We start from the raw sequence: 57,671 nt of genomic DNA, 5'->3' as shown, positions 1-57,671 counted from the left end.
ATGTAAAATAAATAAATAGATTAAAAATAAAACAATGACGCCAACAGTGATTAAAGTGAATTTTTTGATTTCTGGTTTTGTTAATGGATTTGGCACATTACGACCTGCAAGGCCAAGATATTTTTTACGTTTTAAAATATAAACGACTAATCCACAGAACATACCGATTGCTGCTGCTAAGAAACCTGCGTGGAAACTGATTCTTGTTTGTAGATAGCCTGTAAGTAGTGGTGCAAATATACTACCTAAATTAATTCCCATATAGAATAACGTAAAAGCTGCATCTCTTCTAACATCGTTACGTTCGTATAATTCTCCTACAGTTGTAGAAATATTTGGTTTTAATAACCCTGTACCAGCGATAATAACACCAAGTGCAATTAGTACAAGTGTTAAATTGTTTGGTAACGAAAGTAAAATATGTCCAATCATAATGAGGAATCCACCATAGAAAACTGCATCTTGTGTACCAGTGATTCTATCTGCAATCCATCCTCCGATGATACCTGACATATAAATTAAAGTACCGTAGATTGCGACAATTTGCATGGCAACACTTTGCGGCAATCCAAAGCCTCCATCAGCCACGGCATAATATAAGTAAAAAATTAAAATGGCTTTCATACCATAATAACTGAATCTCTCCCAAAATTCAGTGAAGAATAAAGTGCTTAGTCCTTTTGGATGCCCAAAGAAACCTTTGTTTGGGATGTCTTTCATAATTTCTTCATGCGTATAATTCGATCTTTTCATAATTTCCCTCCCCTTTAACGGTTGGATATATTTTATACTGTATCTCATAATTTAACAAGTATGAATTGATTTAATATAAAATACATTCAAAAATACAAAAATAAAATATTTTAATAAAAAAGCTGTTAAGCCTTTATCGAACGAGACTTAACAACTTTTGGTTTTTGTTTATCCTATTGTATTAACGATTATCTATTTTTTCTGGATAGAGATCATGATTCATTAAACGATGTTCTGCCATTTTTTCATATTTACTGTCAGGGCGACCATAGTTTGTATAAGGATCAATAGATATACCACCACGAGGTGTGAATTTGCCCCAAACTTCTATATAATGTGGATCCATTAAGTCGATGAGATCATTCATAATAATATTCATACAGTCCTCATGAAAATCGCCATGATTTCTAAAGCTAAATAAATACAATTTTAATGATTTAGATTCTACCATTTTAATATTTGGAATATACGAAATATAAATAGTAGCAAAATCAGGTTGACCCGTAATAGGGCATAAAGATGTAAACTCAGGACAATTAAATTTAACAAAATAATCACGGCCCGGGTGTTTATTATCAAATGATTCTAATACATCTGGTCGATAATCAAAATCATATTTATTATTTTGGTTTCCTAGTAAAGTAATATCTTTTAAATCTTCATGTTTACGTCCTTCAGACATCGTAATTGCTCCTTTAATATTTAGATTTTTGTTCCTTTTTCTGAACGGTTAACGGTTGGCGTCTTGCTTTTTCAAACATATAATAGCTTGCACCAATAATAATGATATAACCTAGAATTGCATAGAAATCTGGTGACTCACCAAATAAAATAAAACCAAATAGCGCGGTGAATATAATAGATGCGTACGTAAATATTGAAATATCTTTAGCTGGGGCAAAACTATAGGCTAAGGTAATACCTATTTGACCAGCAGCCGCAGCTAAGCCAGCACCGATTAAATAAACAACTTGCATGACAGACATTGGTTCGAATGTAAATATCGTAAATGGAATGAGTGCTATTATAGAGAAGAAAGAAAAATAAAAAACAATCGTATATGGTGCCTCTTTACTACTTAATGCTCTAACACAAGTATAGGCACTTGCCGCGAAGATACCTGATAGTAATCCGCCAATCGCTGGAATCATAGAAGAAGAAAACTCAGGTTTCACAACGAATAACATACCAAAAATGGCTACGATCATAGCAATAAATTGGTAATTGCGTACTTTTTCGTTTAAGAAAATCAAACTAAGTAGTATCGTCCAAAAAGGATTTAATTTCATTAATGTATCTGCGTCACTAAGAATCATATGGTCGATGGCATATATATTTAATAATACGCCAATTAAGCCAAGCGCAGAACGAGATATTAATAAAGGCTGGCTACTCAATTTACCAAAAAGTGGTTGTTTGTACTTAAATATAAAATACAAAGGAATAAACATTGCCACTAGGTTTCTTGCCAATGATTTTTGAAAGACAGGGAGATCTCCAGCTAATCTAAAAAAAACAGACATAAAGCTAAAACCAACTGCAGAAATTAGAATAGCAATAATACCTTTTATTTTTGGATTCACATATATCGCCTCAATTTTAAAATTTTAACGTATCTATATTAGCATAGTTAATTAGAAAATGTATATATGCTTGAATTTAAAAGGGAAATATATTAAAGTATAAATACGAACAAACGTTCTGTTTATGTAGTGTTTCATTAAGAAATTTTAAAAGTAATTAAGTATAGCAATTAGTTCTAAAATATAATATATGAAGCGCAATATATAAGGCCTATGGCTAGATAATCCAGATATATCAAGCTTTAAAGAGAAATTAAAAAAAGCAAGCATTGAGCCTCTAAAAGTCGAAAAAATATTTTTTAAAAATTTAAAATTGAGTTTAAGGTTGAATTGGTGCCATTTTCATACTGTTTTCATTGTTTTGACATAAATTAAAGACTTTTAATAAGGCGATGAGTTATGTATAATGAAACACATAATATAGTATTAATGGCCAGGACGAAACACTATATATTGTGTTTTGATACGTGGTCAATTTATTTATAATAAATCAAATTTTAAGTAAAATCACACAGTTTCAGGCTTTAAATAATGACAAATAAGGCATTAATACTTAAATGTTGAGTTTTTACATACCTACTTATAGAATTACAAGTTACTATATATAGTGGTTATTTCAATCATTTAATACATTCAAAAACAACACCTCGAAAGCCTTACAATTTTTGATTTTCCAACTTACGTATTTCTATTAGAAAGAAGGTGAGCCAATGAAAGTGGTATATTTTTCGTTTTCCGGCAATGTGCGCAGATTTATAAAAAAAACCGAACTGACAAATGTTATGGAAATCACGCAAAAAAATTGTTCAGAGAGAATTGAGGAGCCATTCGTTTTGGTCACTGGGACAATAGGATTTGGTGAGGTACCCCAACCAGTTCAAGCGTTTTTAGAAGTAAATGATGATTTATTAAAAGCTGTTGCAGCTAGCGGAAACCGTAATTGGGGACAAAATTTCGCAAAAGCTGGACGATCAATTTCGGAACGTTACCAAGTTCCATTATTATTGAAGTTTGAAGTACAGGGCACTGCAGATGATATAGATGAATTTAAAGATAAGGTGGGAAATTTCAATGAAGATTATGGACGAGAAGAAATACAATCATATTGAATTAAACAATGAGGTTACAAAAAGAAAAGATAATGGTTTCTTTAATTTGGAAAAGGATCAAGAAGCACTAGCAGTTTATTTAGAAGAGATTCAAGATAAGACAATCTATTTTGATACTGAAATTGAACGCTTACATTATCTCGTGGATAACGATTTTTATTTTGACGTTTTTGAAAAATATTCAGAAGCGGATTTACAAGAAATTACAGATTATGCTAAAAGTATTGACTTTCGTTTTGCCAGTTATATGTCAGCAAGTAAATTCTTTAAAGACTATGCGTTGAAGACAAACGATAAAACACAGTTCTTAGAAGATTATAAGCAACATGTTGTGATTGTTGCACTATATCTAGCAAATGGTCATAAACCGACAGCTAGACAACTTATCTCAGCTATGATTGAACAACGTTATCAACCAGCAACGCCAACGTTTTTAAATGCTGGGCGTGCGCGTCGTGGTGAGCTTGTGTCATGTTTCTTACTAGAAGTAGACGACAGTTTAAATTCAATCAATTTTATAGATTCTACAGCGAAACAGTTAAGTAAAATTGGTGGCGGTGTTGCTATCAACTTATCTAAATTGCGTGCTAGAGGAGAAGCGATTAAAGGTATTAAAGGCGTGGCAAAAGGTGTATTACCTGTTGCTAAATCTCTTGAAGGTGGATTTAGCTATGCTGACCAATTAGGACAACGTCCTGGGGCTGGTGCTGTGTACTTAAATATTTTTCATTATGATGTAGAAGAATTTTTAGATACTAAAAAAGTTAACGCGGATGAAGATTTACGATTATCAACTATTTCTACTGGTTTAATTGTACCTTCAAAATTCTTTGAACTGGCAAAAGAAGGTAAAGACTTTTATATGTTCGCACCACATACAGTTTATAATGAATATGGTGTAACGTTAGATGACATTAATTTAGATGAATACTACGAAAGTTTAGTAGCCAATCCAAATGTTGATAAAAAGAAAAAAGATGCTCGTGAAATGCTAAATATGATTGCACAAACACAACTGCAATCTGGTTATCCTTATCTAATGTTTAAAGATAATGCGAATAAAGTACATCCTAACTCTAATATTGGTCAAATTAAAATGAGTAACTTATGTACAGAAATCTTCCAATTACAAGAAACGTCTATTATTAACGATTATGGTATCGAAGACGAAATAAAACGTGATATATCTTGTAACTTAGGATCTTTAAATATTGTTAATGTTATGGAATCTGGAAAATTTAAAGATTCAGTGCACACAGGCATGGATGCATTGACAGTGGTCAGTGATGAAGCAAATATACAAAATGCGCCAGGTGTTAGAAAAGCTAATAGTGAATTACATTCAGTTGGATTAGGCGTTATGAATCTACATGGTTATCTAGCTAAAAATAAAATTGGTTATGAATCTGAAGAAGCAAAAGATTTTGCTAACATATTCTTTATGATGATGAACTATTATTCAATTGAAAGATCTATGGAAATTGCAAAAGATAGACAAGAAACATTTAAAGACTTTGATAAATCAGATTATGCGAATGGGAAATATTTTGAGTTTTACACTTCGCAAACGTTTGCACCAAAATATGAAAAAGTACGTAAATTATTTGAAGGTTTAGAAATTCCTACACCGGAAGATTGGAAAGCATTACAAAAAGAAGTTGAAACTCACGGCTTATTCCACGCATATCGTTTAGCGATTGCACCAACACAAAGCATTTCTTATGTTCAAAATGCGACAAGTTCAGTTATGCCGATAGTTGACCAAATTGAGCGTCGTACTTACGGTAATGCAGAAACGTTTTATCCAATGCCATTCTTATCACCAGAAACAATGTGGTATTACAAATCTGCATTCAATACTGATCAAATGAAATTAATCGATTTAATTGCTACGATCCAAACACATGTTGATCAAGGTATTTCTACAATTCTTTATGTAAACTCAGAGATATCAACACGTGAATTATCTAGATTATATGTTTATGCACATCATAAAGGGTTGAAATCTTTATATTACACTAGAAATAAATTATTAAGTGTTGAAGAATGTACGAGTTGTGCAATATAAAACGAGGCTATCTAATTTAATGAACAAGGAAATATGAATCTTGAAATATCGCATATGTTTTAAAAACAAAAAGGTAATGCATTAAGTGAACATGATTTAAATTAAAGTGTATCAACATTATAGAAATAGAGTCACTTATGCAGAGGGATAGTAAATCTAAAGATATATTTAGATTTCTGTCCCACTTTCTGTGTTTTATAATTCAAATAAATATTTACTAGATAGGGGAATTATCTAAATGAAAGCAGTCAATTGGAATACTCAAGAAGATATGACAAATATGTTTTGGCGACAAAATATTTCGCAAATGTGGGTAGAAACTGAATTTAAAGTTTCAAAAGATATTGCAAGTTGGAAAACATTATCCGATGAAGAAAAAAATGCATTTAAAAAAGCATTAGCAGGTTTAACTGGTCTGGATACACACCAAGCAGATGATGGCATGCCATTAATCATGTTACATACTACAGATTTACGTAAAAAAGCGGTTTATTCCTTTATGGCGATGATGGAACAAATTCATGCTAAAAGTTATTCTCACATCTTTACAACTTTATTACCATCTAGCGAAACAAACTACTTATTAGATAAATGGGTCCTAGAAGAGCCACATTTGAAATTTAAATCGGATAAAATTGTAAATAATTATCATAAATTATGGGGTAAAGAAGCATCGATTTATGATCAATATATCGCACGTGTATCAAGTGTTTTTCTAGAAACATTTTTATTCTATTCTGGTTTCTATTACCCATTATATTTAGCTGGGCAAGGTAAAATGACAACCTCAGGAGAAATCATTCGTAAAATTTTATTAGATGAATCTATTCATGGTGTGTTTACTGGGATGGATGCGCAAAGTTTACGAAATGAATTGTCTGAAAGTGAAAAACAACAAGCAGACCAAGAAATGTATAAACTATTAGATGAATTATATAAAAACGAAGTTTCTTATACACAATCTTTATATGATGACATCGGTTTAACTGAAGATGTGCTTAACTATGTAAGATATAATGGTAACAAAGCATTATCAAACCTTGGATTTGATCCGTACTTTGAAGAGAGAGAATTTAATCCAATTATCGAAAATGCGCTAGATACATCTACAAAAAATCATGATTTCTTCTCTGTTAAAGGCGATGGTTATACATTAGCGCTAAACGTTGAAGCATTACAAGATGAAGATTTTATTTTTGAAGACTAAATTGCGACCATTTCAACTATCATAATAATATAAAATTTAGTGATTGCAGATGTCTGAAATATAAGCAATTTTTAATCACCAAAAAACGTCAGTTTCTATTGAAATTATATAGAAATTGACGTTTTTTTAATTTGTATAAGTTTCGTTCGATGTACTACAATTTACAAATTTTATGCCAATACAACTAATTCGAACACTAATTTTGTCTTACGTAATAGTTAAATGAGTGATTCAAATGAAACGACAAAAATTTCTATAAATACTTGAGCATAAAATGAAAGTACTTGATTAAATGTCTTAGTTTCTAATTTAGATATTTTTGACATAAATGGAGAATTGTTTTGATAATCTCTATTATTGCTATTGAATTTACTTGCAAAGATGATAAAATTTAATTTATAGGTATTGATAATGATTATCACATTCAATACGATATAGCGTTTATGAAAGGATTAATTACTCACTATGAAATTTTTACTAAATGGCGTTGTCTTAGCTATTATTTTATTCTTTTTAACTATCCTTTCTTTATTTATAGGCGTTAGTAAAGTATCGATTACTGATATTTTTCATTTAACGCATGAACAAATAAATATCATCGTGTCTAGTAGGATCCCCAGAACTATAAGTATCTTAATCTCTGGCAGTACTTTAGCGCTTTCTGGACTTATTATGCAGCAGATGATGCAAAATAAATTTGTGAGTCCAACGACAGCAGGGACAATGGAATGGGCCAAGTTAGGTATTTTAATATCAATGATATTTTTTCCACAAGAGAATATTATTATTAAATTAATATTTGCAGTAATATTAAGCATCGGTGGCACATTCTTATTTGTTAAATTAGTACAGTACATACGATTCACAGATGTTATTTTTATTCCACTTTTAGGTATTATGCTTGGTGGTATTGTGTCTAGCTTAGCGACATTTCTTGCTTTAAGAACGAATACTGTACAAAGTGTAGGCAACTGGCTTAACGGAAATTTTGCTATCATTACGAGTGGTAGATATGAAATATTATACTTAAGCATTCCTTTATTAATACTTACATATATATTTGCTAATCATTTCACGATTGCAGGGATGGGGAAAGATTTTAGTAATAACTTAGGCGTTAACTATGAAAAAATAATAAATATTGGTTTATTTATCACTGCAACTATAACAGCGCTTGTAGTTGTTACAGTGGGGACATTACCATTTTTAGGCCTCATTGTTCCGAATATTGTGTCAATTTTTAGAGGTGATCATTTAAAACAAGCATTGCCTCATACAGCAATGTTAGGGGCAGTATTTGTTATGTTTTCTGACATAATTGGTAGGATTATTGTCTATCCATATGAAATAAATATTGGTTTAACAATTGGTGTCTTTGGCACGATTATTTTCTTAATCTTATTGATGAAAGGAAGACATAATTATGCAGATTAGTGCTAAATCAAAGTTAATGATATTAATCGCTATCACTTTATGTGTTGCTTTAATTTATCTTTTCATCGGTATTGATTTCGAAATTTTTAGATACCAGTTTATCAGCCGTTTTAGAAAATTAGTGCTTATGCTATTGGTAGGTGGAGCAATTGCAGCTTCAGTAGTCATTTTTCAGGCAATTACAACAAATCGTTTGTTAACACCATCGATTATGGGACTTGATGCTGTATATATGTTTGTGAAAGTATTGCTAGTATTTGTGTTTGGTGTACAGTCTGCATTTGTTACTAATATATATTTAAGTTTTGCTACTTCACTGTTAGTAATGGTTGTATTTTCACTATTACTATTTCAAGGCATCTTTAGAATTGGTGATGTGTCAATATACTTTATTTTACTCATAGGAGTTATTTTAGGCACTTTCTTCAGAAGTATCACTGGATTTTTAGAACTGATTATTAATCCTGAAGACTTTTTGGCAGTTCAGAGTTCAATGTTTGCCAATTTTGATGCTTCCAATAGTAAATTGGTGATGCTGTGCGGAGTTATATTAATGATATTAATCCTTATTACAGTGATTGCGATACCATATTTAGATGTACTTTTATTAGGCAAAGACCAAGCAATTAATTTAGGTTTATCTTATAAAATGATTACAAGATTATTACTTATACTTGTTGCGATATTAGTATCCATCTCTACTTCATTGGTAGGTCCAATTACATTTTTAGGATTGTTAACAGTTAATCTAGCACACGAATTGATGAAAACCTATGAACATAAATATATATTACCGGCAACGATTTGTTTAAGTTGGTTGAGTTTATTTATTGCACAGAGTGTAGTGGAAAATTTATTTGAAGCGACGACGCAAGTGAGTATCATTATAGACTTAGTAGGTGGAACGTACTTTATCTATCTATTAATTAAAAGGAGACATGCGAATTGATACGTGTTCAAGGATTGACTAAAACGATTCAAGATAAAACGATTTTAAATGACATTAATGTAGAAATCAGTAAAGGGCGTTTAACTTCAATGATAGGTCCAAACGGCGCTGGTAAGAGTACCTTATTATCAGCAGTCACACGCTTGATTGATTTCGATAAAGGAACTATTGAGATTGAGGGGAAAGCTATATCTGAATATAAAAGTAATGAGTTATCTAAAAAATTATCTATTTTGAAACAGGCCAATCATACTGAGTTAAATATTACTGTGGAGCAACTTGTTAATTTTGGAAGATTTCCATATTCGAAAGGACGCTTAAATGAGGCGGATCGAGCGCAAGTTGAGTATGCACTTGAGTTATTGAATCTTAAAGAAATTAGACATCGTTACTTAAAAACATTGTCAGGTGGTCAACGACAACGTGCATACGTAGCTATGACGATAGCACAGGACACAGAGTATATTTTGCTTGATGAACCATTAAATAATTTAGACATGAAACATTCAGTTCAAATTATGAAAACATTACGTCAACTCGCTAAATCCCTCAATAAAACTATTGTTGTTGTCATTCATGATATTAATTTTGCTTCGTGCTATTCAGATGACATCATTGCATTGAAAGATGGAGAAATGGTCAAAGCAAGTACTAAAGATGAAGTTATACAAGAAGATACGCTTAAGACACTATATGATATGGACGTTAAAATTGAAGACATTCGCGGACAACGTATTTGTGTATATTTTGATGAAGAAACAGCAGAGTATGAACTATCGATATTACAATCAGTCTAAAATGAAATGGTTGTTAATGAAGGGAGTGATGCAACTGCAACGTTGTTCATTTTAAAAGGCATATTGAAATGGTGATTAACTTTATTATTCCAGGAGGATTAAACATATGAAGAAATTTGCTTTATTTATGGTTATAGGTTTAATGTTTTTATTAGTAGCATGTAATAATGGAGGTTCAGACGACAAAAAGTCATCTGACACAAAATCAGATAATAATGAATCAAATAAAACAGTTAAGATAGAAAATAATTATAAAGCTAATGGCGAAAAGCGTGATGGCAGTGACGCAAAATCTGTAAAAGAATCAGTTGATGTTCCAGTAAATCCTAAAAATGCAGTTGTCTTTGATTATGGTGCATTAGATACATTAAAAGAGTTAGGACTTGAAGATAAAGTTAAAGCACTTCCTAAAGGTGAAGATGCTAAATCATTACCAGATTTCTTAAGTGAATTTAAAAGTGATAAATATTTAAATACTGGTAGTTTGAAAGAAGTGAATTTTGACAAAGTTGCAGAAGCAAAACCTGAGGTAATATTCATATCTGGACGTACAGCTAACCAAAAAAACTTGGATGAATTTAAAAAAGCAGCACCAGATGCTAAAGTTGTTTACATAGGCGTAGATAATAAAGATGAAGTTAAGTCGCTTAAAGCAAACGCTGAAAAAATAGGTAAAATTTATCAAAAAGAAGATGAAGTTAAGTCTCTTAATAAAAAATTAGACGATAAGATCGCAGGTATAAAAGAAAAAACAAAAGATTTAAAAGATCAAAAAGCGTTATATTTATTAGTAAATGAAGGTGAATTATCAACATTTGGTCCAGGTGAACGTTTTGGTTCTATGATATTTAATACAATGGGCTTTACACCAGCAGATAAAGAAATTAAAGAAAGTAATCATGGACAAAATGTTACAAATGAATATGTTGCAGAAAAAAATCCTGGTATTATTTTTGCGATGGACCGCGGACAAGCTGTAGCAGGTAAATCTACTGCTAAAAAAGCATTGAGCAATGATGTCATCAAAGATGTTGATGCGATTAAACATAATAAAGTATATGAATTGGATCCAAAACTTTGGTACTTCTCAAGTGGTTCAACAACAACTGCAATTAAACAAATTGAAGAAGTTGAGAAAGCAATAGATAAAAAATAGTAATAGGCATAAGTGGGGATTGTCTTAATAACGTATACTAAAAGCAGTGAAAATCACTTTAAACGTGAATTCACTGCTTTTTTAATATGGTATAGTCTTGCTTACCGGTTGTTAATAAATGTGACAGGGATGCGCTTGATTAGTCTCAATTGTTTTTTGTTTGGCTCAGTACTAAAATGACATTGAGCACTTAAGTAATAAATTGAGTTGAAAACTTGTATAATGAATAAAAATAGTAAAAGAAGGTGACATAAAAATGATTTTAGATAATGTGAACCCAAATGATTTATTTCCAACAGAAAAGAAAGGTCCCAGTGTATTGGGTACGATAGAGTATTCTGTACAAGGTTCTACAGAATTTGAAGGTGCGTTTATTGCTACAAACGAACGCATTATTTTAAATGTAGATATGAATGGGGAATTCTATTATAGAAGTATAGGTTATGATGAAGTAGAGAAAATTACATACGAAGACGGTCGCATTCATTTCACATTTAATATTGGACCAATGCCGATGAAAGATATACAAAAAGGTGATGCAGAAGCGTTTGTACAATTTGTAAAGGACAAAATAAACATTCAATAAGAAGATAGTGTTTGAGAGAACGTGCCTTTACTATGTTTAAAATGGATTTACGATATTTGAATATATCAAAGAGCGAGACAGAAATTAGAAAAATAAATTTCTGTCTCGCTCTTATTGTTAAACGCCAATTATATAGAAAAGTACGTGCTGTAATGATATTTACAGCGATTATTAAAATGGGCATCACAGTTTGGACAAGCTTCAATCAACATATATGCATTGATTGTCATTTCATGTTTACATACACCACATAAAATAGCTTTTGTATTAAACGCTTCAGTTTCCCATCTTTGTATTGGATGAGAGGTGTCTTCATTATGACATTTATAACATGGATAATATTTATTACAGCATTTGAATTTAATTGCTATTACATCTAATGGTGTATGGTAGTGTGTACAACGTGTCTCGCTATCTACAGTTGCACCATATATTTTTGGCATCTTATAACACTCCTAACGTTCAATAGGATGCTCACCGATGATTCTAACTTCTGGATGAAGTTCAACATCAAATTTAGCTTTAACTGTTTTTTGTACGTGATGTATTAAATCTTCGTAATCAGTTGCAGTACCTTTATCTACGTTTACCATAAAACCTGCATGTTTCTTTGATACTTCTACGCCACCTATACGATAGCCTTGTAGATTTGAATCTTGTATTAATTTACCAGCAAAATGGCCTGGTGGTCGTTGAAAGACGCTGCCACAAGATGGATATTCTAGTGGCTGTTTTGTTTCCCTTCTTTCAGTCAAATCATCCATTTTCTCTTGGATATCTTGTAGATTGCCAGGCGTTAATGTAAATGCAGCTTCTAATACAACTAAGTGTTCTTTTTGAACGATACTATTACGATAATCTAACTCAAGCTCTTTGTTTGTCAGTGTGATTAAGTCTCCTTTTTCATTAACGCAAAGGGCATAATCGATACAATCTTTGACTTCACCACCATAAGCCCCCGCATTCATAAATACAGCACCGCCAATTGACCCTGGGATACCACAGGCAAACTCTAATCCAGTTAGTGCATTGTCTCGTGCAGTACGTGATACATCAATAATTGCAGCACCACTTCCTGAGATGATTGCATCATCTGAAACATCAATATAATCTAACTGAAGTAAACTGATGACAATGCCTCTAATTCCACCCTCTCGGATAATAATGTTTGAACCATTCCCTAAATATGTGACGGGGATATCGTTTGTGTAAGCAAAATGGACGATAGCTTGTACATGCTCATTTTGCGTTGGAGATAAGTAATAATCTGCTTGACCACCCGTTTCAGTGTATGTATAGCGTTTTAGTGGTTCGTCAACTTTTATAATATCTTTTGGAACTATTGCTTCTAATTCTTTTAAGATGTCATCTTTATGCAATTATAGAACATCCTTTCCTGTTGAATTCATTTATATATTATACCAATGATTTAACTTGTTTGCTAAACAGTGTATCGCTTTATTGAAAACGATTCAGTTTATTTATTCTTTTAATGATTAAACGTTAGTGATGTGTGTTCGATAAATCTTTATTAATTTCACGGAGTAGTTGTTTAAAAAGTAATTGTTTCTGATTTTCGTATTCACGAATTGGCGCTGTATCAGTTGCTAAATTGTACTTTTGTTTTCCGAAGTGAGTTGCTGAAGTTGCATTGATTGTTAAGTAATAATTTGTCTTCAGATAATCATTATAAAGTTGTGAGTCTATTTGAACAATATGTAATCGAGCAATTTGTTTTAAATCAATGAGATTATTAAATTGAGCCATAACTACTTTTTTGTGATATGGATGATGAAGTCTATAAAAACCTTGATAATTTAGTCTTTTTTCATCTAAAGCAGTGATATCATGTAAATCATCGACCCCTACTAATACATCTAAAATAGGTTCAGTAGGGTAGTTGAAGTGGCTAGTCCCTCCAATATGATGTGTTGTTTTTACTGGTGTATCTAAAAGGGTCAATAATTTATGAAGTAGCATCTTATATTGTTTAATAAAAGTTTGCTGAACATCTTCTTTGATAAAAGGTTGAACATCCGAATACATTGAAATAAATCACTCCTTTAAATGATCAAAATAAATTGTTAAACTATAAATTCTGGAATAATATATCATATATTATTTTCAAGTTAAATAAGTTTCTGTATAATACGTAATGATAAGGAGTGCAGAAATGAAAAAATTAATGTGCTTTGTTTTATTAGTTTGTTTTGCTGTCGTAATTGTTGCTTGCGGACATGAAGGTGCCAACGAATTTAAAGATTTCGATAGCACTTTAAATGATGTAAAGCAAAAAGAAAAGGCGTTCAATAAAGAAATGGATTCTATTGATTTAGAAAACATTAATGATTTAAGTAAAACAGATATGACTGATAAAAACAAAAAAGAATTTAATCAATTGCAAAACAATTTGAATAGCAGGTTAACACCTAAATTTGAAGCATATGAGAAAGCTACAAAAAATCTGCCAGCACAGTCCGAAGAAACGAAGGAATTAAAATCTAAATATTTGACATCAATCAAAAAGAAAAAAGCTGCGATTGATGAACTTAAAACATTTGTTGATTTATACAATCAGTCAGTTAAAGCAAATGAAGATATTTTAGATTATACAAAACTTTTTGAAAAAAATAGATCACAAGTAGAAGAAAATATGAAAAAAGCTAATAATGCAGGTGAAAGTGTTAAAGGCTTTAAAGAGAAATTAGAACAAAATAATAAAGATTTAAAAAATACAGCGGAAAAAGAATCAAATGCTAGAAGTGCTAAATCAGAGCAACAAGCCATTGAAAATCAAATTATGCCATTAATAAAAAAACAAATTAAAGACTTAAACAAGGCAGAAATTACAGATGGTTATGTGAATGATGCGCGTAAAAATACGATTGAGATGTACTACAGCTTACAAAATTACTATGAAACAAGAGAAGAGACAATTGAAATTGGTGAAGCAATAGCTAAAATAGACATCAATCAATTACCGAAAGAAAGTAAAGATTTAAAACAATATGATAAGGATTTTAATAAAAAGTATGCCGAAATAAAAGGTAAATATCAATAATAAATTATTCAATTAAGTTATGAGATTTGTAATAAACTGTTAACAATAAAAAGGTAATTGTGTATAATTGGAAACAATGATATGTGAATATCATTGGAATTTCACACTTTTAGATACAATGTGGTGTGTTAAATATTTTTAGAGGTGAATAGAATGGCTATAAAGCTGAGTTCGATTGACCAGTTTGAGCAAGTTTTAGAAGAAAATAAATATGTATTTGTGCTGAAGCATAGTGAAACATGTCCTATTTCAGCCAATGCTATTGATCAATTTAACAAATTTTTATATGAAAGAGATATGGATGGTTATTATTTAATCGTACAACAAGAAAGAGCTTTATCAGATTATATAGAAGAAAAAACGAATGTAAAACATGAATCGCCACAAGCATTTTATTTTGTGAAGGGACAAGCGATTTGGAATGCAAGTCACGATCATATTAATGTGAAATCTTTGGCAGGCGCTGAAGAGTAAAAAAATAAATATTTAAAAAAGAAACGCTTGTTAAGCTTTAAGTTATATTAAAAGGTTTAGCAAGCGTTTCTTATAATGTGAAAAATTGTGTTTTGGCATGTATAATATAAAGTTGAATTAGTCATAAATCCACGGGTAATTGAATATTGATAATTTTATCAGGCGTGGTATTCGCGTCAATTTAAAAATAAAGCTATGAAAAATGTAAGGTAATATGAATATTAGAGGTGACAAAATGAAAGTATTAGTAGCGATGGATGAATTTAATGGTATTATATCTAGCTATCAAGCCAATCGGTATGTAGAAGAAGCGGTTGCTAGCCAAATAGAGAAAGCGGATATCGTACAAGTACCGTTGTTTAATGGTCGGCATGAATTGATGGATTCTGTCTTTTTATGGCAATCAGGTACCAAATACAGAGTGGTTGCCCATGATGCAGATATGAATGAAGTAGAAGCAGTTTATGGTATTACAGATAATGGCATGACAATTATTGAAGGCAATCTATTTTTAAAAGGACAACGACCAATTATAGAAAGAACAAGTTATGGTTTAGGTGAAATTATACTTGATGCAATAGAAAATGGTGCTGAACATTTAATTATTTCGTTAGGTGCTATTGGTAGTTTTGACGGTGGTGCTGGTATGCTTCAAGCACTCGGAGCTAAATTTTATGATGACGAAGCGCAAGAAATCGATGTTACGCAAGGCAGTCGTGTACTAAAATATATTAGACGTATAGATGTTTCTCAAGTTAATCCAAAATTGAAAGATATGAGAATTCAACTTATGTCAGATTTTGATAGTAAATTATATGGTAAAAATAGTGAAATTATGCAAACATATGAAAATTACCAAATTTCGCATCAAGAAGCGGCTGAGGTAGATAATTTAATTTGGTATTTAAGTGAGATGTTTAAAGCTGAATTGAAAATTGCACTAGGGCCTATTCAAAGAGGTGGCGCTGGTGGAGGTATAGCTGCAGTGTTAAACGGCTTATATGATGCTGAGATTATGACAAGTCATGAACTAGTGGATCAGATTACACATTTAGAATCATTAATTCAACAAGCAGATTTAATAATATTTGGTGAAGGTGTGAACGAACAAGATCAAATTTTAGAAACGACGACCGTTCGCTTAGCTGAGTTAGCTACAAAATATAATAAACCGTCGATTGCCATTTGTGCTACTGATGATAAATTTGATTTGTTTGAATCGATGGGTGTAACAGCAATGTTTAATACATTTATCGAAATGCCGCAATCCTTTACAGATTTTAAAATGGGCATTCAAATTAGACATTATACGGTTCAAGCGATTAAGTTATTGAAAACACAATTTGATGTTAATCAATAAAACAAGTATGCATCGTTGTCTATAGATGTGCTAGAACGATAAAATTACTAATTAAACATCGGCAAAAGTGCCCTGAACAACTTGTACCAAGTAAAACCGCCAATTTCTGTAGATTTACAATAGAAATTGACGGTTTTTTTAATAGCGTTTGGAGATGATGAAAAATAGCACCATTATAACGATGACACCTGATGGCATTGTAGGTTTAAGCAAGCATAACATTGCAAAAGGTATGGGAACGTGGACTAGAAATGTATGCATATCCAAAATGATAAAACATAAATTTAAAAAAGAGGATGGAACAGAAATCTGATTATATTAAAAAGATTTCGTCGTTCCACCCTGGCAAGTAAAAAGTGATTACATAAGCTAGCTCAAGCATAAGCCTTAATAACGCAATAAATTGAGCGGCAATATTAAGGATTACCTGAGCTAGCGCTCTATATGGTACCGATATTACTTATTATTTTGATAAGTTACTACTACTTCTTGGGCGATACCAACTATAACCTCAACCGCTTTTTCCATGACATCAATAGATGCATATTCGAAAGGACCATGGAAATTATCACAGCCAGTAAAAATGTTAGGGGTTGGCATTCCCATAAATGAAAGTTGTGAACCATCTGTACCACCACGGATTGGTTCAGTATTAGCTGGGATATCTAATTTGTCAAAGACACGTTTAGGAATATCTATAACATGTGGCATAGGCTTGATTTTTTCTCCCATATTGTAATACTGATCGTTTATTTCAACTTCAATGGGTTCATCTTCAAAATGACTATTGATATCATTTTTAATTTCTACTAAACGTTTTTTACGTAAATCAAACTCATGTTTATCATGATCACGAATAATATAGTAAAGCTTTGCTTTCTCAACATCACCATCAAATTTCATTAAATGATAAAAACCTTCATAACCTTCTGTACGTTCAGGCACCTCATTTTGTGGTAAAAGTGCATTGAATTGCTGGCCTAAAAGTACAGCGTTGACCATCGCATCTTTTGCGGAACCTGGATGAACATTCACACCATGACAAGTTACAGTTGCTTCTGCAGCGTTAAAACTTTCGTATTGTAACTCACCAAATTGACTACCATCCATTGTATATGCAAAGTCAGCATTAAAACGTTCGACATCAAATGCATGTGGCCCTTTACCGATTTCTTCATCCGGTGTAAAAGCTACTCTGATACGACCATGTTTGATTTCTGGATGCGATGTCAAATGTTTTAAAGCTTCCATAATTTCAACGACGCCAGCTTTGTCATCTGCTCCTAATAGCGAAGTACCATCTGTGATCATTAAAGTATGTCCTTCTACTTGTTTCATTGCAGGAAAGACATCTTGGCTTAAAACTCGATTTGTATCACCAAGCTGAATTGGTTTCCCATCATAACGCTCAATGATTTGTGGATTGACATTTGTGGCATTGAAATCAGGTGAAGTATCAACATGTGCTAAAAAACCGACAGTCGGGATAACTTCGTCTACATTACTCTCTAATGTTGCAAATAAATAGCCATTTTCATCAACATCAGTTTCTAAACCCAAATCAGTTAATTCATCGTTCAATAAATCCAATAAATCCCACTGCTTTATAGTGGAAGGTGTTGAATTTGAAAGTGGATCAGATTGTGTATCAATTTTGACATATCGCGTAAGTCGTTCAATAATATCATTTTTCATAAAAACACCCCTTATGCTCTGTTATTCATATTATATGATTTCTTATATATTTTACCATTCATTTTACCAATATGTTGTTTTATGCGTGTATAAATATAATAAATAATCTCTGCACACAGAATACCAAAAGCAATTGCACCCGAAATAAGTGTTACTTCGAGAAATGTATTGACGGCATGTGTATATTGGTTACTCACTAAGTAACGTGTTGCTTCATACGCAAGTCCTCCAGGGACAAGCGGAATAATGCCAGGCACAATAAAGATGATGACTGGTCTTTTATAACGTCTACTCATGGTATGACTCATAATTGCTAATATAAAACTCCCTAGAAATGAAGCCATAACTTTGCCTAATTCTAAATCAAGGGTTACTTTATAAATAATCCATCCCATAGCACCAACGAAACCACAAGCTAAAAGGAGACGTCGAGGTGCATTAAAAATAACAGAAAATAGCATCGTTGCTAAATAACTAATAATAAACTGTAAGACATAGTAGCCAATGACCATTTGAGCACTCCTTTTTAAAATATTAATAATACGATTGCAACACCAGCGCCAATAGCAAATGATGTTAGTGCCGCTTCGACACCGCGAGACATACCAGCGATGAGTTCTCCTGCCATAAGGTCACGAATCGCATTTGTAATTAAAATACCAGGAACTAATGGCATGACACCTGCAATGGTAATAATATCTTGGTTTGCTGCCATACCTAATTTTGAAAATGAAGCTGCTATCGTAATCACAACTGCAGCACTAATAAATTCTGAAAAGAACTTTATTTGTATATAACGTTGAACAAAGTCAAAAGTTAAAAATGCACCAGCTCCTGCAAGAATTGCAAAAAAGAAGTCATTCATAACTCCACCAAACATAAATAAGAAGAAGCCACATGCTATGGCGGCAGCAAAAAATTTAGTGATAGATGAAAACTGTAGTGATGCATGATGTAAATGTATGAGTTCAGATTTTGCTTCATCTATACTTAATTGATTACTAGAAATCTTTCTAGATAAACTATTTGTTAATGCAATTTTTTCTAGATCAGTCGTACGCTCACGTATACGGATAAGTCTTGTATTTGTACGGTTATTGAGTGAAAATATAATCGCTGTAGATGTTACAAAACTATATGTATCATCTAAGCCAAAACTTGCTGAAATTCTATTCATCGTATCTTCAACGCGATAAGTTTCAGCGCCACTTTCAAGCAATATTCTGCCTGCGATGAGCACAACGTCAATCACTTTATCTTCATCAATGATAGTGATCGAATCAGACATAGCTGGGCACCTCCTAAATTTTTCGTAAATCAATCAATAGAAAGTTTACCGTGTACGAAGGTAACTTTCAATAGTATTTATTTCAGTACAGATTGTTATTATCATTAACCACCTATATTGTAACAAACTTAAATTTATAAATGATATGTTTAATTATAAAAAATATTGAAGTCATGCATATGAGTTGTTATAGCTTAAGCATATTTGCATGTGTACACTAAAGATTTAAGCACGTTACTTTCAAAAGTGATTTGTTATGGATTATGTTGAATTCGCCATATTTGAATAGACCGTTCCATGATATAAATTAAAAAGCTTGAGATATATAATTTAAATTATCCCAAGCTTTGAAAATACATTTATTTAGTTATAATTTAACTATAGGGTTAAACATCACTTGATTACGACCTTCATTTTTAGCCATATGCAACATATCATCTGCAACTTTAAAGACGGTACGTTGAGATTTATAATCATCTTTAGTTAGGTATCCGACACCAATAGAGACTGATAATTTAATCATTTCTTTGTTTGGTAAATGGAAAGTAGATTGTTCAACGCCTTTACGGATACTTTCACTTAACTTAACACATTGGTCTAGTGTGTAGTCATATAATACTACAGAAAACTCTTCACCACCATTACGGTAAATGCTAAATTGTTCAGGCACATAGTTTTTTAATAATTGTGCGATTTGTCGTAATACAGCATCGCCTGAATCATGTGAATACATGTCGTTAACATCTTTAAAACCATCAATATCAATGAGTAGTAAACCTAAGCTTTCATCATTTTCTTCTGCAATGCGTGTAGTTTCATTCAAATGTCTATCGAATTCTTTAACATTGCCTAAACCAGTCAAATAATCAAATCTATCTTCATTCTCATAGCGATTTACTAATGAGAAGAAATGCCAAATATCTACGAATGTAATCGAAGAAGTGATGGTTAAAACGAACGATAACGGTATCATATATAGTACTTCTTTAAATTCATAATACGGACTAATCAATGATAAGATGACAAATATGACTAGCGTAATTAAGTTGAGTATTTGTAATGAGATAATATCATTTTGTTTTAAAAATGGACCTATTGCTCCAACAATGATGGCTATTACAATTAAAATCATTGCAGTTATAATCGTATAATCACCAATTAATACATTAACTAAAGATACGATAAACGCTGCTAAAACTGTATAAACCATATTTGTATATCTACCTAAAAATAAAATCGGCACAAAAGATAAATAGAGGACATACTCATTAAAGATAGGGACAGGTTTAACAGATAATAATAATGCTACAATGGTCATTAAAATCGTGACGTATTCTTTTGAAAACACCATATTCTTATTTTCAGAGTACTGTAATCGGTGGAATAAATAAATTCCTGCGACAGTGACCGCAATATTATAAATAATAGCTTCAAACATTTTTCTTACGCTCCTTTAAATAAACACTTAGTCATTGTAAGTGAAAAGTTACATTTTGTCATCATTGATATTTAGAAATTAATAACATTCGTTTAAAATTCATGTTAAAATACTTATTTGAGTGATTGTAAAATATATAAATTGATTATTCTATAAAAAAGAAAGTGAATTTCAGCGTTGAACTCTGCTAATGATTACATTACTATTTGTATTACTAAAAGTACATCGTGTATTATAGACTTAATTGAATCGTTTATAGAATTTTCGATACATATATCAAGTAAACTATGTTTTGAAAATATACAAGTGTATATCCATAACCAAATATGATTTCATATTTAGAATATTTATAGAGACTTTAAACTCAAATTCAAAATTATAAAGACTTAAATTAATGAAGGTGAACTGATGTATACGTTATTATTAATCATTTTTTCAATGATTGTCAGTTTAATACTTACTCCCATTGTCATAAAGGTTTCCCATAAATTGGGCGTCGTTGACCAACCTAATTTTAGGAAAGTACATAAAAAACCAACTTCTGTCTTAGGAGGTACTGTGATACTACTTTCCTTTTTATTGGGGATTTGGTTAGGGCATCCAATTGAAACAGAGGTGAAGCCACTTGTCATTGGAGCAGTATTAATCTACTTAGTAGGGTTAATAGATGATATCTATGATTTAACGCCAATCTTAAAATTATTAGGACAAGTGATTGCAGCACTGGTTGTCGTTTACTACGGCGTAACCATAGATTTCATCTCATTACCGATTGGACCGACAATACATTTTGGTATTTTAGGTGTTCCGATTACTGTGATATGGATTGTAGCGATTACCAATGCGATTAACTTAATTGATGGATTGGATGGTTTGGCATCTGGTGTAGCAACTATCGCTCTGATGACTATTGGTTTCATCGCAATATTACAGGCAAATATATTTATCATAATGATCTGTAGTGTGCTTATCGGTGCGCTATTAGGTTTCTTATGTTTTAATTTTCATCCGGCTAAAATATTTTTAGGTGATAGCGGCGCATTGCTTGTTGGTTTTATTGTTGGTTTTCTTTCGCTTTTAGGTTTCAAAAATATTACGTTTGTGTCTTTATTCTTCCCGATTGTTATTTTAGCAGTACCGTTCATAGATACTTTATTTGCTATGATACGACGTGTGAAAAAAGGGCAACGTATTATGCAAGCGGATAAATCGCATTTACACCATAAATTACTAGAATTAGGTTATTCACATCGCCAAACAGTAATACTGATATATTCAATCGCGTTGTTATTTAGTCTTTCAAGTATTATTTTGTATTTATCACAACCATGGGGTGTACTCATGATGCTTGTGCTCATACTCATTACGATTGAACTCATTGTTGAATTTACAGGATTAATCGATGATGATTATAGACCGCTCTTAAAATTAATTGAAAATAAAGAGCGACATAAAGAAGATGAATAGATAAACTACCTAATTAGAACCTGAGATATGAATATCTCAGGTTCTAATTTTATATGATTAACAATGATTTACAAAGTCACGACTGATAATACTTAATTTTTCAAATTATACATTCATCACATGCATCAATGTATAGCGGTAAGTTTATGTTTACCTGATAATTGTATGACAGTTATGCATTTTTGAAAGGTCATAAACTGAAATGGAAATGGTTTAGTTTGTTGGTATGTCAAATGGTAGCTTAATGATAGATTGCTCATCTAAATCATAGTTACCAGAAGTGATTTTATTTAGAAAAGCAATAAAATCGTCATACTCCGCTTCTACCACGTCTATTTGATAACTCACTTTGTCTGTGTAGGTTGTGTTTCGTAAGAAGAATGATGTTTGTGCTAATTCATATTCAAATTTACCTGTAAGATCATAATCGATAGTGATTGTAGTTGGTATTGCTGAACGCAAAGCAACACGTCCTACTTCATAAATAACATCTCTCACAGCACCACTATATGCTCTTATTAAACCACCGCCGCCCAATTTTATACCACCGAAATAACGTGTAACTACGACACAAACATTGTGAACTTCTAGTTTTTTTAATATTTCAAGCATTGGTACGCCTGCAGTTCCACTTGGCTCTCCGTCATCATTTGCTTTTTGAATATTCATCTGTGCTCCAACTGTATAGGCTGAACAATTATGTGTCGCTTCCCGATGTTCTGATTTTACCAAGTTGATAAAGTCTTTAGCGTCTGCTTCAGATTCAACAGGTTTGATATGGGCAATAAAGCGTGATTTGCTAATTACATTTTCTATCATATGTTCTTGCTTTATTGTTATGATTGATTCATCCATATTTAAACACTCCAGTCATAGTTTCGATCAATATCTATTATTATACACGGTTCTGAATTCAAGTTTAATGTAAAAATAAATTTTCTTTTAATATAAAATAATGTATCATAGTTGTGAGTATAATTGAGGAGGATTATGATGAAAATTGCTGTATTAACAGATTCAACGAGTTATCTATCTCAAACATTAATTGATAAATATAATATAAATATTGCCCCACTAAGTGTAACTTTTGATAACGGTGAAAATTTTGAAGAAAATGCATCTATTTCAGCAAATGAATTCTACGAAAGAATGAAAGCATCTAAAACAATTCCTACGACAAGTCAGCCGGCAATCGGTGAATTTGTAACTAAATACGAACAATTACGTGATGAAGGCTATACGGATGTCATAGGCGTTTTCCTTTCTTCAGGTATCAGTGGTACTTATCAAACAGCTACACAAGCGGGTGAAATGGTTGAAGGTATTAATGTTCATACGTTTGATTCGAAAATTTCAGCTATGGCAATGGGGAGTTTCGTATTACGAGCAATTGAATTAATTGAACAAAATGAAACACCGAACGCTATTATTAAAGAGCTTGAAGCAATGCGAGAAGTCACTGGTGCGAGATTGATGGTAGACGATTTAAAAAACTTGCAAAAAAGTGGTCGTATTACAGGAGCCCAAGCGTGGATTGGTACGATGTTAAAAATGAAACCAGTCTTAAGGTTTGAAGACGGTTTAATTTTGCCAGATGAAAAAATACGCACTAAAAAACGTGCGCTTAAAGAAATTATCAATAAAGTGATTGATATCGTTAAAGATTATGAAGAGGTTACGTTATTAGTTATAGGTGGAGATGTTCAAGAGGATACAGACTGGCTGTACAATGAATTACAAAAAAACTATCCACAATATAAAGTACACCGTTCAAATTTAGGCCCTGTGGTCGCAGCTCATTTAGGACCAGGCGGTATGGGCTTAGGTTTCACTGGTAGATCTATTCGTATAGACTAAATTATAGATTCAAAAGTCTTATTATCATTTTTAAGAAAAGTAGTATTTTTGCAAGAGATGTATAGTGAAACCAACACTTCGTTCAGTCATTGATGCCAACCATAATATGACAAATGAGTTGTTTAGCATTTAAATTACTGTACGAATAACAAATAAATTATTTATTTTATGGCGGGTCTTTGAAATTAAAGTGAAATTTAATTTTTGACTCGCTTTTTGGTTTGGAGGAAACATACAATTAAATATTATGGAAGAATGATTAATGATAAATCCTTATTAACAGATGAACGTATAAAGCAAACAACAAAAGGTGTGGTATTAGATAATGGCTATTGGACATGTGCTCAATGTCACTCACGCCGACAAACGCATTTTTACAAATATCTATCAACAGTGTTAGATAAGGAGATTGTCTACTGTAGAAATTGTATCAATATGGGTAGAATGGATAATATAACTGAAATCTATATCATAGAAAGTCAGAATGTAATGACACCTTGTCATTATCAATTACCATTCAAATTATCAGAACAACAACAATTTGCATCTGACAAAATTGTATCAGCGATTGCAGGCTTTCGTTCACTATTGCTCCATGCAGTCACAGGTGCAGGTAAAACTGAGATGATATTTGAAGGAATTAAATTTGCGCGGAACCACGGTCATAATGTCGCAATTGTATCTCCTCGAGTTGATGTTGTTTTAGAAGTCAGCATGAGGATTAAAGCAGCTTTTCACGAAGAAAAAATAGATGTATTGCATCAATCATCACAGCAACAGTATAATGGCCATTTTGTTATCGCCACAATTCATCAACTCTATCGTTTCAAACAACATTTTGATGTGATAATTGTAGATGAAGTAGATGCCTTTCCTTTACCTACAGAACCAACGTTAATACAAGCATTGCAGCATGCCTCGAAGTTAAAACACTGTCATATATTAATGACTGCCACACCAACAAAAGCTTTAATGAAACAAATTAGCAATTTAGAAATTATTCAATTACCTGCACGTTTTCATAGACATCCTTTACCCGTGCCTCAATTTAAATTCCTTAGAATCAATCCCAATAAAAAGCAATATAAATTATTACGATTTTTACAACATCAAGTCAATCAACGACGATATACGCTAGTCTTTTTTAACAATATTACTTTAATGAAACAACTGTATCAGTTATATAAAGCTGAAATTCCATCTTTAACATATGTCTACAGCAATGATGTATTTCGTTTTGATAAGGTGAAACGTTTGAGAAACGGGGAACATACCGTTGTTTTCACCACTACCATTTTAGAAAGAGGCTTTACTATGGCAAAACTTGATGTTGTAATCATAAACAGTCATCAGTTTGAAACGAGTGCCATCATTCAAATATCAGGAAGAGTTGGAAGAAAAGCAGAAACACCTACAGGAAGTGTATTTTGTTTGCATGAAGGGATCACACTATCTATGATTAAAGCTCAATATCAGATAAGGAAAATGAATCAACTTGCACAAAAAAGAGGGTGGATAGATTGACTGCGAAATGTTTATATTGTCACATCTATTATTCAGAACCTTTAAATGCATTTACGTTTTACAAAAAGGCTTCAAAATTGTGCGATGATTGCAATCATCTCTGGGAGGTAATGAAATTAAAGACGACGAATCGATGTGCAACATGTTTGAAGTTACGCAATGAAACTGAAATATTATGTTCGGATTGTGCCGAGTTAGCTTCGAAGTTTAAATTAATGAATAAATTGTATTGTCATTACCGATATGACGGCATTGTAAAAGAAATGATTCAACAATATAAATTTCAAAGAGATGTTGCAATCGCAGAAATAATCGCAGAAAAAGTTAAATTGCCTCATTACAAATATGATTACATTATCCCCATACCGTCCCCTTTATTTAGAGATAAAGAAAGAACATTTAACCCCGTACAACTAGTATTAGACATACAAAAAGTTAAGTATTATTGTCTGCTTGCCACACACTCACATATTAAACAATCAGAATTAAGTAAAGAAAAACGTATGCAACGACCCAATCCTTTTGTAATGGAACAAAGTGTGGATTTAAAAGGAAAATGTATTTTATTGATCGATGACATTTATACTACGGGCTTAACGGTTCATAATGCGGCACAGCTATTACTTGATAGAAAAATCAGAAAATTCGATGTGTTTACGTTTGCACGCTAGGTTATTCGTGGTATTATAGAAATAAGCACTATTACCAATATAGAGGTTTTAAAGGAGTCGATTACTATGATCAGATTTGAAATTCACGGAGAGAACCTCACTATTACTGATGCGATTCGCAACTATATTGAGGAGAAAATTGGTAAATTAGAACGTTACTTTAACAATGTGCCAAATGCAACTGCACACGTTAAAGTTAAAACGTACCAAAACTCAGCAACTAAAATAGAAGTAACTATTCCATTGAAAAATGTTACGCTAAGAGCGGAAGAACGTCATGATGATTTATACGCTGGTATTGATTTAATTAATAGCAAATTGGAAAGACAAGTTAGAAAATATAAAACGCGTGTAAATCGTAAAAATAGAAAAAATGACGAACAAGAAGCTTTTGCATCATTACCTGAAGAACAAGAAGCAGAAAATCTTCAAAATGATGACAATTTTAGTGAAATTGAGATTATTCGTTCAAAAAATTTCAGTTTAAAACCTATGGATTCTGAAGAAGCAGTATTGCAAATGGATTTATTGGGCCATGATTTCTTCATTTTTACAGATCGTGAAACAGATGGTACGAGCATAGTTTATAAAAGAAAAGATGGCAAATATGGACTGATTGAAACAACTGAATAATTTAATTAAATTAGTATCATATTTATAAAAGTAGTAGCGTCCATGATTGAGTGAAATCATGGACGCTCATTTTTTGCTGTGTTATTATGTAATAATTTGAAAGTGAACATGTATGTTGTGTATATTTTAAATGAGTCAATATTATAATTTGTATTCAAAAACATGTAAGTAAATATAGTATAGATGGCACGATAAACGTAATAAGTGTAAATTTAGGCTTATAAATGATATTATAAATTGTTGTAAACTAAGAGTTATATAGCTAAAGGAGCGAACAGAATGGGTTTTTTATCAAAAATTGCAGATGGCAATAAAAGAGAAATAAAACGCCTTGGTAAATTAGCCGACAAAGTCCTTGCACTAGAAGAGGATATGTCGATATTAACTGATGAAGAAATTAAAGAAAAGACAAAAAATTTTCAAGCGCAAGTTCAAGCAGAAGACGATATTAAAAAGCAAAATAAAATTTTAGATGATATTTTACCAGAAGCCTTTGCATTGGTAAGAGAAGGGTCAAAACGTGTGTTCAACATGATTCCTTATAAAGTACAAGTTATGGGTGGTATAGCCATTCATGGTGGCGACATTTCTGAAATGAGAACTGGTGAAGGTAAAACGTTAACGGCGACAATGCCAGTTTATTTAAATGCGTTAACAGGACGCGGTGTACATGTTATTACAGTCAATGAATATTTATCTAGTGTACAGAGTGAAGAAATGGCAGAATTATATGAATTTCTTGGATTAAGTGTTGGTTTGAACTTAAATAGTAAAACTACTGCAGAGAAAAGAGAAGCTTACGCATGTGATATTACTTATAGTACCAACAACGAATTAGGATTTGACTACTTACGTGATAACATGGTGAATTATGCAGAAGAACGCGTGATGAGACCACTTAATTTTGCGATTATTGATGAAGTAGATTCAATCTTAATTGATGAAGCACGTACGCCGCTTATTATTTCAGGAGAGGCGGAGAAGTCAACGTCACTTTATACGCAAGCAAATGTTTTTGCTAAAATGCTTAAAAACGAAGATGATTATAATTATGATGAAAAGACAAAAGCTGTGCAATTAACAGAACAAGGTATTGATAAAGCAGAGCGTATGTTTAAAATTGATAACCTTTACGACGTGAAAAATGTTGATATCATCAGTCATATTAATACAGCGTTACGTGCGCATGTTACGTTACAAAGAGACGTAGATTATATGGTGAACAACGGCGAAGTATTGATTGTTGACCAATTTACAGGACGTACAATGCCTGGACGTCGTTTTTCAGAAGGATTGCACCAAGCGATTGAAGCTAAAGAAGGTGTGAAAATTCAAAACGAATCCAAAACAATGGCTTCAATTACATTCCAAAACTACTTCAGAATGTATAATAAATTATCTGGGATGACAGGTACTGCAAAAACGGAAGAAGAAGAATTTAGAAATATTTACAATATGACAGTTACACAAATTCCTACGAACAGACCAGTACAACGTATTGATAAGCCAGATTTAATTTATATCAGTCAAAAAGGTAAATTTGATGCAGTTGTAGAAGATGTCATTCAAAAGCACAAACAAGGTCAACCAGTCTTATTAGGGACTGTTGCCGTTGAAACAAGTGAATATATTTCTAACTTATTGAAAAAACATGGCGTACGTCATGATGTCTTAAATGCGAAAAATCACGAACGTGAAGCGGACATTATCGCAAGTGCTGGCCAACGCGGTGCAGTGACAATAGCTACCAACATGGCTGGCCGTGGTACGGATATCAAATTAGGTGATGGTGTTGAAGAAATTGGTGGTTTAGCAGTAATTGGTACGGAGCGCCATGAATCACGTCGTATAGATGACCAATTACGTGGTCGTTCAGGTCGTCAAGGTGACAAAGGTGATAGCCGTTTCTATCTATCGTTACAAGATGAGTTAATGGTGCGCTTTGGTTCGGAACGTTTACAAAATATGATGAATCGATTGGGTATGGATGATTCAACACCAATTGAATCTAAAATGGTTTCTCGTGCTGTTGAATCAGCTCAAAAACGTGTTGAAGGTAATAACTTTGACGCTCGTAAACGTGTCCTTGAGTATGATGATGTACTGCGTAAACAACGTGAAATTATCTATAGTGAACGTAATGATATTATTGACAGCGATGAAAGTAGCGAATTAATTAACGCAATGCTACGCTCTACATTAGAAAGAAGTATTCAATATTATGTAAATGAAGAAGATGACGATCCAGACTATGAACCATTCATCAACTATGTAGAAGACGTCTTCTTGAATGAAGGCGAATTAAAAGTTGAAGATATTAATGGAAAAGATAATGATGATATTTTTGAGGTTGTATGGTCAAAAATAGAAATAGCATTAAAAGAGCAAAAAGAAAAAATTGGTAGTCAGTTTGATGAATTTGAACGTATGATTTTACTTCGCTCTATTGACACACATTGGACAGACCATATCGATACAATGGATCAATTGCGTCAAGGTATTCACTTACGTTCGTATGGACAACAAAATCCACTACGTGACTATCAAAATGAAGGTCACCAATTATTTGATACTATGATGCAAAACATTGAAGAAGACGTAAGTAAATATATTCTAAAATCAGTGATTTCCGTTGAAGATGACGTAGAACGTGATAAGACAACTGATTTTGGTAAAGCTGAGCATGTATCAGCAGAAGATGGAAAAGAAAAAGCGAAAGCAGAGCCTTATGTTAAAGATGAACATATAGGTAGAAATGACCCATGTCCTTGCGGTAGTGGTAAGAAGTATAAAAACTGTCATGGCGCTTAAGTTTATCTAATATGATACACATGTGAGACAGGATTTCACTATTTGAATTATTTTTATATGTCAGGCATCTTTTACAGTTAAATTGTAGCGTTTAACTGTGAAAGATGTTTTTTTAACATAAGCTAGCAGCGATTTGGTGCTTAAGTTGAAATTAACAGTTTATATTTTGTATCATATGTATGATAGTCTAGTAATTAATTTAGTAATTATACTTCATTCGAAAAATTTAGGAGAGATGCATAATGGAATTATCTGAAATTAAGCGTAATTTAGATGCTTATAAAGAAAAGTTAGAACAACTTAGGGGGTCTCTTTGACTTAGAAGAAAAAGAGACAAACATACAAGAATACGAAGAAATGATGGCGGATCCTTCGTTTTGGGATAATCAAGATAAAGCGCAAGACGTAATAGATAAAAATAATGCTTTAAAATCTGTTGTCAATGCGTACAGAGATTTAGAAGCAAATATAGAAGATATGGAAACGACACGAGAATTATTGTTAGAAGAAGACGATACGTCGATGAAAGACGATTTAGAAGCGAGCGTCACTCATTTTCAAAACGAATTAAACCAATTTGAACTACAATTATTGTTAGATGGGCCTTATGACGCGAATGATGCAATTATTGAATTGCATCCTGGTGCAGGTGGTACTGAATCACAAGATTGGACAAATATGTTGTTGAGAATGTATCAACGCTACTGTGAGCAAAAAGGCTTTAAAGTTGAAATCGCAGACTATTTACCTGGAGATGAAGCGGGCGTAAAAAGTGTAACAATGATTGTGAAAGGTCATAATGCATATGGTTTTTTAAAAGCCGAGAAAGGTGTACATCGACTCGTACGCATATCACCGTTTGATTCATCTGGTCGTCGACATACATCTTTTGCTTCATGTGATGTCATACCACAATTTAATAACACTGAAATAGAAGTAGAAATCAATCCTGATGATATTACTGTTGATACATTTAGAGCTTCGGGCGCAGGTGGTCAACATATCAATAAAACCGAATCTGCTATTAGAATTACCCATCATCCAACAGGTATTGTGGTAAATAACCAGAATGAACGTTCACAGATCAAAAACAGAGAGGCTGCAATGAAAACATTGAAGTCTAAACTATATCAATTAAAAATTGAGGAACAAGAACAAGAAATGGCCGAAATCCGTGGAGAACAAAAAGAAATCGGTTGGGGAAGTCAAATTAGATCTTATGTATTCCATCCATATGCAATGGTTAAAGATCATAGAACAAACGAAGAAACCGGTAAAGTCGATGCAGTCATGGATGGTGATTTAGGACCGTTTATCGAAGCTTATCTACGCAAGCAAATGAATCTGAATCATTCAGAAAAAGATTAATACTTAAATAGAACAATTATTATTCATAACTTTATGAGTGAGCTAGAAACCAATGTATAACTTATTGTTTTCTAACTTACTCATATTTTTTATAGCAGTATAAAGTAGGCAAGACTGACACGTTCATACGAAACGACTGCTTAATTTATTTCAGTGATTTTTAGATAAACTACTATTTATATGTAAAATACAAACTTAAATATTACAGTTAAAGTTAACAGATATTCAAAGGTGATTAAAACTATTGTGATAAAGATAAGAAAGCTATGATTAAAGCGTTAAAAGGGGATTCATTCAAAAATATCTTTTGCATTACAAAACGATAACAAGGGTAAAAGTATTCAGAGAATATGCTATATTATGATTGATTAAATATTGAATAAAATTAGACAGCAAAGGATTGAAATACATCATGAAGAAAGGCTTAACTTTTTCTGTAACTTCTGCAGCACTGTTTTTTGGAATGAATGGTCTAGCGTCAGCTGATCAAGTACATACAGTGAAAGAAGATACGGATTTATCAAATATAGCGCATGCATTCGCAACAACGACTCATACGATACAATCATTGAATCATATGGAATTTGTGCAGTCGGTTAAGGTTGGGCAAACGCTTGTATTACCTGACGAAGATATTGTTGAAGTTAAAGAAGGCGATACACTTCAAAGTATTGCGAATAAACATCACCTCAGTTTAAATGAACTTTATCAATTAAATCCATTCATTACTGAAACAATTTATCCTGGGCAACTCATTGCAGTTTCTGAAAAAGGATCGTCACATTTAGACAACCAACTACAGAGTGCATACGTACAAAGTGACTCGAATAATGATCCATTCACAACAGGGGTAACAACTGAAAACAGTAATGCTTTCACAAGATTAGCGAACGATTATATACCAGTAAAGCAGCAATCTTGGTCAAATAACAGTGTTGATGCGCGCAATACCACTTCAAATGGTCACAACCTTCACAATAATAGCTATCAATCAAAACACTATGTAGCCGGTGGGCAGAATTATTATGCTTGGGGGCAGTGTACATACTATGCTTTTGATAGACGTCAACAACTTGGTAAATCTATAGGCAATTTATGGGGCAATGCTAATAACTGGGCATCGGCTGCGCGTCAAAATGGTTATGTGGTTAATGCTACACCTGAAGTAGGTGCTATTTTACAGAGTAGCGCTGGAAATTATGGTCATGTAGGGATTGTAGAACGTCAAAACAGTGATGGATCCATTTTAGTTTCAGAGATGAACATGCAAGGCTTGGGACAAAAATCCTATAGAACGATTTACAATTCAGGACAATATAATTATATTCATTAAAAAATAAAAACTTATATCTAGCAGTTTCATCTGAAATTGTAACAATATTCTTAATGTATAGCCCGGGACATAAACATGTCTCGGGCTTATTATTTTAGAGGCCCTGCGTGCAGGCTAAACGTGTCAGAATCAGTATTTTTTACACTCAATATGATTTTCACTAAAATTTATTACAGTCTTATTATTTTTGAATCTTGTAAAATGAGTAAAACTTGAAAGACAAAAAAGTAAGTTATATTTTAAAATTAGAACGATTTGATGATATTTAACGGCATTAAAAAGACATTTTACATATGGAATGATATTATAAAATCAAGTATAATCAATCATTAAATAAATGAGGAGGCGCTATCATGGGAGTACATCAATATTTTAAACGTTTATCAGACTTAGAAAAATTAATACGATTGCCTGGGAAATTTAAATATTTTGAGCATAATGTTGCTGCACATTCTTTTAAAGTGACTAAAATTGCACAGTATTTAGGTACAGTAGAAGAATATCACGGCAATAAAGTAGATTGGAAAAGCTTATACGAAAAAGCCTTAAACCATGATTTCGCCGAAATTTTTACAGGGGATATTAAAACGCCAGTCAAATATGCGAGTGGAGAATTAAAAAAATTATTCTCACAAGTAGAAGAAGAAATGGTAGATCATTTTATAAACGAAGAAATACCAGAGCAATATCAATCCATATACCGAGAGCGACTGCAAGAAGGAAAAGACGATTCGTTAGAAGGTCAAATCTTATCAGTTGCTGATAAAATTGATTTGTTATATGAAACATTTGGTGAAATTCAAAAACGTAATCCTGAACCACTATTTTTTGAAATATACGAAATGTCATTAGAAACAATCATGCAATTTGATCATTTGAATTCAGTACAAGATTTTATAGAAAATATTATTCCTGAAATGCTTACAGAGAGATTTATACCGAAATCGGAATTACGAGAAACAACGATGTCTATTTTAAATAATAGGAACGGGTGACATGAATGATCTGGTATATACTTGCATCTTTTTTTCCATGCATACTTGTCGTATTGTTTAGCGTACTGACTAGAAGTAAATGGGTAGGTACGATTTTAACTTTGATTTTAATAGGTACTTCAATTGAAAAAGGATTTTTTCATGATGAATGGATTATTTTTATAGACGTTGCTTCGTTATTAGCAGGTTACTTAATTATTGACCAACTAGAACTCCATAAAAAAGAAGATGATTAAGTATTAAGCGTTAAGCAACTTAATTGTAATAGCATGATGAAAGATATATAATTATTTAACTTCATTTTATCTGAATAAAAATTTATGAACGCAAACAAACATGGTATTATACTGTGTTTGTTTTTATTTAGTGAAATATCATTTTTGCGAACAAATGTTTGTATTAAAGGTAATAAATCTGTTAAAATGTAAACTGTTAATAGTATACTTAAGTAAAATATAGTTACAGCCACTATAGTAAGTCGCGTATTAAATGAGATATTTAAACTATGTTCGAACGGATAGAAATATAATAGGAGGCATGTGTCATTATGGAACACTACCCATTTAAATTACAATCGAATTTTGATCCTAAAGGTGATCAACCAGAAGCGATTCGACAAATTGTAGATGGTGTGAATGCGGGTAAGAGACATCAGACTTTACTTGGAGCTACGGGTACAGGTAAGACATTTACAATGAGTAATGTGATTCAACAAGTTGGTAAACCGACTTTAATCATCGCCCATAACAAAACGTTAGCAGGACAATTATATAGTGAATTTAAAGAATTCTTTCCTGAAAATAGAGTCGAGTATTTTGTCAGTTACTACGATTATTATCAACCAGAGGCGTATGTACCATCAACTGACACATTTATTGAAAAAGATGCGTCAATTAATGATGAAATTGACCAATTGCGTCACTCTGCGACAAGTGCACTATTTGAAAGAGATGACGTTATTATCATAGCTAGTGTGAGCTGTATCTATGGTTTAGGTAATCCAGAAGAATATCGGGACTTAGTGGTTAGTGTTCGTGTAGGTATGGAAATGGACAGAAGCGAGTTACTTAAAAAATTAGTAGATGTGCAATACACAAGAAATGATATAGATTTCAGACGTGGTACGTTCCGAGTTAGAGGAGATGTTGTAGAAATATTTCCTGCCTCTCGTGAAGAAATGTGTATTCGCGTTGAATTTTTCGGAGATGAAATAGATAGAATACGTGAGGTTAATTACTTAACTGGAGAAGTGTTGAGAGAGCGCGATCATTTTGCTATTTTCCCAGCTTCTCACTTCGTTACACGAGAAGAAAAAATGAAATCTGCCATCCAACGTATTGAAAATGAACTTGAAGAACGATTATCAGAATTGCGTTCTGAGAATAAATTGCTTGAAGCTCAGCGCTTAGAACAAAGAACGAATTATGATTTGGAAATGATGAGAGAGATGGGATTTTGTTCAGGTATTGAAAATTATTCTGTACATTTGACACTTAGACCCATGGGTTCCACGCCTTATACATTGCTTGACTATTTTGGAGATGACTGGCTTGTGATGATTGATGAGTCACATGTGACATTACCACAAATTAGAGGTATGTATAATGGTGACCGTGCGCGTAAACAAGTACTTGTGGATCATGGATTTAGGCTACCAAGTGCTTTAGACAATAGACCGTTAAAATTTGAAGAATTTGAAGAAAAAACGAAACAACTCGTATATGTATCTGCTACACCAGGACCTTATGAATTAGAACATACAGATGAAATGGTGGAGCAAATCATTCGTCCAACAGGATTATTAGATCCTAAAATTGAAGTGAGACCTACAGAAAATCAAATTGATGATCTGCTTGGCGAAATACAAACGCGTATTGAACGAAATGAACGTGTTTTAGTAACGACATTGACTAAAAAGATGAGTGAAGACTTAACCACGTATATGAAAGAAGCAGGCATTAAAGTGAATTATTTACATTCAGAAATTAAAACTTTAGAGCGAATTGAAATTATTCGAGATTTACGTGTGGGTACCTACGATGTGATCGTTGGTATTAACTTATTAAGGGAGGGTATTGATATACCAGAAGTATCACTAGTCGTTATTTTAGATGCAGATAAAGAAGGTTTCTTACGCTCTCAGAGATCACTTGTCCAAACAGTAGGTCGTGCAGCCCGTAATAGTGGTGGTGAAGTGATTATGTATGGTGATAAAATTACGGATTCAATGCGCTATGCACTTGATGAAACAGAGCGTCGTAGATCGATTCAACAAGCATATAATGAAAAGTATAATATTACACCAACTACTATTAATAAAAAAATTCATGATGTAATCAGTGCTACTGTTGAAACAGATGAAACAAACGAAGCAAAACGTACGGAAGTACCTAAGAAAATGACGAAAAAAGAGCGTGAGAAAACGATTGATAATATAGAAAAAGAAATGAAGCAAGCAGCTAAAGACTTAGATTTTGAAAAAGCAACTGAACTCAGAGATATGTTGTTTGAATTAAAAGCAGAAGGGTGACGAAAATGAAACAACCATCCATTGTAGTTAAAGGGGCACGTGCCCATAATTTAAAAGATGTTGATATTGAAATACCTAAAAATAAACTTATAGTTATGACAGGTTTATCTGGATCAGGCAAATCTTCATTGGCTTTTGATACGATTTATGCAGAAGGTCAACGTAGATATGTAGAGTCATTAAGTGCTTATGCAAGACAGTTTTTAGGACAAATGGACAAGCCAGATGTCGATACGATTGAAGGTTTATCTCCTGCGATTTCAATAGACCAAAAAACAACGAGTAAAAACCCAAGATCTACAGTTGCAACAGTTACTGAAATTTATGATTATATTCGTCTGTTATATGCGCGTGTTGGGAAGCCATTTTGCCCAAATCATGGTATCGAAATTGAATCTCAAACTGTGCAACAAATGGTCGATCAAGTTTTACAACTTGAAGAGCGTAGTAAGATTCAATTACTGGCGCCTGTAGTAACTCATAGAAAAGGTGCGCACGAAAAATTAATTGATGATATTAGTAAAAAGGGATATGTACGTGTGCGTGTTGATGGCGAAATTACTGATGTTAATGAAGTGCCGAATTTAGATAAAAATAAGAATCATACGATAGAAGTTGTCATAGATCGCCTTGTAATCAAAGAAGGTATTGAAACACGTCTAGCAGATTCTATAGAAACGGCGTTGCAATTAGCTGAAGGTAACTTAATCGTAGATATTATTGGTGGCGATGAGTTAAAATTTTCCGAAAATCATGCTTGTCCCATTTGCGGATTCTCAATCGGAGAATTAGAACCACGAATGTTTAGCTTTAACAGCCCATTCGGTGCTTGTCCAACTTGTGATGGTTTAGGACAAAAACTGATGGTCGATTTAGACTTAGTCGTTCCTGATAAAGAAAAATCATTGAATGAAGGTGCAATCGTTGCCTGGGAATCATCAAGTTCAGACTTTTATCCAACATTATTAAATCGTGTTTGTGAAGTCTATAAAATAAATATGGACAAACCATTCAAAAAATTAACTGAACGTCAAAAGGATATTATTCTTTATGGTTCCAAAGATAAAGAAATTGAATTTACATTCAAGCAACGAAATGGCCAAACGAGAAAACGTACAATGGCGTTTGAAGGTGTGATTAATAATATCAATAGACGTTATCATGATTCTCCTTCAGAACTTGTAAGAGAAATGATGAGCAAATACATGACAGAACTCACTTGTGAAACTTGCCACGGTAAACGATTAAGCCGTGAAGCCTTATCAGTATATGTGGATGGGAAAAACATTGGTGAAGTGGTAGAACGTTCAATTAAAGATGCATTATATAACTATGAACATATCACATTGTCAGAACAAGACAGAAAAATTGCCAATCAAATTCTAAAAGAGATTAATTCGAGATTAGAATTTTTATATAACGTAGGTTTAGAGTACTTAACCTTAAATCGTGCATCTGGCTCTTTATCAGGTGGTGAGGCGCAACGCATACGTTTGGCAACTCAGATTGGTTCTAGGCTTTCTGGTGTATTATATGTTTTAGATGAACCTTCTATAGGCTTGCATCAACGTGATAATGATCGGTTAATTAGCACATTAAAAGAAATGCGCGATCTAGGTAACACTTTAATCGTTGTTGAACATGATGATGATACGATGCGTGCTGCAGATTACTTAGTAGACGTAGGACCAGGTGCTGGTGAACACGGTGGTGAAATTGTTGCTAGTGGTACGCCTAAACAAGTTATGGCAAATACAAATTCATTAACAGGTCAATATTTGAGTGGTAAGAAAAAAATTGAGGTGCCAGAATCACGTCGTGAAGTTACGGATAGAAAGATTAGTGTTAAAGGTGCACGTAGTAATAATTTGAAAGATGTTAGTGTAGATTTTCCGCTTTCAACGATGAATGTTGTTACAGGTGTGTCTGGTTCTGGTAAAAGTACATTAGTCAATGAAGTATTGTATAAGTCATTAGCTAAGAAGATTAATAAATCTAAAGTCAAACCAGGAGATTATGATGAAATTAACGGTATAGACCAACTTGATCGTATTATTGATATTGATCAATCACCGATTGGTAGAACCCCACGTTCTAATCCAGCAACCTATACTGGTGTTTTTGATAATATACGAGATATTTTTGCACAAACGAATGAAGCAAAAGTGAGAGGTTATTCTAAAGGCCGCTTTAGTTTTAATGTTAAAGGTGGTCGTTGTGAAGCGTGTAAAGGTGACGGTATCATTAAAATAGAAATGCACTTTTTACCAGATGTTTATGTGCCTTGTGAAGTTTGTGGTGGTACTAGATACAATCGTGAAACGCTTGAAGTAACATACAAAGGTCAAAACATTGCAGATGTCTTGGCTATGACTGCCGAAGAAGCAACAAACTTTTTTGAAAATGTGCCTAAAATACATCGTAAATTGAAAACACTAGTTGATGTTGGTTTAGGTTATGTTACTTTAGGACAACCGGCTACGACATTATCTGGTGGTGAAGCACAACGTGTTAAACTTGCTTCAGAATTGCATAAACGCTCTACAGGTCGTTCTATCTATATCCTAGATGAACCAACCACTGGTTTGCATGTTGATGATATTAGTCGATTATTAAAAGTACTAAATAAATTGGTTGATAATGGTGACACAGTTGTTATCATTGAGCACAATTTAGACGTTATAAAAATGGCTGATCACATTATTGATTTAGGTCCAGAAGGCGGTGATGGTGGTGGCACAATTGTTGCAACAGGCACACCAGAAGATATCGCAAAAGTGAAGGGCAGCTATACTGGTCAATATTTAAAACCAGTTTTAGAAAGAGATACTGTTCAAGTATAACGTTATATTGAACAAACTTTGTAATAACATATAAAATATTATTTACTCCATACAAGTAGACATCATCATATGTCAGAATGTATGGAGTATTTTTTGATATCTAATATTTTAATTTATTTAGACATGTTGGGTGGTCAACGCAATGATTTAAAATAAATTAAATGTTTAAATCAGTAACAGTAATTTCATTCATAAATAATATAAGGTATGATGTTTACGATGGGATTTATTTTGGACTTCTGTACTTTTTTATATAGATTATCAGTCCTTTTTGATATGATAATGACATATGTAATTTCAGGAGAAATATTAATAGAGGTGAACCTATGTTAACAACAAAGAGTTTAATTGAACGCTTTAACCTTGAGCTTATAGCTGGAGAGTCAGGCTTAAATAAACAAATAAAAAACACAGATATATCAAGACCAGGATTAGAAATGGCTGGATATTTTTCTCACTATGCATCCGACCGCATTCAATTGTTAGGGACAACAGAGTTGTCATTTTATAACCTACTACCTGATGAAGAGCGCAAAGGACGTATGAAAAAATTATGCCGGCCAGAAACACCAGCCATTATTGTGACAAGAGATTTAGAACCGCCAGAAGAGCTTGTAGCATCAGCTAAAGAGTTTGATACACCGCTTATCACATCAACAGTTGCAACAACGCAATTAATGAGTCGTTTAACGACTTTCTTAGAACATGAGCTGGCAAGAACAACTTCATTGCACGGTGTGTTGGTAGATGTGTATGGTGTCGGTGTGCTTATAACAGGAGACTCAGGTATTGGTAAAAGTGAAACAGCACTTGAATTAATCAAGCGTGGTCACAGACTTGTCGCGGATGACAACGTAGAAATTAGAGAAATAAGTAAAGATGAATTGATTGGTAGGCCACCTAAATTAATAGAGCATTTATTAGAAATTAGAGGGTTAGGTATTATTAATGTCATGACACTGTTTGGTGCAGGTTCCATTTTGACTGAAAAGCGTTTACGTTTAAATATTCATTTGGAAAATTGGCATAAAGATAAATTGTATGACCGTGTTGGCTTGAATGAGGAAACATTGCGCATCTTAGATACTGAGATTACTAAAAAGACAATACCGGTTAGACCAGGTCGTAACGTAGCAGTGATTATTGAAGTTGCAGCGATGAACTACAGACTTAATATTATGGGCATTAACACTGCAGAAGAATTCAATGAACGCTTAAATGCTGAAATTATGCGTAACGGTAGCAACAATAAGGAGAATCAATGATGTTATTGAATTATATTGATCCAATCGCATTTGAGCTTGGTCCTATTTCGGTTCATTGGTATGGCATTATCATCGCCGCAGGTATACTATTAGGATATTTTATCGCTCAAGAAAGTGTTAAACGCATAGGTTTTGATAAAGATATATTGATTGATATCATCTTTTGGAGTGCGATTTTTGGTTTTATCGCAGCCAGAATCTATTTTGTTATTTTTCAATGGCCATACTATGCACAACATCCAATAGAAATACCAATGATTTGGTATGGTGGTATCGCTATCCACGGTGGTCTAATTGGTGGTTTTATCACAGGTATTTTCGTGTGTAAACAAAAAAATATCAATCCATTTCAAATTGGTGATGTGATTGCGCCAAGTTTGATTTTAGGACAAGGTATTGGTCGATGGGGTAACTTTATGAATCATGAAGCTCATGGTGGACCTGTGTCTAAATCATTTTTAGAAAATATCCATATACCGGACTTTATTATTAATAATATGTATATTGATGGCCAATACTACCAACCGACGTTTTTATACGAATCTATATGGGATATTCTAGGATTTGTTATATTAATCTCATTAAGAAAACACTTACGTATAGGTGATACTTTCGCGCTATATCTTATCTGGTATTCTATAGGTAGATTCTTTGTAGAAGGTTTGCGCACAGATAGTTTAATGCTCACTGGAGACATACGTGTTGCTCAACTGATGTCTGTCGTGCTTATAGTTGCTGGAATTGTCCTTATGATAGTTAGAAGAGTGAAATATAATGCACCACGATATAAAGATGTTGGCCCTTTAACATGGTCAAAGCAAAAGGTGAAGTGATAGAATATAATGCGTGACTTAAAAAAGTTAAAAGTTGACGGTGAAAATCCGTTGTGGCATATGTATCGTTATATAAGCCGCGTCAAAATGTTTAAGCAAACAGTGATTGTTGAAGTTTGTCGCTACTTACCTAATGTGAAATTAAAGCATTGGATGTATCGCAATTTATTAAATATGAATATAGGTAGACATAGTGCATTTGCATTTAAAGTCGTACCTGATTTATTGCATCCTGAATATATCACGATTGGTGAAAACTGTGTCATAGGTTATAATACAACTATTTTGACGCATGAATTTTTAGTAGATGAATTTCGAACAGGGCATGTTGATATTGGAAATCATACGTTAATCGGAGCCAATGTAACCATTTTGCCTGGTGTAAAAATTGGGGATTATGTGAAAGTTGGTGCCGGTACTGTAGTATCTAGAGATATCCCTAATCACACATTGGCGTACGGAAATCCAATGCAACTGAAACAATGACTAAATACAGGAGGTGAACATGGATGGCGCAAAACAACAATAAAATTATTTCAATGAAGCTTGACAGTCCTTTTTATAGGAAATTAGCGGACCAAAAATATCAACAACAAGATTATAAAAAGGCAGCAGAATACTATGAAAAAGTGCTTGAAATGTCACCCCAGGAATTTGATGTTTTTGAAATTAAAGTAAAATTATCAGAGTGTCTCGCACATCTTGGTTATAACAATAGAGCAGAACATATTTTTTATGAAATGATTGCAAAGCAAGAATCAGTCATGGATAGTTACTATCAACTCAGTCAACTGAATATTACGCTAAATGAAGCAAATAAAGCTTTTTTATTTGGAATGAATTACGTCATTTTAGCAGAAGATGATGACTACCAAGAAGAGTTAGAAGAAATGTTTGAAGTTACTTATAACTCAGAAGAAAAGATAGAGATTGAATGTCAATTATTTGCTGTTCAACTCATTTTTCAATATTTATTCTCACAAGGTAGACTACCTGAAGCAAGAAATTTTATTTTGAATCAAAATGAAGCGATTCAAGATCATCGAGTGGTTAGAAATTTATTAGCTATGTGTTACCTTTATCTCAATGAATATGATACTGCTAAAGTAATGTTTGAACGTTTGCTTAATGAGGACAATACTGATGTACATGCGCTTTGCCATTACACATTATTATTGTATAACACTAATGAACAAGAAAAGTATCAACGGTATTTAAATATTTTAAGTAAAGTTGTACCTATGAATGATGATGAATCATTCAAATTAGGTATTGTCCTATGTTATTTAAAACAATATGAAGCTTCCCAAAAATTGTTACAACCTCTTTATAGAAAAGGGAAATTTCTTTCTATACAAATGTATAATGCGTTGAGCCATAATCATTATCATCTCAATCATATTGAAGATAGCAAATTTTTTTGGTCCAAGTTACAAGAAATATCTAAGGTAGATGTAGGTTATGCACCTTGGGTCATTGAACAAAGCAAGTCGTACTTTAACGAGCAAGTGTTACCACTATTATTAAGTGATGATAGTCATCATAGGTTATACGGGATTTTCTTGTTAAATCAATTAAAGGGTCGTGAAGTACTACTCACACAAGATATATGGGCTGTCTTAGAAGATATGAATGATTATGAAAAACTATATTTAACTTATCTTATTCAAGGTTTACAGTTAAATAAGTTAGATTTCATTCATAGAGGCATGTTAATGTTGTATAATATTGAATATTTGAAAAATAACGCAGAATTATTTATTGTATGGATTGATAAAGCAGAGGCAATTATAGCAGAACAAGCAGATTTAACATATGTAGATGATTATGTGGCAGCTTTTGTTTATATGTATTATCGTAGTATGGATGCTAAGATTACGAAGCAACAAGTATTGGAATGGTTTGATATAACAGCTTATCGTTTGAATAAAACGATAGATTATTTGGTAAGCATATAATTTTATGAAATGCAAGAAATCGTATATAATGCGTATAATGAATTAATAAACAGGAGGCAATTTAAATGGCTGAACAAGTGGATTTTGATGTTGCAATTGTAGGCGCAGGACCAGCTGGTATGACTGCTGCCGTATATGCATCGCGTGCAAACTTAAGTACTGTAATGATTGAACGTGGTATGCCAGGTGGACAAATGGCAAATACAGAAGAAGTTGAAAATTTCCCAGGTTTTGAAATGATAACAGGGCCAGATTTATCAACTAAAATGTTTGAACATGCTAAAAAATTTGGTGCAAAATATCAATATGGTGATATCAAATCAATAGAAGATAAAGGTCAATACAAAGTTATAAATCTTGGAAACAGTGAAATTACTGCACGAGCTGTGATTATATCTACTGGTGCTGAATATAAAAAAATTGGTGTGCCAGGTGAACAAGAATTAGGCGGTCGCGGTGTAAGTTATTGTGCAGTATGTGATGGTGCATTCTTCAAAAACAAAAAATTATTTGTTATCGGTGGTGGAGATTCAGCAGTTGAGGAAGGTACATTCCTTACAAAATTTGCTGATAGTGTAACAATCGTACACCGTAGAGATGAACTACGTGCGCAAAAAATCTTACAAGATCGTGCATTTAAAAACGATAAAATCGATTTTATTTGGAGCCATACTCTAAAAACAATCAATGAAAAAGACGGCAAAGTTGGTTCAGTTACTTTAGAATCTACTAAAGATGGTGCTGAACAAACATTAGATGCTGATGGTGTTTTCGTATACATTGGTATGAAACCACTAACAGCACCATTTGAAAATTTAGGCATTACAAATGAAGTAGGTTATATTGTTACTAATGAAGATATGAGTACGAAAATACCAGGCGTATATGCTGCTGGTGACGTACGTGCAAAAGGTCTACGTCAAATCGTAACTGCAACAGGCGATGGCAGTATTGCAGCACAAAGTGCAATTTCATATATTGAAGAATTAAAAGATGTTATAGAAGCATAGGCATAAACGCGTTATTTACTGTAATTAATTAAATAATAACGAGATTCAGACAGAGCTAGAATGTACCAACCTTACACGAATCATGTAGGTTGAGCATTCTAGCTTTTTTACATAATCGCATTTTAAGGTTGAAGTATTCGCTAGTTATGCGTTTTAGTTTTTTTATGCAGATGTATGCGTGATGATTTTTAAAACGTCGTAAAGAGATGCTGCTTTTCATAAATGATGTGAATCGAAAAAGAGATAAAGGTCCTTTAACATTTTTGGCAACAACTTTGTTACTTTTAAGTCAGTCTGCAATAGCAGTTAAGGTGAATTAAGTGATAAAACTACTACCAAAGTCGTTTTTCATGTAAAATATAATGTGATAGCATAGTGGTCATAAACTGACTAAGTTAAAACGATTGCGTATATGGATAAAAAATTCCAATATTATAAATGGAATATTAAAAATAATCTTTGGATGGTGTAAAGCAATGCAACGAGAAGAAAAAGAAGTGACTAAAAGTGAATTATTAGTTGTGACTGGTTTGTCTGGCGCAGGTAAGTCGGTTGTAATTCAAAGTTTAGAAGATATCGGTTATTTTTGTGTAGATAATTTACCTCCAATACTATTGCCGAAGTTTGTAGAATTAATGGGTCAAGGAAATCCTTCGTTGCAAAAGGTTGCCATTGCCATTGATTTAAGAGGGAAAGAACTTTTCAAATCATTGATTAAAGAAATCGATCAAATCAAAAGCAACTCAGACATTATCGTTGATATGATGTTCCTAGAAGCATCCAACGAAAAGTTGATTTCGCGTTATAAAGAGACGCGACGTGCACATCCATTAAACGAACAAGGCCAGCGCTCATTAATTGAAGCAATTGAAGAAGAACGCAGCTTACTCGCTGAAATTCAAAGTTTAGCAAATTATACGATTGATACATCATTTATGAAACCTAAAGAGCTTCGTAAGCGCATTGGAGATTACTTTAATCAAAGTAATTATCAAACATTTAATATCAATGTAACAAGTTTTGGGTTTAAACATGGTATTCAAATGGATGCAGATTTAGTGTTTGATGTGAGATTTTTGCCAAATCCGCATTATGTAGATGAACTCAGACCATTAACTGGTGAAGACGAAGCAGTATATAATTACGTTATGAAATGGAAAGCAACAAATATTTTTTATGAGAAATTAATGGATTTATTAAAATTTATGATTCCAGGTTATAAAAAAGAAGGTAAATCACAACTTGTGATAGCGATTGGTTGTACTGGAGGCCAGCATCGTTCTGTAGCTTTAGCAAAACGTATTGGTGCAGAGCTTAATGAAAATTTTGACTATAATGTATATGTGCATCATAGAGATGCTCAAATTGAAAGTGGCGTGAAACGAAAAAATGAAAAGAATTAAACTTGTACTTATTGGCGGTGGTACAGGTTTATCTGTTTTAGCACGTGGTTTAAAAGACTTCCCGATAGATATTACGACGATTGTCACAGTTGCTGATGATGGAGGTAGTACGGGGAAAATCAGAAATGAAATGGATATTCCTGCACCAGGTGACATACGAAATGTAATTTCAGCACTCAGTGATTCTGAATCAACAATTGAAAGATTGTTTCAATATCGTTTTAAAGAAAATCAAGTTGAAGGTCATTCTTTAGGCAACTTATTGATAGCTGCATTAACGAATATGAATGATGATTTTGGCCATGCAGTAAAAGAATTAAGTAAAATTTTAAATATAAGAGGCCGTGTGATACCATCTACAAATTCTAGTGTACGCTTAAATGCAGTGATGGAAGATGGCGAAATTGTTTATGGTGAATCAAAAATTCCTAAAAAAAATAAAAAAATCGAACGTGTATTTTTAGAACCAGAAAATGTAGAACCTATGGAAGAAGCGGTTGAAGCGATAGAGGATGCAGACTTAATCGTTTTAGGACCAGGTTCGTTATATACAAGTGTAATCTCAAACTTATGCGTTAAAGGTATTGCGGATTCGTTATTAAATTGTGATGCGCCTAAGCTATATGTATCAAATGTTATGACACAACCTGGTGAGACCAATCATTACACTGCCTTAGATCATGTCGAAGCAATACATAATCACATGGGTCGTCAATGTATAAACTATGCTATATGTAGTACCCAAACTTTTAACACTGATGTCTTACAACGTTATAAAGAAGATGGGGCAGTTCCAGTTAAATGCAATATGAGTGATATGGAAGCACGAAACATCAAAGTTTTTACGCACGAAAACTTGGTGGAAGTATCACAAGAAAATTATGTTCGACACAATACAGAGGTCTTGTCTAAAATGATTTACGAGATCGCTATGAGAGAGACAGAAACGATTGAATTTAAACGAGATAAATAAAATCGTAAAAAAACTAAGTATTAAACTTAGATAAGAAGGGGCTGAAGATGTATGAGCTTTGCATCAGAAATGAAAAATGAACTGACTAGAATAGAAGTAGATGAAACAAATGCAAAAGCAGAGCTCAGTGCGCTTATACGGATGAATGGTGCACTCAGTCTTTCCAATCAACAATTTGTGATTAATGTTCAAACTGAAAATGCTACGACAGCAAGACGGATATATTCCTTAATAAAAAAAGTGTTTAATGTTGAAGTAGAGCTACTTGTAAGAAAAAAAATGAAATTAAAAAAGAACAATATTTATATTTGTAGAATTAAAGCACGTGCTAAAGAAATTTTAGATGAATTAGGTATATTGAAAAATGGTGTCTTTACGCATGAAATAGATGAAGCGATGATTCGTGAAGATGAAATGAAAAGAAGTTATCTACGAGGTGCTTTTCTTGCGGGTGGATCAGTGAATAATCCAGAAACATCTTCTTATCATTTAGAAATATTTTCATTGTATGAAGACCATTCCGAAGGTATTACGAATTTAATGAATGAATATGAACTCAATGCTAAACATCTAGAACGAAAAAAAGGAAGCATTGCTTATTTAAAAGAAGCTGAAAAAATTTCTGATTTCTTGAGTTTAATCGGTGGCTATCAGGCATTACTTAAATTTGAAGATGTGCGTATTGTTAGAGATATGAGAAATTCCGTAAATCGATTGGTCAATTGTGAAACGGCGAATTTAAATAAAACCGTTAGTGCAGCGATGAAGCAGGTCGAAAGCATTCAACTAATCGACCAAGAAATTGGTTTAGATAATCTTCCTGATCGATTACGGGAAATAGCGAAGTTACGCATAGAGCATCAAGAAATTTCTCTGAAAGAATTAGGCGAAATGATGTCTACGGGTACAATTTCTAAATCCGGTGTCAATCATCGTTTAAGAAAATTAAACCAAATGGCTGATAAAATTCGGAGTGGTGAAACAATTGAACTTTAATCATTTGTCTGTAAAAGAAAATGGTGCTTATTACCAATGTTAAAACTAATTTTAAAAATATATTAAAATGTTATTGAAAAAAACTGCGTTTTGATATTATAATATGCTAATTAGATTTATATATGACGCCTCATATGAGGTGTCTTTTTTAATATGATTCAAACGGAGTTGTATTTTCTGAAGCATCAACTTACTTTGTTGATACCAAATAGATTATGACGATTAAGCGTATGCTATTGCAGTCTAAGGTTAGGTACAGCTAAGTATCATATTTAGTACAGGTTATGGCAGATAGTCTGTGACATGATTAAAATTTAAATGAAATAGAATGGGAGTGAATCAATGACAGCATTAATAAAAAATCATTATAAAAGTATCATCTTATGTTTAATTGGAACGTTTATCAACGCTATAGGTGTAAATTGCTTTTTACTTGGATCAAATTTGGGTGATGGCGGTACGGTAGGTATTGCGCTAGCCTTAAAATACACTTTGGGATTTTCTCCAGCTTGGTCTTCTTTGATTATTAATACCATAGTCGTTTTTATCGGCTGGAAGTATTTAAGTAAAACAATCGCTGTTTATACCGTTATTTCAAACACGGCACTCTCATTCTTTTTACGAGTAACTGAAAATATTAATTTAGGGATAGATGATTTTGTTATAAATTCTGTATTTGGTGGTGCAATTATAGGAATAGGTGCTGGACTTGTAATTTCTACAGGGAGTACCCTTGGAGGCACATCTGTAATTGCTAAAATTATAAGTAAATACTCAGAAATGAAGACATCACAAGGTATTTTTATTTTAGATGGCATTGTCGTCTTATCATTCTTGATGGTGTTACCATTAAAGAATGTCTTGTTTACGATTATTATGCTATTCATTACTGAAAGAGCGACTTCATTTATAATTGAAGGCTTTAATCCTAAAAAAGGCGTTACAATCATATCTAATAAGAATGAAATCATCAGTGACAAAATTAATTCCTTTACTGGTCGGGGCTCAACTTTATTAAATGGAAAAGGTGGTTATGCAAAAACGGAAACAACGATGTTATATGTTGTTGTGCCGCAATCTCAGGTGACAAGAGTGAAAAAATTAGTCAATGAAGTAGATGAAAATGCTTTTTTAGTTATTCATGATGTGCGAGATGTCTTAGGCAGCACGTTTATCAATGTAAAGTAATAGTGTTATGCTTAAGTTATTAAATATTGATAAATAAATACAAAATCATTTTCACAAAATCTTAAACGCTTAAATGTTGAAATTTAAGCGTTTTGAATAACAGCGAGTTTCAAATCTTCTGGTTTGGTATTTTTCATGGTGTGAAAATAAAAAAAGACTTTCATCAACGGATAGTAAATGTCAATGAAAGCCCGAAAACTTCAATGTTCAGTTTGATGGTTTTAAGGAAGATTATCCAAAATATCCCCTCGAAGAGCATATTATAAAGTTATTAAATGTTGTTATATAGGCTTTTTTATTACTTTGTGGGGACTATTTGGGGACTGGAAAATAAATTATATAAAAAACCACCTAATATTTATAATTAAGTGGCTTAAATAGTTTCTAATAATTTCATCGCTTTTTCATCTTCACGTTCATAAGTTTCCTGAAGTAGGTGGGAGTAAATGGATTGTGTTGTGGCTGGGTTGGAATGTCCTAAATGTTTTGATATATATAGTATTGAAAAGCCATGATGTATGAGTATAGAACAAAAACTGTGTCTTAGCGAGTGAATAGTTATATCTTTTATATTTAGATTATCACATGCTTTTCTTAGTACTTTGTTTACGGCAGCATTAGTTATTGTTTTACCATCAACAGTAAAGATGTAACCACTGATATTAGTAGGTCGTGAATCAATAAATGATTGAATACGTTTCATAGTTACTGCATCAATACTTATTATTCTGTCTGATGTTTCGGTCTTGGTACCTCTTAAATGAATTTTATTATTTTTAATATCCAGATCTTCACGTTTCAATTTAGCGATTTCTGAAAATCTACCACCTGTTGCAAGTGCTACTAATAGCACAAGTGATGAGGTGGTATTTTTTGGTTCAAAATAATGTTTAAGTTTTTTGAATTCTGATTCATTAATAAACTTCATTTCTTCTGTTTTGGCTGGAATAGATGCGTGTAATTCTGCTTTGTATGTAGGGTTTTTAATAACATAACCTTCATGTATAGCATCATCGAATGCATTGCGTATATAACTATTTAACTTTCTAATCGTTTCATAACTGTGTGTTAAACCATACTCATTGAGAAACTTTTGGTATTCAGTACGCTTAATATCTTTTAATAACTTGTGTCTGAAATGGTCTTTAATATGCTTGTATGCAGATTCATAATGTCTTTTAGTTGATTCTGATACGTGTGGTAGTTTATTAACTTCATACCATTGATAAAAATAATCTGCAAACGTTATATCATTACTTACAGCATATCCATTTCTCATTTTATACTCTAAATCTTCTGCAATTCGTTTAGCTTCTTGTTTAGTACGATAACCACCTTTTTGAACTTTTTTACGGTTACCTTCATCATCTACATATGAGATAGAATATCTCCATGTTTTACCTCGCTTTTCAATGTATGCCACTTAATCACCTCAATTTTGTTCTGACAAGTATTGTTTCAATTCATTTATTGTAGTCATTCTCACTAGACGTTGTAATTTTAAAGCGTCTTGTTGTTCAACAGCTTTCTCTATTGCTTCGTGAAATTCCTTTGCATTAAATATTTCTCTGTCTTTATTGATCGAAGCTAAACGGCTGACGAAGTCATCTGAACCATCAAGTTGTTTGTTGAGTAAATCAAAAATTAAATCATATTCCTCAGTTTTTTTTCTATTGTCATTCTCTACATTTTGAAATTTTCTTTCTTCAATAAATGAAGCTTTGATTTTTTTAATTTCTTTTTCAAGAATATATTTTTCTTCGGGTTTTAAAACAAAAATTTCTTCACTTATATTTTTCCCGTTGTCACCCAAAATATAGTCGCCTGTTTTACCTAGAAAAACATGATAATTATTTTGTGTCAGTAACCATTCAATATCAAAACTCGGTACATCTAATTCTACGATTGATCTGTCTGTGGTACTTATTCTCATTTTGTTTGTCATTTTAGTTAAATCTTGATTATATGTTTTTTTGTTTACATATTCATTGAAAGTCTTTTTTGGATTATCTAAAGAAAGATCTAATGTTTTAGAAAGTTTTTGAAATACTTGGTCATAACCTTGAGAATCCAAAGCGTAACTTATTGCTAATAATTTTTCAGTACTAGGATTTTGTTTGTCGCCCTTTTCCATCTGTGATAAATATGCTTGCGATATATTTGTTTCTCTTGATAACTGTCTTAAACTGTATCCCTTTTTTTTACGTTCGATTTTTAATAAGTCATGTAATTCCATACGACACCTCCGACGTCATTTTACCATTTTTAGGTTCAGTTATCATTAAATAGTGCTGTAGATAACTGTGGTTAAGTTATTTTATAGGCTTATAGTTATCAAAATAAAAATTTATGAATAAAACGTTTGCTAACTTAGGTAAACTATGATAATATCTGTTTATAGTTATCAAAGTAAAGTATATTAAAATAAATGATAACTAAAAATGAACGGAATTGGGGTGATTTTATGATTGATTTAATCAAAACAAAAAAGCAAATGGTTTCAAGAGGATTAAACGCTAAAAAGCTAGCAAAGATTGTTCCTATGAATTATGTTTACTTAATTCAAATACTTAATGGTAAACGGAACCCTTCGGAATTAATGGCAATTAAAATTGCTAATGCTTTGGATGTTGAAGTATCAGAAATATTCAATATTAAGGAGGAAGTTCGATGATTAAACAATTTTTTGACGGTAAAGAAATTCGTTTTATTGAAAAAGACGGGGAGTATTGGGCAATAGCAGGTGATGTTGCAAATGTATTAGGATACAGTGTCACAACTAATATGAATCGTATGATTGATGAAGATGAAAAGGGGGTTCACATTGTGAGTACCCTTGGAGGACAACAAAAAACAACGATACTTTCAGAATTTGGTATTTACGAAGCTATTTGGAATAGCAGACGTGATGAAGCAAAAGAATTTAAAAAGTGGGTTAAGCAAGTTATTAGAGAGTTAAGACAATCAATCGGATTAAAGCAACATGAAGTATTCCACTTAATGGATAAGCAACATCAACGAAAAGCTATGGACGTTTTGCAACAAGGTTTATCTAATCCCCAAAAAATTAGCTATATAAAATGTGCGACTGTAGTTAATAAATGTGTTTCAACATTATTTGGTTATGATAAAGCTTTGAAAAAAGAACAAATGAGTGAGGATATGTTAATTATTCGTCAACAAATTTTAGATGACACAGTCGTTTTAATGACTTCTATTAACAAATTTGGTTTAGATATTTCAGTCAGTAAAACTATCTACAATAAATATTTGAATACACAAGCAACAGCTTAATAAGGAGGTGAAAATGATGCAAGAACAACTACAAGAAAATGAAGGTATTGTAATTATCAACGAACCTAAACTTGTGTGGTCATTTAAAGATTTACAGTCACACATTCAATTATCAAGGAATTCAGTTATGAAAAAGCTTTTGCTTAATCCGAGATTTAAAAAGGACATTGAAAAGTATGTACATGAACCTAAATCACAGGCAGATCATTACAAGTTTTTAGCAGAACCAATGAAAGAGTATATTAAGAAAAATTTTAACGAAATATATAATTCTTAGGGGGACATTAAATGAAAAGATACATGTTATACATGCTTATATTATCAATAGGCACAGTTTTTATAGGTGTACTAAGTGATATATACGTAGCCTTTGCACTATTTATTGTCGCAACAGCATACGGACTTAAATTAGAAAATTTGGAGGAATCAAAATGAATAAATTAACTGAACAAGATTATAAAAATATTGAAAAGGCAGTAAGTAAAGACCGTATTTTTAAAGATGAAAAACATACTAAAAAAATGAGGGAATTGTTGGAAAAACGTCACGACAGAGATGCATCAGTTATAAGCAAGGAATATCCTAACTTGAATGATAATGAGATTTCAGAAATCCTTAATGATTATAAAAATTATAGCGAGCTTTTGCAGGCAACAGAAATTTTTACAGACTTTCCTATAAATTGTGAGGATTCTAACGTACGTCATTTTATTACTAAAGATAATATTGAAGAATTAAAAACAGCTATTGAAGAAATGGAAAATTTTGTTAGTAATTTGGAGGTTAATTAAGATGACAAACTATGAAAATATTCCACAAATAGAAATAGTTAGAGAGTTTAAAAGTAAATATGGTAGAGAAATTGCACTCATGCTCATAAGTGAACGTATTAATAATAGAAATTTGAGTAAAGATGATAGACAAGTACATGAAATGGAACTTATTCAAGCATATATGAAATCTCAAGACATCAACGCTGAATACATTGGTGAATTAGATATTTTAGATATGATTCAAGACTTTGAAACAATGGCTCAAATGTCAGTATATGTAACAAATATCTTAAAGAAAATGCAAGTTAAAAATTATGATATGTCAAATGAAATTAGTTACTTCTCACGAGAAGATGATTTGAATAATTTGTACCTTGCTAAGCTAGAAATTGAAAAGTTAATCAAAGCGATCGAGAAAAACAGACCAAATTATATCAATTTTTATAAATAAAGGAGTTTTACGATGAATTGGAATCAGAAAGATTTAATATGCGAATTTGAATTATTGAAAGAAAAAATTGATGACGTGATTACTGCACATGTGTGGCATGGAGATGAAATGTTCACAAAAAGAGATTTAACAACTAAAGATGAAAAAATAAGCTATGCAATTGGTTATAACGAATCTCGTATACAACATGAACATACAACTGAGTTAATGCTAGTGTATCTAAAGCAATTTGATAAGTTAATCAAAGATTTTAAAGCATTAGATATAGAAAAAGCGTCATCAGATGAATGTTTGGCGACAGAATCTGACAACGCATAGAAATTTTAAAATTATACATGAGGTGATCATGCATAGACAATTTAACATGGTTGCCTCTTGTATTGAAAGGAGTACAAGAGATGAAAAATTTCAACAAAATAAAATTGGATAATGATTTCGATGTTTCTATTATACAATACGATAATCTTTATGCCAACTCTTTTAGACAATTTGATGAATGGAAATGGTCTGATTGGCTGAATAAATTACAAATACCAATGAATAATTCAGACAAATATAAACGTGGTTTAGTGCTTTATGGTGATGTTGAAGATGAAGTGAAAGACGATGAAACAATTCCTAAGTACCGTAAAGACGACAATATTATTAATCGATCAGTGATTACACTTGATTATGATGAAATACGTGTGCAGGACTTCAGATCGTTACACAAAGCGATTTCTAAGCAATTAGAAGGCCACTCATGGGCATTTCACACCACACACTCACATACCACCGAAAAACCTAGAATACGCTTGATGGCGCCTTTAAATGAGCCTGTGAGTGCAGATGACTATCGCAAATATAGTAGAGCATTAGCAAATCATATCGGTCATAAAGTAGACGAAGCAAGTTTCGTACCATCGCAAGCTATGGCACTACCAGTAAAAAACGATAAAGATGCAGTATACATTTTTAGATACAATGATGCGCCTGCAATAACGATTGAGGAATTAAATCAGTTTTCCACAAATCTGGAAAACACCCAACAAGACAAACCGATTACCGTTAATTACTCAAACCAATATAAAAAACGTGATTCGTCTTATTGGCGTGATCTTGCGTTTGGTGTAGGAGAAGGCGAACGTAATCAAGCGCTAGCATCAATTAGTGGATACCTACTGCGAAGATATGTAGATGCCAACCTAGTATATGGCCTTGTGATAGCGTGGGGCAAATCATGTAATCCACCTATGGACGATGGAGAGATAAACAAAACATTTAATTCAATACTCAAAAAACATATGAGCAACTAGAGGGGGACGGGATATGACAGTAGAGGAAATGGAAGTAACACAAGATGAAATTTTTGAAAATATGAAAAAATTTCAAGAAACGAACCAACAACAAAATTGGCAAAGTAGACTAATAGCTAATAATAGTGGTACAGGTTATGCTAAATACTTTTACAATGGTGAGTTGATTCTTGAAAATGATGAAAGTATTAAGGATTTAATCCAATATGATTTGATGGAATATAGAATAAAATTAAAGCGATTTCCTTATTGGCGTAAAAAAAGTGATAAGCGCTATTACTGGTTAGATTATGATTCTAATGAAATACAACGCCATTTTGAGACAAATTACGGTATTGATTTTTCAGATGATAAAATTCTAAAAATGGTTATGCACGAAGCATATGCTAACAGTTATCACCCTATCCATTCCATGATTGAATCTAAAGAATGGGACGGCGTAAAAAGAGTTGATGATTTACTAATAAAATATCTTGGTGCAGATGATACGAAATATGTGCGTTCGGTAACTCGTAAAACATTAGTTGGAGCCGTAGCACGTGTTTATAAGCCTGGATGCAAATTTGACACTGTATTAACAATAATGGGTGGTCAAGGGTTAGGAAAGTCAGAGTTATGTAAGAGATTAGGAGGAGATTATTACAACCCTTCTATAGGAAAATTGAAAGACGATGAAGATAAGAAAAAGTTACAGGGTAGTTGGATTTGTGAGCTTGAAGAATTAGAAGCATTAAAAAAATCCACCACAGGTGAAGCTAAGGCTTTTATTAGTACACCTATAGACTATTACCGTTCTTCGTATGGTCGATTAGTTGAACCCCACCCTAGGCAATGTATTTTTATAGGAACAACCAACGATGCTGAATTTTTAAAAGATAGTACAGGAAATAGAAGATTTTTGCCAGTAGTCGTGGGCCAAAATAATAAGACTGGCGATTTATTTGAGGATATGACTTCTGAATTTGTTCAGCAAGTTTGGGCTGAAGCTAAATACTATTATGATGAAGGCGAAAGTTTAATACTTGACGACAAAGATTCTGAAACAGCATTAATGTTACAAGAAGCTCATACAGAAGCAGACCCTTACCAAGGTATTGTTGAGGAAATGATTAAGAAACCTATACCATCAGATTATTGGTATAGATCATTAGATGAAAAGCGTTGGGTTATGAGTGAATATGTAGATACAGATTATATAAAAACTTATGACGATGGTAAAACAATAGAATTGCCAAATAGTAGACCTGGAGCTTATGAGTGGCGAGATAAAGTATCTGCACATGAAATTTGGCATATAGCTTTAAAAAACGACAGAATACCTAAACGCAGTGAATTGAGACAAATAAATGAAACTTTAAGAAATAGTATATATACCACACAAGAACATGACAAATTAAGGTTCGGTGACGGTATAGGTAGAGTTAAAGGATTTACGGTTGATTTAAAACCATATCACGAAGAATTACACGAGAATTGTTGTGGATCGTCTGGTCCATAACAATGGAAAGTGACTGTCACTCTGTCACTGTAGTAAAAAGTCTAGGGTGACACCTTGAGTGACAGGATAAATGTTGATATACCAACGTTTATAGGGTCGCTGTCACTCTGTCACTCTAATAATTAAGGTAAAAGTTGAAAATATAAAAGCATATATTTTAAAAGTGTGGGTTTTTTTTAGGGTGACACAGTGACACTTTGGCCTGAATGCATGCGGCTCTAAGGCTCAACCTGTCACTCTACGCTATTTTAATAAGGGACCGTCACTTTAATAGAGTGACAGCATATGATATTAGGAGGACAACAATGGATAAAAATAATATTAAACAAAAAGTATTTGAATATGTAGATGGCCATGAAGAAACATCATTTGTAGAAATTGAAAGGGTTTTTGAAGAACATGGTTTCAATTATGAAGGTGATCTAACTTTAACTGGTACAAATAATGAAACGCTTATATTATGGCTCAATTGGAATAAAGAAGCTATTGAGGTTGTTACGGAATTAATGGCTGAAGAAAAAATATATATGGATGCATGTCAGCCTTTATATTATCTAATTGATGGTAAAAGCATAAATTTACCAATTCCTAAAAGAGCAGGCACTAAAAAACCACATTGGCTACCAGTAGCTTTTTCCACTTTATAAAATATGTAAAAAAATGCTATAAAAAACATCGTAAAAATCGCTTTTAAGCCAGTCGTACCATGTGTTTAAGGCGTTTTTTATGGTATAATATAAGTATATTCAAAATACACAAAATGAGTATAAATTCATATAAGAGGTGATGAGCTGAATCACCAAAATATTGCTTATAAAATTATGATGACACTTCCTGCGAATGTGAATAAGGTATCGGATAGATATATTAGTTCATTGGTAAGAAAACATACTAGGAAAAAGAAAGATTTTATCGAAGTAAAACGCATAATAAATCAAAAACGAAAGAAGGCATTTAATTATGGTAAAAACAGTACAAGACAATACAATCAATATCTTTGATAATCAAATTTATGATAAGGGTGTTAAGGCAAAAGAGATTAAACAGAAATACCATCAGCTAACAAATCGTATTAAACAGCTTAATAGTAAAATTACACATTACCAAAATAATGATGAATTTGCAGAAGCTACCAAGTTAAAAGGGCTACAAGCTGATTTAGAACAAGAACTAATCGAAGTCGACGAACAACTTAACTCATCAGATTATAAAGTAACTGAAGAAGAATTTGACCAGTTCTATAAGGCATACAACAAAGAAATGACAGGATTTAAGGATGAACATCAAAAACTAGCGAAAGAGATGCAGGATAAACTGCAAGATGTTGTAAAAGTGTATCGTAAAATGATTGAGAATAAAAATGAGGCTGGTCGTCGTATATCTCGTGAACGTTATGTTAAGCAAGAGAAAAATAATCCTGGTAACATTCACAACCAGTATAAAGGCCAAATGTTAGCCCACGAAATTAATTTAGGTGATGGTGATAAATACAATGAACAAACAACGCCACGTGGTTATGCATGGCAACTGGAGAAAGTATTAGATACCGTTTCTCGTGATGAGTTCCAACAATATCATTATGGCAAGAAACAATGGTAAGGATGTGAGTATATGCTAACAACAATCAAACAATCAGATAATAACGTTAAATATAATAAGCAAAAGAATCGAATTACAGTACAAGCACTTACGACAGATAAACCTGTAGAAATGGGAACGACCCAAACAGTAGATCCTAACTATC

57 protein-coding genes (1 of these 57 running past the window's edge) are annotated in these 57,671 nt (G+C 32.6%); 44 read left to right on the top strand and 13 right to left on the bottom strand.

Going from position 1 to position 57,671, the window contains the following annotated elements; translation table 11 throughout:
* From KA814_RS03220 to KA814_RS03210, 3 genes are all read right to left on the bottom strand, one after another.
* Positions 1 to 753, bottom strand: the 5' end (the start) of a protein-coding gene (locus tag KA814_RS03220; RefSeq protein WP_064209518.1) for a peptide MFS transporter. It extends 762 nt beyond the left edge of the window; only the first 753 of its 1,515 coding nucleotides appear in the window; its start codon is at positions 751 to 753; its stop codon lies off the left edge, out of view.
* Positions 754 to 934: 181 nt separating this feature from the next.
* Positions 935 to 1,435 (bottom strand): preQ(1) synthase, encoded by a 501-nt coding sequence (gene queF, locus KA814_RS03215; protein WP_046207405.1) that lies wholly within the window; start codon positions 1,433 to 1,435, stop codon positions 935 to 937.
* A gap of 13 nt (positions 1,436 to 1,448) precedes the next feature.
* Entirely contained in the window at positions 1,449 to 2,336 is an 888-nt protein-coding gene (locus KA814_RS03210; RefSeq protein WP_046207406.1) for a DMT family transporter, read from the bottom strand.
* Positions 2,337 to 3,046: 710 nt separating this feature from the next.
* On the opposite strand from KA814_RS03210, the gene nrdI reads away from it, so the two are divergent.
* From nrdI to KA814_RS03170, 8 genes are all read left to right on the top strand, one after another.
* Positions 3,047 to 3,445, top strand: coding sequence for a class Ib ribonucleoside-diphosphate reductase assembly flavoprotein NrdI (nrdI, locus tag KA814_RS03205; RefSeq protein WP_064209517.1), 399 nt, complete (start codon positions 3,047 to 3,049; stop codon positions 3,443 to 3,445).
* Entirely contained in the window at positions 3,408 to 5,513 is a 2,106-nt protein-coding gene (gene nrdE / locus KA814_RS03200) for a class 1b ribonucleoside-diphosphate reductase subunit alpha (protein WP_046207408.1), read from the top strand. Before nrdI ends, nrdE begins: the two co-directional genes overlap by 38 nt.
* A gap of 238 nt (positions 5,514 to 5,751) precedes the next feature.
* On the top strand, positions 5,752 to 6,720 hold the full coding sequence (gene nrdF / locus KA814_RS03195) for a class 1b ribonucleoside-diphosphate reductase subunit beta (RefSeq protein WP_019469517.1): 969 nt from the start codon (positions 5,752 to 5,754) through the stop codon (positions 6,718 to 6,720).
* A gap of 465 nt (positions 6,721 to 7,185) precedes the next feature.
* A complete protein-coding gene (locus KA814_RS03190) occupies positions 7,186 to 8,154 on the top strand; it encodes an ABC transporter permease (protein ID WP_046207409.1) in 969 nt (322 codons plus the stop codon).
* Entirely contained in the window at positions 8,144 to 9,103 is a 960-nt protein-coding gene (locus KA814_RS03185; RefSeq protein ID WP_064209516.1) for an iron chelate uptake ABC transporter family permease subunit, read from the top strand. Before KA814_RS03190 ends, KA814_RS03185 begins: the two co-directional genes overlap by 11 nt.
* On the top strand, positions 9,100 to 9,900 hold the full coding sequence (locus KA814_RS03180; protein WP_064209515.1) for an iron ABC transporter ATP-binding protein: 801 nt from the start codon (positions 9,100 to 9,102) through the stop codon (positions 9,898 to 9,900). Before KA814_RS03185 ends, KA814_RS03180 begins: the two co-directional genes overlap by 4 nt.
* Positions 9,901 to 10,006: 106 nt before the next feature.
* Complete coding sequence (locus tag KA814_RS03175; protein WP_046207412.1) at positions 10,007 to 11,056, top strand: ferrated catecholamine ABC transporter substrate-binding lipoprotein SstD; 1,050 nt, start codon at positions 10,007 to 10,009, stop codon at positions 11,054 to 11,056.
* 256 nt (positions 11,057 to 11,312) lie between these two features.
* Positions 11,313 to 11,642, top strand: coding sequence for a PH domain-containing protein (locus tag KA814_RS03170; protein WP_046207413.1), 330 nt, complete (start codon positions 11,313 to 11,315; stop codon positions 11,640 to 11,642).
* Between the two features lie 128 nt (positions 11,643 to 11,770).
* On the opposite strand, the gene KA814_RS03165 is transcribed toward KA814_RS03170, so the two are convergent.
* The 3 genes from KA814_RS03165 to KA814_RS03155 all read right to left on the bottom strand — a co-directional run bounded on the left by KA814_RS03165 (position 11,771) and on the right by KA814_RS03155 (position 13,688).
* A complete protein-coding gene (locus KA814_RS03165; RefSeq protein WP_046207414.1) occupies positions 11,771 to 12,085 on the bottom strand; it encodes a CHY zinc finger protein in 315 nt (104 codons plus the stop codon).
* Between the two features lie 12 nt (positions 12,086 to 12,097).
* On the bottom strand, positions 12,098 to 13,021 hold the full coding sequence (gene murB, locus KA814_RS03160; RefSeq protein ID WP_064209514.1) for a UDP-N-acetylmuramate dehydrogenase: 924 nt from the start codon (positions 13,019 to 13,021) through the stop codon (positions 12,098 to 12,100).
* A 124-nt stretch (positions 13,022 to 13,145) separates the two neighbouring features.
* Complete coding sequence (locus tag KA814_RS03155; RefSeq protein WP_064209513.1) at positions 13,146 to 13,688, bottom strand: GrpB family protein; 543 nt, start codon at positions 13,686 to 13,688, stop codon at positions 13,146 to 13,148.
* 127 nt (positions 13,689 to 13,815) lie between these two features.
* Here KA814_RS03155 and KA814_RS03150 point away from each other — a divergent pair, with 127 nt between their 5' ends.
* From KA814_RS03150 to KA814_RS03135, 4 genes are all read left to right on the top strand, one after another.
* Positions 13,816 to 14,703, top strand: coding sequence for an EMYY motif lipoprotein (locus KA814_RS03150; protein ID WP_046207417.1), 888 nt, complete (start codon positions 13,816 to 13,818; stop codon positions 14,701 to 14,703).
* A gap of 153 nt (positions 14,704 to 14,856) precedes the next feature.
* Positions 14,857 to 15,177 (top strand): bacillithiol system redox-active protein YtxJ, encoded by a 321-nt coding sequence (ytxJ, locus tag KA814_RS03145; RefSeq protein ID WP_019469507.1) that lies wholly within the window; start codon positions 14,857 to 14,859, stop codon positions 15,175 to 15,177.
* Between the two features lie 235 nt (positions 15,178 to 15,412).
* The gene (locus tag KA814_RS03140; RefSeq protein ID WP_064209511.1) at positions 15,413 to 16,537 is read left to right on the top strand and encodes a glycerate kinase; all 1,125 of its coding nucleotides are present in this window, start codon (positions 15,413 to 15,415) and stop codon (positions 16,535 to 16,537) included.
* A 157-nt stretch (positions 16,538 to 16,694) separates the two neighbouring features.
* A complete protein-coding gene (locus tag KA814_RS03135) occupies positions 16,695 to 16,850 on the top strand; it encodes a hypothetical protein (RefSeq protein WP_157947933.1) in 156 nt (51 codons plus the stop codon).
* A 143-nt stretch (positions 16,851 to 16,993) separates the two neighbouring features.
* Here the strand turns inward: KA814_RS03135 and pepT are convergent, their stop codons facing one another.
* The 4 genes from pepT to gdpS all read right to left on the bottom strand — a co-directional run bounded on the left by pepT (position 16,994) and on the right by gdpS (position 20,958).
* Positions 16,994 to 18,232: a peptidase T gene (gene pepT, locus KA814_RS03130; RefSeq protein ID WP_064209510.1), complete on the bottom strand. Its 1,239-nt coding sequence runs from the start codon at positions 18,230 to 18,232 to the stop codon at positions 16,994 to 16,996.
* A gap of 11 nt (positions 18,233 to 18,243) precedes the next feature.
* Complete coding sequence (locus KA814_RS03125; RefSeq protein ID WP_046207420.1) at positions 18,244 to 18,744, bottom strand: threonine/serine exporter family protein; 501 nt, start codon at positions 18,742 to 18,744, stop codon at positions 18,244 to 18,246.
* 14 nt (positions 18,745 to 18,758) lie between these two features.
* Positions 18,759 to 19,520 (bottom strand): threonine/serine exporter family protein, encoded by a 762-nt coding sequence (locus tag KA814_RS03120; protein ID WP_046207421.1) that lies wholly within the window; start codon positions 19,518 to 19,520, stop codon positions 18,759 to 18,761.
* Positions 19,521 to 19,887: 367 nt separating this feature from the next.
* Entirely contained in the window at positions 19,888 to 20,958 is a 1,071-nt protein-coding gene (gene gdpS / locus KA814_RS03115) for a GGDEF domain-containing protein GdpS (protein ID WP_046207422.1), read from the bottom strand.
* 408 nt (positions 20,959 to 21,366) lie between these two features.
* On the opposite strand from gdpS, the gene KA814_RS03110 reads away from it, so the two are divergent.
* The gene (locus KA814_RS03110; protein ID WP_070039105.1) at positions 21,367 to 22,425 is read left to right on the top strand and encodes a glycosyltransferase family 4 protein; all 1,059 of its coding nucleotides are present in this window, start codon (positions 21,367 to 21,369) and stop codon (positions 22,423 to 22,425) included.
* Between the two features lie 213 nt (positions 22,426 to 22,638).
* Here KA814_RS03110 and KA814_RS03105 read toward each other — a convergent pair whose 3' ends face one another.
* Positions 22,639 to 23,280, bottom strand: a complete 642-nt coding sequence (locus KA814_RS03105) for a YigZ family protein (RefSeq protein ID WP_064209508.1) — start codon at positions 23,278 to 23,280, stop codon at positions 22,639 to 22,641.
* Positions 23,281 to 23,418: 138 nt separating this feature from the next.
* Here KA814_RS03105 and fakB1 point away from each other — a divergent pair, with 138 nt between their 5' ends.
* From fakB1 to KA814_RS03005, 20 genes are all read left to right on the top strand, one after another.
* Entirely contained in the window at positions 23,419 to 24,282 is an 864-nt protein-coding gene (gene fakB1 / locus KA814_RS03100) for a fatty acid kinase binding subunit FakB1 (protein ID WP_064209507.1), read from the top strand.
* A 255-nt stretch (positions 24,283 to 24,537) separates the two neighbouring features.
* Positions 24,538 to 25,806 (top strand): DEAD/DEAH box helicase family protein, encoded by a 1,269-nt coding sequence (locus KA814_RS03095; RefSeq protein ID WP_064209506.1) that lies wholly within the window; start codon positions 24,538 to 24,540, stop codon positions 25,804 to 25,806.
* Between the two features lie 110 nt (positions 25,807 to 25,916).
* Entirely contained in the window at positions 25,917 to 26,477 is a 561-nt protein-coding gene (locus KA814_RS03090; RefSeq protein ID WP_225309934.1) for a ComF family protein, read from the top strand.
* A 66-nt stretch (positions 26,478 to 26,543) separates the two neighbouring features.
* Positions 26,544 to 27,110 carry a ribosome hibernation-promoting factor, HPF/YfiA family gene (hpf, locus tag KA814_RS03085; protein WP_064209504.1) on the top strand — a complete coding sequence of 189 codons (567 nt, stop codon included), beginning with the start codon at positions 26,544 to 26,546 and terminating at the stop codon, positions 27,108 to 27,110.
* 279 nt (positions 27,111 to 27,389) lie between these two features.
* Positions 27,390 to 29,921, top strand: coding sequence for a preprotein translocase subunit SecA (secA, locus tag KA814_RS03080; protein ID WP_046207429.1), 2,532 nt, complete (start codon positions 27,390 to 27,392; stop codon positions 29,919 to 29,921).
* Between the two features lie 242 nt (positions 29,922 to 30,163).
* Positions 30,164 to 31,289, top strand: a protein-coding gene (gene prfB / locus KA814_RS03075) for a peptide chain release factor 2 (protein ID WP_107360125.1) whose coding sequence is annotated in 2 segments (ribosomal slippage) — positions 30,164 to 30,235 and positions 30,237 to 31,289 — 1,125 coding nt in all. Because the reading frame shifts where the segments join, the coding sequence is not laid out codon by codon here.
* A gap of 412 nt (positions 31,290 to 31,701) precedes the next feature.
* The gene (locus KA814_RS03070) at positions 31,702 to 32,622 is read left to right on the top strand and encodes a COG3942 and LysM peptidoglycan-binding domain-containing protein (RefSeq protein ID WP_064209502.1); all 921 of its coding nucleotides are present in this window, start codon (positions 31,702 to 31,704) and stop codon (positions 32,620 to 32,622) included.
* Positions 32,623 to 32,975: 353 nt separating this feature from the next.
* Positions 32,976 to 33,617 carry a YfbR-like 5'-deoxynucleotidase gene (locus KA814_RS03065; RefSeq protein ID WP_019469491.1) on the top strand — a complete coding sequence of 214 codons (642 nt, stop codon included), beginning with the start codon at positions 32,976 to 32,978 and terminating at the stop codon, positions 33,615 to 33,617.
* Between the two features lie 5 nt (positions 33,618 to 33,622).
* Positions 33,623 to 33,853 carry a CsbA family protein gene (locus KA814_RS03060; protein WP_019469490.1) on the top strand — a complete coding sequence of 77 codons (231 nt, stop codon included), beginning with the start codon at positions 33,623 to 33,625 and terminating at the stop codon, positions 33,851 to 33,853.
* Positions 33,854 to 34,161: 308 nt separating this feature from the next.
* Positions 34,162 to 36,147 (top strand): excinuclease ABC subunit UvrB, encoded by a 1,986-nt coding sequence (gene uvrB, locus KA814_RS03055; RefSeq protein WP_176745312.1) that lies wholly within the window; start codon positions 34,162 to 34,164, stop codon positions 36,145 to 36,147.
* 5 nt (positions 36,148 to 36,152) lie between these two features.
* Entirely contained in the window at positions 36,153 to 38,990 is a 2,838-nt protein-coding gene (gene uvrA, locus KA814_RS03050) for an excinuclease ABC subunit UvrA (protein ID WP_064209501.1), read from the top strand.
* 326 nt (positions 38,991 to 39,316) lie between these two features.
* Positions 39,317 to 40,255, top strand: a complete 939-nt coding sequence (gene hprK, locus KA814_RS03045) for an HPr(Ser) kinase/phosphatase (protein WP_046207434.1) — start codon at positions 39,317 to 39,319, stop codon at positions 40,253 to 40,255.
* Positions 40,252 to 41,088 carry a prolipoprotein diacylglyceryl transferase gene (gene lgt, locus KA814_RS03040; protein WP_064209500.1) on the top strand — a complete coding sequence of 279 codons (837 nt, stop codon included), beginning with the start codon at positions 40,252 to 40,254 and terminating at the stop codon, positions 41,086 to 41,088. Before hprK ends, lgt begins: the two co-directional genes overlap by 4 nt.
* Before the next feature lie 9 nt (positions 41,089 to 41,097).
* The gene (locus KA814_RS03035; RefSeq protein ID WP_064209499.1) at positions 41,098 to 41,574 is read left to right on the top strand and encodes an acyltransferase; all 477 of its coding nucleotides are present in this window, start codon (positions 41,098 to 41,100) and stop codon (positions 41,572 to 41,574) included.
* A 23-nt stretch (positions 41,575 to 41,597) separates the two neighbouring features.
* Positions 41,598 to 43,046 carry a tetratricopeptide repeat protein gene (locus tag KA814_RS03030; protein WP_046207437.1) on the top strand — a complete coding sequence of 483 codons (1,449 nt, stop codon included), beginning with the start codon at positions 41,598 to 41,600 and terminating at the stop codon, positions 43,044 to 43,046.
* Between the two features lie 65 nt (positions 43,047 to 43,111).
* A complete protein-coding gene (gene trxB, locus KA814_RS03025; RefSeq protein ID WP_046207438.1) occupies positions 43,112 to 44,056 on the top strand; it encodes a thioredoxin-disulfide reductase in 945 nt (314 codons plus the stop codon).
* 476 nt (positions 44,057 to 44,532) lie between these two features.
* On the top strand, positions 44,533 to 45,459 hold the full coding sequence (rapZ, locus tag KA814_RS03020; RefSeq protein WP_046207439.1) for an RNase adapter RapZ: 927 nt from the start codon (positions 44,533 to 44,535) through the stop codon (positions 45,457 to 45,459).
* Positions 45,446 to 46,432 carry a gluconeogenesis factor YvcK family protein gene (locus KA814_RS03015; RefSeq protein WP_064209497.1) on the top strand — a complete coding sequence of 329 codons (987 nt, stop codon included), beginning with the start codon at positions 45,446 to 45,448 and terminating at the stop codon, positions 46,430 to 46,432. The genes rapZ and KA814_RS03015 overlap by 14 nt, the downstream gene beginning before the upstream one ends.
* A gap of 51 nt (positions 46,433 to 46,483) precedes the next feature.
* Entirely contained in the window at positions 46,484 to 47,428 is a 945-nt protein-coding gene (gene whiA / locus KA814_RS03010; RefSeq protein WP_046207441.1) for a DNA-binding protein WhiA, read from the top strand.
* A gap of 342 nt (positions 47,429 to 47,770) precedes the next feature.
* The gene (locus KA814_RS03005; RefSeq protein WP_046207442.1) at positions 47,771 to 48,616 is read left to right on the top strand and encodes a YitT family protein; all 846 of its coding nucleotides are present in this window, start codon (positions 47,771 to 47,773) and stop codon (positions 48,614 to 48,616) included.
* Between the two features lie 373 nt (positions 48,617 to 48,989).
* On the opposite strand, the gene KA814_RS13790 is transcribed toward KA814_RS03005, so the two are convergent.
* The gene (locus tag KA814_RS13790) at positions 48,990 to 50,039 is read right to left on the bottom strand and encodes a tyrosine-type recombinase/integrase (RefSeq protein ID WP_210122675.1); all 1,050 of its coding nucleotides are present in this window, start codon (positions 50,037 to 50,039) and stop codon (positions 48,990 to 48,992) included.
* Between the two features lie 9 nt (positions 50,040 to 50,048).
* Positions 50,049 to 50,852: a helix-turn-helix domain-containing protein gene (locus KA814_RS02995; protein WP_210122674.1), complete on the bottom strand. Its 804-nt coding sequence runs from the start codon at positions 50,850 to 50,852 to the stop codon at positions 50,049 to 50,051.
* A 228-nt stretch (positions 50,853 to 51,080) separates the two neighbouring features.
* Between KA814_RS02995 and KA814_RS02990 the strand changes: the two genes are divergently transcribed.
* The 11 genes from KA814_RS02990 to KA814_RS02940 all read left to right on the top strand — a co-directional run bounded on the left by KA814_RS02990 (position 51,081) and on the right by KA814_RS02940 (position 57,526).
* Positions 51,081 to 51,290: a helix-turn-helix transcriptional regulator gene (locus KA814_RS02990; RefSeq protein WP_135879158.1), complete on the top strand. Its 210-nt coding sequence runs from the start codon at positions 51,081 to 51,083 to the stop codon at positions 51,288 to 51,290.
* Complete coding sequence (locus tag KA814_RS02985) at positions 51,287 to 51,910, top strand: BRO-N domain-containing protein (protein WP_210122673.1); 624 nt, start codon at positions 51,287 to 51,289, stop codon at positions 51,908 to 51,910. Before KA814_RS02990 ends, KA814_RS02985 begins: the two co-directional genes overlap by 4 nt.
* A 16-nt stretch (positions 51,911 to 51,926) precedes the next feature.
* Positions 51,927 to 52,187 carry a DUF771 domain-containing protein gene (locus KA814_RS02980; RefSeq protein ID WP_210122672.1) on the top strand — a complete coding sequence of 87 codons (261 nt, stop codon included), beginning with the start codon at positions 51,927 to 51,929 and terminating at the stop codon, positions 52,185 to 52,187.
* Between the two features lie 11 nt (positions 52,188 to 52,198).
* A complete protein-coding gene (locus KA814_RS02975; protein WP_154409531.1) occupies positions 52,199 to 52,345 on the top strand; it encodes a hypothetical protein in 147 nt (48 codons plus the stop codon).
* Positions 52,342 to 52,701 (top strand): pathogenicity island protein, encoded by a 360-nt coding sequence (locus KA814_RS02970; protein ID WP_210122671.1) that lies wholly within the window; start codon positions 52,342 to 52,344, stop codon positions 52,699 to 52,701. Before KA814_RS02975 ends, KA814_RS02970 begins: the two co-directional genes overlap by 4 nt.
* 1 nt (position 52,702) lies before the next feature.
* The gene (locus KA814_RS02965; RefSeq protein WP_192959388.1) at positions 52,703 to 53,134 is read left to right on the top strand and encodes a hypothetical protein; all 432 of its coding nucleotides are present in this window, start codon (positions 52,703 to 52,705) and stop codon (positions 53,132 to 53,134) included.
* Between the two features lie 12 nt (positions 53,135 to 53,146).
* The gene (gene tscT / locus KA814_RS02960) at positions 53,147 to 53,452 is read left to right on the top strand and encodes a type II toxin-antitoxin system toxin TscT (protein ID WP_210122670.1); all 306 of its coding nucleotides are present in this window, start codon (positions 53,147 to 53,149) and stop codon (positions 53,450 to 53,452) included.
* A gap of 80 nt (positions 53,453 to 53,532) precedes the next feature.
* Entirely contained in the window at positions 53,533 to 54,429 is an 897-nt protein-coding gene (locus KA814_RS02955; RefSeq protein ID WP_210122669.1) for a primase alpha helix C-terminal domain-containing protein, read from the top strand.
* Positions 54,430 to 54,442: 13 nt separating this feature from the next.
* Positions 54,443 to 55,927: a virulence-associated E family protein gene (locus KA814_RS02950; RefSeq protein WP_431011159.1), complete on the top strand. Its 1,485-nt coding sequence runs from the start codon at positions 54,443 to 54,445 to the stop codon at positions 55,925 to 55,927.
* Positions 55,928 to 56,232: 305 nt separating this feature from the next.
* Complete coding sequence (locus tag KA814_RS02945; protein ID WP_210122668.1) at positions 56,233 to 56,574, top strand: pathogenicity island protein; 342 nt, start codon at positions 56,233 to 56,235, stop codon at positions 56,572 to 56,574.
* A gap of 313 nt (positions 56,575 to 56,887) precedes the next feature.
* Positions 56,888 to 57,526, top strand: a complete 639-nt coding sequence (locus tag KA814_RS02940) for an HAD family hydrolase (protein WP_210122667.1) — start codon at positions 56,888 to 56,890, stop codon at positions 57,524 to 57,526.
* Positions 57,527 to 57,671 lie beyond the last annotated feature (145 nt).

The sequence above is a fragment of the Staphylococcus sp. GDY8P196P genome (assembly GCF_017891705.1).
GTDB lineage: Bacteria > Bacillota > Bacilli > Staphylococcales > Staphylococcaceae > Staphylococcus > Staphylococcus ureilyticus.
The sequence above is the reverse complement of the archived record's forward strand: the minus strand, read 5'-3'. Positions and strand labels throughout refer to the sequence as shown.

Bases quoted from the DNA above. Each gene is read 5' to 3' on its own strand.
- KA814_RS03175 (WP_046207412.1), top strand. From the start codon at position 10,007: ATGAAGAAATTTGCTTTATTTATGGTTATAGGTTTAATGTTTTTATTA.
- trxB (WP_046207438.1), top strand. From the start codon at position 43,112: ATGGCTGAACAAGTGGATTTTGATGTTGCAATTGTAGGCGCAGGACCA.
- uvrA (WP_064209501.1), top strand. From the start codon at position 36,153: ATGAAACAACCATCCATTGTAGTTAAAGGGGCACGTGCCCATAATTTA.
- KA814_RS02950 (WP_431011159.1), top strand. From the start codon at position 54,443: ATGACAGTAGAGGAAATGGAAGTAACACAAGATGAAATTTTTGAAAAT.
- KA814_RS02995 (WP_210122674.1), bottom strand. From the start codon at position 50,852: ATGGAATTACATGACTTATTAAAAATCGAACGTAAAAAAAAGGGATAC.
- nrdE (WP_046207408.1), top strand. From the start codon at position 3,408: ATGAAGATTATGGACGAGAAGAAATACAATCATATTGAATTAAACAAT.
- fakB1 (WP_064209507.1), top strand. From the start codon at position 23,419: ATGAAAATTGCTGTATTAACAGATTCAACGAGTTATCTATCTCAAACA.
- KA814_RS03135 (WP_157947933.1), top strand. From the start codon at position 16,695: ATGAAAAATAGCACCATTATAACGATGACACCTGATGGCATTGTAGGT.
- nrdI (WP_064209517.1), top strand. From the start codon at position 3,047: ATGAAAGTGGTATATTTTTCGTTTTCCGGCAATGTGCGCAGATTTATA.
- KA814_RS03105 (WP_064209508.1), bottom strand. From the start codon at position 23,280: ATGGATGAATCAATCATAACAATAAAGCAAGAACATATGATAGAAAAT.
- KA814_RS02965 (WP_192959388.1), top strand. From the start codon at position 52,703: ATGACAAACTATGAAAATATTCCACAAATAGAAATAGTTAGAGAGTTT.
- tscT (WP_210122670.1), top strand. From the start codon at position 53,147: ATGAATTGGAATCAGAAAGATTTAATATGCGAATTTGAATTATTGAAA.
- KA814_RS03070 (WP_064209502.1), top strand. From the start codon at position 31,702: ATGAAGAAAGGCTTAACTTTTTCTGTAACTTCTGCAGCACTGTTTTTT.
- whiA (WP_046207441.1), top strand. From the start codon at position 46,484: ATGAGCTTTGCATCAGAAATGAAAAATGAACTGACTAGAATAGAAGTA.
- KA814_RS02955 (WP_210122669.1), top strand. From the start codon at position 53,533: ATGAAAAATTTCAACAAAATAAAATTGGATAATGATTTCGATGTTTCT.
- KA814_RS03165 (WP_046207414.1), bottom strand. From the start codon at position 12,085: ATGCCAAAAATATATGGTGCAACTGTAGATAGCGAGACACGTTGTACA.
- KA814_RS03110 (WP_070039105.1), top strand. From the start codon at position 21,367: ATGTATACGTTATTATTAATCATTTTTTCAATGATTGTCAGTTTAATA.
- KA814_RS03060 (WP_019469490.1), top strand. From the start codon at position 33,623: ATGATCTGGTATATACTTGCATCTTTTTTTCCATGCATACTTGTCGTA.
- KA814_RS03140 (WP_064209511.1), top strand. From the start codon at position 15,413: ATGAAAGTATTAGTAGCGATGGATGAATTTAATGGTATTATATCTAGC.
- hprK (WP_046207434.1), top strand. From the start codon at position 39,317: ATGTTAACAACAAAGAGTTTAATTGAACGCTTTAACCTTGAGCTTATA.
- KA814_RS03190 (WP_046207409.1), top strand. From the start codon at position 7,186: ATGAAATTTTTACTAAATGGCGTTGTCTTAGCTATTATTTTATTCTTT.
- KA814_RS02980 (WP_210122672.1), top strand. From the start codon at position 51,927: ATGCAAGAACAACTACAAGAAAATGAAGGTATTGTAATTATCAACGAA.
- KA814_RS03125 (WP_046207420.1), bottom strand. From the start codon at position 18,744: ATGGTCATTGGCTACTATGTCTTACAGTTTATTATTAGTTATTTAGCA.
- KA814_RS03170 (WP_046207413.1), top strand. From the start codon at position 11,313: ATGATTTTAGATAATGTGAACCCAAATGATTTATTTCCAACAGAAAAG.
- KA814_RS02945 (WP_210122668.1), top strand. From the start codon at position 56,233: ATGGATAAAAATAATATTAAACAAAAAGTATTTGAATATGTAGATGGC.
- KA814_RS03120 (WP_046207421.1), bottom strand. From the start codon at position 19,520: ATGTCTGATTCGATCACTATCATTGATGAAGATAAAGTGATTGACGTT.
- KA814_RS03015 (WP_064209497.1), top strand. From the start codon at position 45,446: ATGAAAAGAATTAAACTTGTACTTATTGGCGGTGGTACAGGTTTATCT.
- KA814_RS03095 (WP_064209506.1), top strand. From the start codon at position 24,538: ATGATTAATGATAAATCCTTATTAACAGATGAACGTATAAAGCAAACA.
- KA814_RS02940 (WP_210122667.1), top strand. From the start codon at position 56,888: ATGGTAAAAACAGTACAAGACAATACAATCAATATCTTTGATAATCAA.
- pepT (WP_064209510.1), bottom strand. From the start codon at position 18,232: ATGAAAAATGATATTATTGAACGACTTACGCGATATGTCAAAATTGAT.
- KA814_RS02970 (WP_210122671.1), top strand. From the start codon at position 52,342: ATGAATAAATTAACTGAACAAGATTATAAAAATATTGAAAAGGCAGTA.
- KA814_RS03005 (WP_046207442.1), top strand. From the start codon at position 47,771: ATGACAGCATTAATAAAAAATCATTATAAAAGTATCATCTTATGTTTA.
- KA814_RS03155 (WP_064209513.1), bottom strand. From the start codon at position 13,688: ATGTATTCGGATGTTCAACCTTTTATCAAAGAAGATGTTCAGCAAACT.
- KA814_RS02990 (WP_135879158.1), top strand. From the start codon at position 51,081: ATGATTGATTTAATCAAAACAAAAAAGCAAATGGTTTCAAGAGGATTA.
- KA814_RS03035 (WP_064209499.1), top strand. From the start codon at position 41,098: ATGCGTGACTTAAAAAAGTTAAAAGTTGACGGTGAAAATCCGTTGTGG.
- queF (WP_046207405.1), bottom strand. From the start codon at position 1,435: ATGTCTGAAGGACGTAAACATGAAGATTTAAAAGATATTACTTTACTA.
- KA814_RS03090 (WP_225309934.1), top strand. From the start codon at position 25,917: ATGAAATTAAAGACGACGAATCGATGTGCAACATGTTTGAAGTTACGC.
- KA814_RS02975 (WP_154409531.1), top strand. From the start codon at position 52,199: ATGAAAAGATACATGTTATACATGCTTATATTATCAATAGGCACAGTT.
- KA814_RS03030 (WP_046207437.1), top strand. From the start codon at position 41,598: ATGGCGCAAAACAACAATAAAATTATTTCAATGAAGCTTGACAGTCCT.
- ytxJ (WP_019469507.1), top strand. From the start codon at position 14,857: ATGGCTATAAAGCTGAGTTCGATTGACCAGTTTGAGCAAGTTTTAGAA.
- secA (WP_046207429.1), top strand. From the start codon at position 27,390: ATGGGTTTTTTATCAAAAATTGCAGATGGCAATAAAAGAGAAATAAAA.
- hpf (WP_064209504.1), top strand. From the start codon at position 26,544: ATGATCAGATTTGAAATTCACGGAGAGAACCTCACTATTACTGATGCG.
- KA814_RS03065 (WP_019469491.1), top strand. From the start codon at position 32,976: ATGGGAGTACATCAATATTTTAAACGTTTATCAGACTTAGAAAAATTA.
- KA814_RS02985 (WP_210122673.1), top strand. From the start codon at position 51,287: ATGATTAAACAATTTTTTGACGGTAAAGAAATTCGTTTTATTGAAAAA.
- gdpS (WP_046207422.1), bottom strand. From the start codon at position 20,958: ATGTTTGAAGCTATTATTTATAATATTGCGGTCACTGTCGCAGGAATT.
- nrdF (WP_019469517.1), top strand. From the start codon at position 5,752: ATGAAAGCAGTCAATTGGAATACTCAAGAAGATATGACAAATATGTTT.
- KA814_RS03185 (WP_064209516.1), top strand. From the start codon at position 8,144: ATGCAGATTAGTGCTAAATCAAAGTTAATGATATTAATCGCTATCACT.
- rapZ (WP_046207439.1), top strand. From the start codon at position 44,533: ATGCAACGAGAAGAAAAAGAAGTGACTAAAAGTGAATTATTAGTTGTG.
- KA814_RS03150 (WP_046207417.1), top strand. From the start codon at position 13,816: ATGAAAAAATTAATGTGCTTTGTTTTATTAGTTTGTTTTGCTGTCGTA.
- lgt (WP_064209500.1), top strand. From the start codon at position 40,252: ATGATGTTATTGAATTATATTGATCCAATCGCATTTGAGCTTGGTCCT.